The following is a 57671-nucleotide window of genomic DNA, read 5'->3' as shown; positions in this document are numbered from 1 at the left end:
GTGCCCGGAACTATGTCTCATACCATTATTACAGAGATATTAAAAGGAAAATTAGGATATAAAGGGTTAGTTGTATCGGATTGTTTAGAAATGGACGCGATCAAACGATACTATGGTACGGCAAAAGGAGCGTTAGGAGCTGTTAAAGCAGGTATTGATTTGGTATTCATTAGTCATACTCCTGAGACAGTGAAGGAAGCGATTCATTTGATCGAAGAAGCTGTAGCCACCGGTGATTTGGATGAAGCGCTGATTGATGCAGCTGTTACAAAAATTTTAGCTTATAAAGCACAATATGCGACGATTGAGGAGCTGGATTATGAACTAGTTGGCTGCGATGTACATCGCCGAGCAAATGAGCTAATGCGTACGGAAACGATCTGCCTCATGAAAGGTGAGCTCCAGCCCATTCATACCGGTGACGAGCAAGTGTTATTTATGGGTTCCTATTCATACCGCACCGATCTTGCGTCCAGCAGCTTGAATCAAGCTCTTAGCTTTCCGCAATATATGGGGGAGCATTTCAATACAGCTTATGAGATTATCGACATTGACCCGAGCGAGGAACAAATCAACGCTGCGCTGCCAAAGGTACAAGGCTACAAGCATATTGTTATCGGCTTGTTCAATGCGCGTGAAAACAAAGGTCAGCTTGCGCTTGTTCAGAAGCTGCTGGCAGCAGGCTGCAAAGTAACGGCCATTACATTAGGTCGCCCGTATGATTTACCGTTAATCGAAGGCGAGTTCTGCGGAATTGCGGCATTTGAGTATACACTTGATGCATTCAAATCACTCCTTCCAATCCTAAATGGTGAGGTTGTACCCACCGCCAAGATTACGATTCAGATGTAGACAAGCATAAACGCCTTCGGCGTCCTTTCAAGGACGGCAAGCGTTTCTGCGAGAAATATAAGGATAATATATCGCGTGAAACATATAAATTCTTATCTTTGAAAAAAGTACAACAAGGGGACATAGGTATGGCATTTATCGTTGGAATTGATGGGGGTGGCACGAAAACAGCTGTCACCATTACGCATGACCAGGAAGACTCTTTATTCACCTTTACTGTAGGGCCTATTAATTATAACGGTGGTGATGCTGATGCTATTGCCGCCTCCTTTGAGGGAATTTTTAGTCAAACGAAGCTCTACTGCGGTAATTTACAAGAAGTTGCTCATATATGTATAGGTGCGGCAGGAATAAGTAATCCGCTGGTCATCAATTTTTTGGAGCAGCATGTGAGAAATAACGGTTATATCGGGCCATTAACGATTACAGGCGATCAAGAAACCGCATTATACGGGGCACAAAATGCGATGCAAGGCATCATTCTCATTGCCGGTACAGGATCGATTTGCTTCGGGGTCAATGAAAAAGGAGAGCAGCATCGCACAGGAGGCTTTGGTCATTTGATTGATGACGAGGGAAGCGGTTATAGCATTGGGCGGGATCTATTATCCGCATTAGTTCAAGTGGATGACGGAAGAATAACCGATACGGTCATCCCAGCGATGGTATATGAGCGGCTTGGCTTAAGTACTGTGAAAGAGATTATTGGCTTTGTTTATGATAAAAATACGACGAAAAAAGATATTGCGCAGCTCGCACCGATTATGACGACCGCATGCGAGAAGGGCGATGCACATGCACTAGCGTTAGCGGAGATATGTGCAGCCAATCTATATGAGCTTGTTGTGCCTGTTATTGAACGGCTTAAGCTATATGAAAGTCCGATTGCGATTGCAGGAAGTGTGCTGCAAAAGTCTCGCTTTGTGAAAGAAGCCTTGGAGCGAAAGCTCGCACAGAGCTACCCGCAAACAAAGCTGATTTTGCCGATTAAGGATGCAGCCTACGGTGCTGTCCTGTTAGGAAGATCAAAAATGAACAAAGACTAGTTTTTATCGCTATGGAAAAATAGGGGTGTGTCATAAGTCCGAGCAGTTGGACTTGCGACACACCCTTATTTTAAAATGGTAGGAATCAAAAATGGCTTAAAATTTATCGGTCAAATAAAACACGGCTTGTTGTTTCGGAAATAGAGCTTGAAGGATGTTAGCGTCCTCCGTACTGTCCTTTGCTGCGCCAGCTTCATTATAGCCGAACATGATATAAGTCATTAGCTCGCGTTCATCTACTTCTATTGAAGTATAGGGATTGGTATGATTACTAGCATCGGAAACAGAAAGCTGCTTTTGCTTATAATCCAAGTAGATACAGTCCTCATTGCTGCGAAGTGCAATATGCAGCTCCTGGCCTGCAATTATGTTGCTACGGTTTAGGCGATCTTCTAATTCAGGCTGAAGCTTATGGAAAGTTGAACTGAGATTGATCATTTTCCACATCGCCATATTGATTTGAATTGAATTTGCTTGATGCTGTTGGTAATAGGAATATAGCTTATGGTCCTCTGGGAGCATCGCTAATATTTGCTTTGCATTTTGGCGCAGCTGACATAAGGCATGAAACAAAGCTTCAACACCGTTTTCGGCTTCGTTCAAATACAATAATTCATTAATAAATACTTGTTCAGTATCTTTCTTTTCAATGATGCCATAAGCAACGATTTTTCCATTTCTGCGAAGGAGCAAGCAGTCAACTTTCTTCCATTCCGGCCAGGTCAATAAATCATTCCAATACGTTTTACTTCGGATCACGGTGTAGGTACGATTCTTATTAAATTGTTCATAGATGAAACGGATATCATCGAGATAACAGGCTTCAAAAGGAATGATTTCATCACTGCTTTGCTGCTGCTCCAAACTTGCTGGTTTTTCAATTGCGAAAGCAGTCTCGGGAATAAGTCTCCAGCCAGCTTTTTCATAAAACGCATGCTTACTAGCCAAAAGCAAGCTTATATCATAATCGGTTTCTTTCATATAGTTGGTCTGCGCATGAAGAATTTTGTGTGCAAGCCCCAGCCCGCGGTAATTTAGATCTGTACCGACACTCCCCATTGCACCCGTTTTCAAGATCGCTTGACCGACTCTAATATGAAACGGAAAAATTTGTACATTAGATGCAATCTTATCGTCAACCATCGCAAACCATGTTGTATCTGGATCATATGTGGTGTCTAGGTCTAATCTTTCTTGGAAATAAGCTCGGCCTACGGAAAAGCATTCATCTAAAATATCGTAAATCTTTTCAAGCTGCTCTCTAGTTGGATGGTTCATTACGATGATGTTTGGTGTCGTCGTCATCTTTCATTTCCTCCTGCGCCGTAATGTTGGGATAAATTTAACAAATGAAAAAAAACGGTTTTTTTGAAATTTAATTTCTTAACTTATAGTTTAATGTTGAAAAAAAATTTCGTCAATAATGGAACGTGTGGAATCATAGAAGTGATACAAAATTTAGATTGCTCAATATAGTCTAAATGAGGATTAGGAAATTAGCGACTTCGGCTGAGCAATTACAAGCACAAAGTGCACAAATGAAGGGGCAGCTTAAAAAGAAGAATGATAAACCGTTCAAGAACTTTTTGCGAAAAATCGGAAATATTTTCATACTAATGATTCCTGCATTTGTTGGAGCGGGTATAATTGCGGGGAAGTATGATTTCGCAAATTGAGCTAGACTTAAATGAATTGCCAGAATCAGAGAAAAAAGTAGCGGAGTACATTCTTGTAAATGCTAAAGAAGTGCTGCATATGACCATACATGAGTTAATGGAACAAACCTGAGCAAGTACTATATTAAGCATGGATGGACTTATTTATACTCTGACGCAGTGATCCGCACCATTGCAGATACGAGGCGAGTCCTTTACCTACACAGAATTTCAAACAGATGTACTTGCCATAATTCAGTTTTCAGATGAGTAGCTCTGCGTAGCAAAAAAACTGGATAAATTGTTAATTTCACCCCTACAGTCACTAAAATCGATTATAATAAAATTTATGTTCAAGTCGATCACCTATCCTAAGTTAATAGGATCATCATACGCAAAAAGGCATAGCGCTGAATCGCCTATGCTATAAGGGTTATAGAGTTTTTAAATACACACTTATGTATAAGAGGAGGCGAATGATATGACGATAATGCCTGTTATAGTAATGATCTTTGTATTTGTACCTGCCATTGTACTCATGGTAAGCATGCCTTATTTAACAAGAGAGACGATTAGTTTTGGGGTCACCGTCAGCCCTGTACAATTCCATAGTGAGCCTCTGCGCCAGATGCGGAAGTCATATGCTAGGATTAGTGCTACCGTGCATACCATCCTATTCATTGTTTGTATCCTCTGTCTAATATACGGTGATGAACATTCCAAGCAACAAAGTTGGATCATTGTCACTTATTCACTCGCCATGGTCGTAATCTCCCTAGTCATAAACATTAGCTATCATTTCAAAATGAAAAGTTTACTACCTATGCTGCCTATTGCTCTGGAACCATCGATCATGGCAGTGGACACTGGATTTCGGAAAATAAACATTGGCTTGTCTAATAATTGGTTCCTCATTCATGTTTTAATTACTGTTGTTAGTATTGTAACTGTGCTGCGCAACTACGATCTGATTCCTGATCAGATTCCGATCCATTACAACAGCAGTTGGAACGTAGACCGCTATGCAGCTAAATCTTTTAGTTCTGTGTTTATGCCTACGATCATGCAAGTGTTCATAACACTTTTGTTCATATTTGAGAATTGGAGTATTCGCAGAGTAAAGCAGCAGGTTCAACCCAATGATCCTAACCGTTCCATCAGACAAGACGCAGCTTACCGCCGTACTTGGTCATATTTTATGCTTACAGCAAGCTTCTTAATAGTTATCCTGTTTTCCGTCGTGCAACTAAACATGATATCTCTGCTTAACATGAGTTTCGCTATCCCTATTATCCTAATCATAATAGCCCTTGTCATCCTATACGCCTTGGCCTTAACGTTCTGGGCTGGTCAGGGCGAAAGCCGCTTGGAGCGATCTGCCGATAGCTCCAATGTCAGACCTGTCCATGATGATGATAAATGGCGATTAGGTATGATTTATTTCAATCGTAAAGATCCAAACCTAATCGTCAAGAAAAGGCTCGGAGTCGGCTGGGGATTAAATTTCGGTCACCCAGTAAGCTGGCTGTTTTGGCTCGGAATTATTGTACTGTTAGTTGTGGTGCGGTAACAAAGCTTGGTGGTTAATACTCACCGGAGTATAGGCGAAGTTAGAGTTTCGAAACAGAATATTTACCGAAAAAAACGCCTAAAGGGCGTTTTTTTTATTATCTTTAAGGATCTCAGTAATATCTTTTTTGAATTAAACCGCATCTTAAAGAGTATTTCTCGTATTAATATCTCTTTGTTACAATCAGATTGTTATCTAAAGGAGGGTATAAAATGAACTATCGCAAATTAGGAACGAGTGGCTTACATCTAAGTGAGATTGCTTATGGTAATTGGATTACACATGGTGCTCAAGTGGACAATGATACTGCCCATGCTTGTGTTCTCGCTGCATTGGATGTAGGGATCACAACATTTGATACTGCAGATGTATATTCCGATACGAAAGCTGAGATGGTGCTGGGCCAAGCATTAAAAGGAGTGCACAGAGCTGATATCGAATTGTGTACCAAGGTGTGCCATCCCACAGGGACGGGACGTAACGCAAGAGGTCTGTCCCGCAAGCATATTATGGAGGCGTGCCATGCTTCACTGAACAGATTACAGACCGATTATATTGATATCTATTATGCGCATCGCTTTGACGCAACAGTATCCCTTGAAGAGACCTTCTTGGCTTTTTCGGATCTGGTGCGTCAAGGTAAGGTTCTCTATGTCGGGATAAGTGAGTGGACGGCGGATCAGATAGCAGAAGGTGCTGTTTTGGCGAGGGAATTGAAGGTGCCATTGGTGGCTAGTCAACCTCAATATTCGATGTTATGGCGCGTGATGGAGACGGAGGTAGTTCAAGCTTGTGAGCGGGAAGGGATTGGACAGGTGGTCTGGTCGCCGCTTGCTCAAGGGATTCTGTCAGGCAAATATATGCCAGGTCAACCATTGCCAGAGGGTTCTCGTGCTTCAACAGCTGCGGGCTCACCATTTATGAATAAATTGGCGGGTCAGTGGCTTCGGACTGTGGTGCTTGAGGCGGTCTCGAATCTCTCTTCCATCGCCAGCGAAGTTGGGTTGACGCTTCCGCAGTTGGCTATAGCATGGGTGTTGCAAAATCCACAAGTCTCATCTGCAATTATTGGGGCATCCAAACCTAAGCAGGTTATAGAAAATGCCAAAGCTACGGGAGTTCGTCTGGATAGGGAAGTGATGTTGGAAATCGATAGGGTGCTAGAAGGACTCGTTGAACGTGATCCTAGAAAAACGGGCTGAATATTATATTATTCACCATTAATAGCTTCTGAACTCATTTGTCCTATGATCTCTAGTAACGCGGATAAGGAGGCACGATCGCAATCGGTTCTCCAAGCGGCATAAAGGGGAATCGATGGTGTGCTTTCTTCAAAAGGACGAAATGCGACACCTTCACGCTGAAAAATAGCAACTGAAGAGGGCACAATGGAAACTCCAAGATTAGCAGCTACCAAGTTTACAATGGTGTACATCTGAATGGCTTCCTGTACAACATTCGGATACACGTCGTGTTGGGCGCAGAAGCTCATAATGAGGTCATGAAAAGGTGCTCCTAAATGACGTGGGAACGATATAAACGGCTCTAAAGCTAAAGAGCGAATGGATAACACCGGTAATTGAGCTAGGTGATGCTGCTCTGGCAAAACGGCAATAAGCGATTCATTGACTAAGGGACGATGCTCGATATGTTTGCCCGACTCTGTATAACGTACAAATCCAATGTGAATCGTTCCTTCATGTAAAGCCTGCCACTGCTGAGCAGACGTCATCTCATGTAATGTGAGTTGGACTTGTGGATAACGTTCCCGAAACATTTTTAACATATTAACCAATACTCCACCAGCTGCAGAATCTATAAATCCAATGTTCAAATGTCCGATAATTCCTTGATCGACTAATTGTGTTGTTTTAATAGAGCGTTCCAGTTGAGATAAAATGGATTTAGCCTCCTCTAGAAATACCGCCCCTGCTGACGTGAGACGAACTTGTCTTTTATTCCGTTCTAATAGTTTCACACCAATTTCATTCTCCAGAGCTTGAATTTGCTGGCTTAAGGGAGGCTGCGTCATATTTAGCTTCTCTGCTGCACGGTTAAAATGCAGTTCCTCTGCTACTGCGATAAAGTATTGTAATTTTTTTATGTCCATACTTTTCATTCTCCCTTGAAATGCTTCTCCAAGCAAGTATAAGGATCTTTGAACGAAAATGAAAGGAATGACATGTCCTCTGAGGTGTTTTATTCGAGTGCCAAATGCGCTAGACTTGGAATGGGTACCCAGTACAATGGCGTACTGTTTGATTGGTCATAAAGGGGGAGAACGACGATGATAAGAGGATTAACAACAGCGGGTTTGGGAGAAATTGCTTCTAATGAAGAATATATCAGACTTGCGAGCCAATTCGGGTTTCAGGCCATAGACGTCAATCCATTAGAGTTGGTACAGCAGTATGGCAAGGATGGGTCCATCCAATTACTGGAAAGTCAAGGCATCATGCTAGGATCATTTGGTTTAGAGGTAGATTGGCGCACGACAGAGGAAAGCTTTAGGAAAAGTCTGAAATCGCTTACGCTGATGGTTGAGGCCGCTGCTGCATTAAATTGCACCACATGCTGTACCTATATTTTGCCTTCGACAGATCTTCCGGTCGCACCGTTCATGATTGCAGCCACTAGACGTTTAAGACTATGTGCAGAAATATTAGGCGCCTATGGTATTTCGCTAGCCTTAGAGTTCGTTGGTCCTCATCACTTACGTACACAATGGGCAAATCCGCTAATCTGGACGATGCAAGATACGTTGGACTGGATGGATACAATTCAAGTGAGAAATATCGGTTTGTTACTGGATTCCTATCATTGGCATACGAATGGATTAACGAGTGAGGACCTGCTGAAATTACAACCGCATCAAATTGCGTATGTCCATATTAATGATGCTAAACCTCTGCTGATAGAGGAATTGCTTGATTCCGATCGATTGTATCCAGGGGAAGGATCCATTGATCTTACCGGATTCTTGGGAAGCTTGAAAAAGATCGGATACAAGGGCGTTATCGCTCAAGAAGTGCTAGCGCCAGCTTCATCACAAAGTTCATCTGAACTATTTTCTCGTTCCAAAGCAGGCTTCGATAAAGTATTCTCATCACTGGAAATCTAACCCCATCGAAACCCACATTGGAAGGAGCGTTAAGGATGAGTCTGTTCAGTCGGACGTTCAAAACAAATGTGGGAGTAATGCCTAGTAAGTTCGCCGCGATGCGATCTGCTTTAATCAATAAATCGCAATAAAAGAATCGACCATCTGCTCTATGGGATGGTTGATTTTTTTCCTCTGAACATAGGATTACATACGTCTATAGGCCTCTTAATATAGTATAATCATACTGTATTGCTCAAAGTTGGAGATAGGGATATAGCACTATTAAATACTATTGACGAATGAGGAGTCTATGAGAACTTCGGAGAATAAAATTAAGTTAAGTCATATGTTGTACATAGTAGTATTCATCTGCCTGCTGATTGCAATACGCTGGAGCTGGTACAATCATTTTAATCTGTCTAATCCTCCTGTAGTGGAGCAAGGTGTGCTCGATTTGCGGGGAGTAGACCTTGAATCACTAAGCTCCTTTCCATTGGATGGAGAATGGGAGTTTTATCCTGAACAATGGGTGAACGCTGCCAATATGGATAGTGTTTTAAAAGGCCAGATGCTTCAGGTGCCGGGTAACTGGAATTCTGTATTCAATTCTGCTGAGCAAAAGAAGGCGTATGGATACGGAACTTATCATTTGCGGATTCTGCTAGATCGTCCCTTGTCTGAGCCACTTAGCTTTTGGTTCCAATCCATCTATACTTCTTCTGAAGTGGAGATTAATGGAACAGTCCTCTCACGGTTTGGAGTGTTATCTGACGAGAAGGAAGAGCATGTTTATGTGACGAAAGCATTCTTAATCAGTTATACACCTACAGATCAGAAGCATCTGGATCTGTTTGTTCGGACGTCAAACTATGAGTCTCCACTAAAAGGGGGCATAATTCGGTCCGTGGAGTTTGGCATTCAACATGGGGTAGATACTATATACTGGAATTCCATTGGCTTGCAGCTAGTCGTAGGGGTCATGCTTCTTCTACATGGGTTGTATTTATTGATTATCTATCTGATGGATGTACGAAAAACAGAGCTGATTATTTTTTTCCTAATGATGGTCGCTGCGGCTGTATCCATTGGGGTTGAACATAATGGACTGTTGTTCAGGTTTCTTCATGTTGATTTTGCCTGGATGCTGAGGTTAAAGGTTCTTTCGTATATAGGGTTTTGTTTATTCCTTTTATTGATGGGAAGAGAACTATTGGGGAATCGACGGAAAGGCAAGGCGTTTTATAGTTACATCCTGTCAGTTCTCATTTTTACTTTATTTATTATTGTAGGTCCTGAAGAGGCAGTGTTATATGTCATCGGAAAAGGGTATTACATGATCCTGTATTACGTTCCAGTGTGTTGGACGGTATATTATTTTTGGAAGATGGTAGCCTTACGAGCTGAAGGTGCTCTATTTTTATTGTTTTCAGTGTTAGCAGTACTAAATAATATGTTGTGGGGGGCTGTCTACTATGCCGGTAGCTCACAATTTATGTTTTATCCCGTAGATTTAATTGCTGCCCTTGCCGCATTTTCCGCCTATTGGTTTAGGAGATATTTTCATCAATCCCATCAAAATGTGTTACTGAACGCTCAATTGGCGGAATCCAATAAATTAAAGGACCGTTTTCTAGCCAATACGTCACATGAGCTGCGCACTCCACTGCATGGGATTATGAATATTGCCCAAAGTGTGTTAACAAGAAAAAAACATGTGCTGGATGAAGAGAGCCAGCGTGACATGGAATTGCTAATTATGGTCAGTCGCCGGATGTCGCTTATGCTGAATGACTTGCTTGATGTTGTGCGATTGCAGGATAAGCGGATTGTGATGAATATAAAGGCGCTGCAAGTGAGGTCATTGGCTGAAGGTGTAATGGATATGTTACGTTTCTTAACCGGTGGGACGAAGGTGGAGCTTCGAATGTCTATAGATGAGAATCTGCCTCGTGTTTATGCTGATGAGGAGCGATTGGTGCAGATTCTGATTAATTTAGTTCATAACGCACTAAAGTACACCGAACAGGGAAGTGTTGAACTGGCCGCAGAACAAGTGGGTGGGGATGTATGGATACATGTTACGGATACAGGAGTAGGTATGGATGAAGCTTTGAAAAAGCGTGTTTTTATGCGCTATGAACAAGGGGCTTACGGTCAAGGCGGCATTGGGTTGGGGCTTAGTATCTGTAAGGAGCTGGTCGAACTGCATGGCAGTGAATTATTGCTGCAATCGCAGCCGGGTCAGGGAAGTAAGTTCAGCTTTAAATTACCTGTAGCCAAAGGGAGCCTGCAGTCATCTATTCCAGATGTTCATACAGAAAAAGATTCGGATCCATTGTCACCATTCAGCACGTGGATAACTGCGGAGAAATCAGCTATGGTGGCTGCCACCTATAACACAAAGGAAGTAGAGGCACTCTCGAAGCTCGATACAGACGCTGACATCATACATGTGCTGGCGGTTGATGATGATTCGGTCAATTTAAAAGTTCTGCAAAATATTTTATCAGATGGAGCCTATCGGATTGATACAACGACTTCAGCCCGTGAGGCGCTGGATATGTTGCATCATGAGCAGTTCGATTTGGTTATCGCTGATGTGATGATGCCGGGCATGTCTGGATATGAATTGACAAGATTGATACGCGAGCGGTTCACGATGTATGAACTTCCTATTATTCTATTGACCGCTCGCAGTGAGCAGGAGGATGTTTACGCAGGTTTCTTGGCTGGAGCTAATGACTATGTAACCAAGCCAGTAGATGCCATGGAATTGAAGTATCGTGCTTCGTCGCTCACTTCTATGAAGCAAGCAGTCAATGATCGTTTGAGAATGGAGGCTGCTTATTTACAAGCGCAGATCCATCCACATTTTCTCTTTAATACATTAAATTCGATTATGTCCTTGAGTGATTTTGACACTGTCAAAATGAAAGATCTTTCAGATGCATTCACTACTTATCTGCGGATCAGCTTTGACTTCTTAAATGCAGGCAAACTTGTTTCGCTGTCGCAAGAGCTGGAGCTGGTCGAGAATTATGTATATATCCAGCAGCAGCGTTTTGAGGAGAGGCTGCAGGTTGAATGGGAGGTAGACGCGAATCTACAGCTTCTAATTCCTCCGCTGACCATTCAGCCACTGGTCGAGAACGCCGTTCGGCATGGGATCTTAAGTCGGGCAAAAGGTGGAACCTTGCGTATTCACATCGAGACACATGCGGAGGCTGTTCATTTTATCATTGCTGATACGGGGATTGGAATGGATGAAGCTCAAGTCAGTAAGTTATTGCAACCAAAAAGTCTTAAGGATCAAGGAATTGGGCTCCTTAATACAGATCGGAGATTAACACAATTATATGGACAAGGCTTGAAGATTCAAAGTATTCCTGGGGTGGGAACTACGGTGTCTTTCATTATTCCTGATTAGGAGGGTTGTAAAACCATCCTTTTCTGTCCAGCTGTAATTGAGTGGATGTGATTTGGATGATCAATTCTTCCACAGCGGATAAGGTTGCAACTATACAGACAATGGTTGTCCAAATGGTGGGGTTACTATGGGAAAGCCATATAGGAGTTACAAATAAGAGAAGCCCGGTGAATTTATTGCCGTAGGTATGGATACTTGCGTAAGTTTTGAATCTGCGGAGGGCAATCCCTATCGATGTTATGCGGAAGCCCGCGATTAAGAAGATCCATAGGATGAATTCGAGGGTAAGACCCAGATACGGATACAAAGTAAATAAGCAGATCCCGATTAGTATCGTGTCGGCAGCAGAATCCAGCTTTGCTCCGAGATGACTTGTTGTGCCTGATTTTCGGGCAATTGGACCATCTATCAGATCGGTGACTCCGCAAAGGATATAAATTGCAAGAAAGGCCGAACTTAGCGGCTCGAAGAATAACAGCATTATTGCCAAAATAATTCTGCCAAGTGTAATACAGTTAGGTATAACTTTCAACTTCAATCCCACCTTTGTTCATGACCTCATTTAATTCTATTGTACCAGAGGAAGAGTATATGCTATTTGGAAAAGGATTATAAGATAGTATTGAAGAAGTAGTGAAGTAGAAGTGTAGATTAGGATTCTAGCGGTAATTTAGGAGGCGATTTTATGAAACAGAATACAAACTTAAAGGTACATACATTAGCTGATATCGAACATCTGAAAATTCACGGCAGAACAACAGGGTCACTTTCTCCACTAACGTTATTTTGGACAGGCAGTGCGGTCGAATTAAATGTTAAAAGTTCTGAGCTATGGCTTGAAGTAGAAGCAGATTATGATGTTTATGAACCCTGGATTAGCATCCTGATCAATTCCGTTCCTGTTAGCAGACAAATGTTAGTAGCAGGCAGGTATTGGATTTGTGTATTTAGAGGCATGAATGATCGTGTTGTGAAAAATGTCCGTATTGTAAAAGATGTGCAGGCAATGAGTGGAGACCCTGGCTGCTCTTTGCAGATACATGCGGTGAAGATGGATGGAAAATTCCTGCCTGTTGCGGACAAACCCCACAAGATAGAGTTCATAGGTGACAGCATCACATCCGGAGAAGGAAGTATAGGTGCCAAGGCTGAAGAAGATTGGATTCCAATGTGGTTTAGCGCCATCAACAACTATACCAGAATGACAGCAGATGCTTTAAATGCAGAATATAGAGTTATTTCTCAAAGTGGCTGGGGCGTCCTTACTAGCTGGGATAATAATCCGCACGGTAATATCCCTGATTGTTATGAGCAGGTTTGTGGTCTTCTAACTGGAGCAAAAAACGAAGCTTTAGGAGCTTTTCAAGAACATTCTTTTGAAACCTGGCAGCCAGATGTTGTGGTAGTTAATCTAGGAACAAATGATGGGGGCGCTTTTCAATCGCCAGAATGGAAAGATGAGGTAACAGGGGAGAGCCATAAACAACGTTTAAATGAAGACGGGACCTATCATGAGGATGATATACAAGCTTTTGTCGATGCCGCCGAGAAATTTCTGATGAAGCTTAGAAAAAATAATCAACATGCACATCTCGTATGGGCATATGGGATGCTTGGTATCCCGATGATGCCAGTGATCTACCGCGCGGTCGATGTTTATAGCAAGAAAACAGGGGACAAGCAGGTTTCTGTATTGCAGCTTCCAAATATGACGGATGAGACCATAGGGGCAAGAAGTCATCCGGGAGCATTAGCTCATGAACAAGCGGCAAAAGAGTTGACGGGGTATTTGAAAGGGATTCTAGCGAGCGAAAGTTAATGAGGAATTCATAAAAAAACAAGCCGGAGCGAAAGGATCACGCTCTGGCTTGTTTTTATTTACTTTAGTCTATTTGGTGGATACAGACTTGAACCATTCGTTAACTTCTTTGGTGATTTGATCACCACCATTTGCTTTCCAGTTGGAAACAAAGGAGTCAAAGGCATCTACAGGAAGCTTACCGTAAATGATTTTGTTGAAGGTTTCCATTTCGGATTGACGAAGCAGATTCCATTTGGATACCATCGTTGGTGTCGCAGCGCCAGTGAAATAGTTCTGTCTACGAATGTCTATTTGTGACATAACAACTTTTGCAGCGGCCCAGTTTTCCGGTTTACGGAACTCAGCCATTTGTTTTTCATAAGGAGTTACAGGGGTTTCACCATCAGCAAGTTTAACCAATGTCTTCATGAACAGATCAGGAATACGAGCCGGTCCAGTTAAGAAAGGAAACTCATTGGAGAAGTCTTTAATCTTCTCTTTATCACTAGTGGGCTTTCCATCAATCATGTCCCAATCGTAGCCTTTAGCAAAGCCGTATTCAAATTCACTACCAGCTGCTGGATTAGCTAGGTTATCAAGCAAGTAGTTGTAGTATAAGAAAATTGCTTCAGGGTGCTTAGCATCTTTGTTAATCATGATACTAGCGTTTACCCCAGAGTTCTGCCATTTGGTACCGATGAGTCCGTCTGGACCTGCTGGAACCGGATAAGCTTTGATCTTCGCTCCAGGTACATTTTTCATAAGATCGGGAGCCGGCCAGTCTGGAACCCAGTTTGCTCCTGGTAGAATACCTGCGGCGCCTTTTGTCCAGCTTTCAGCAGATTTACCTTCATCCCAAAGTGCAGAGTCTGTGTGAATATAACCTTTGTCCATCCACTCACTAAGCTTAGCAAGGGCTTGTTTAGCACCAGGGTTAATGGAACCGTATTCCAGATTGCCGTCGGCATCTTTATTCCATTGTTCCTCAATCGTACCGTAAGCACCGAATAACCAGTCGAGTTGGCCCATCCAGGTGTTTGTATTATTTTTCAAAGAAATCGCAAGTGGGAAAACATCTTTAGGTGCTAGACCGTCAGGGTTTTCGTTCTTAAATTTGTCCATGATATTCTCAAGATCGGCGATTGTTTTTGGAGCCTGAAGGTTCAGCTTTTCCATCCAATCTTCACGTAACCAGAGAAGAGTATCGTCATTATCGGTATATTCAAGGATCGGCATATTGTATTTCTTACCGTCTTTTGTGAATGGATACCAAAGTTCTGGGTGTGCTGCAGCATGATCTTTTAGAATTTTATTAGCATATTTGTCGAACAACTCATCGATAGCAATGAACTGACCGGAATCAATCAGTTGATTGGTCAATACTGCATTGGTTGGTACAGAAACGAAGTCAGGCAGCTTTTCGCCAGAAGCAATGGCAAGCTGAAGCTTTTGTCTGTATTGATCGTCATTGGCAGGATACCAAGTATCTTTATGCTTCATGCCCAGTGTTTCCAGCATCCAGCGATCGTGAACATTGTTTTCTTTGGTATCACCTTGAACATATTTCTTCGGCATCAATACCGAACTGAACTCGATGGGTGGATCGTATTTACCTTTTTCAAAAGCAGCATCTGCTTCAGATAAACTAGTCTCAGACGATGTGGTATTGTTTTGTTTGGCGTTTTCATTATTTCCGCCGCCACTGCCACAGGCTGTGAGTGTGATAAGTGCTGTGACCGTTAACAACGACCACATTTTTTTGAATTTGATCATTCTTTAATTCCCCCTACTGTGTATGATCTTTACAAGTGTAACTTTAACAACTAGTCGGGGATGGCATCTATATGAGATTTTTAGTTTCGATAGGACTCTATCATGCTATTTATTATTGTCTCGATATTCCTGCGGCGTTACTCCGAACTGTCGTTTGAACACTTTTATAAAATAAGCAGGGTCCATATAGCCAATCTCCATGCTGATTTCATAGACTTTTTTAGAGGTAGTCTTCAGCTTATGGCAGGCGCGATCCATGCGCAGACGCGAGATATAATCGCTTATTCCTTCACCCGTTTCAATCTTATAAATTTTTGATAAATGAGTCGGATGGAGGTTTACATGGTCAGCCAGAACCCGTAATGAAACATCTAAATGCAGGTTTTTGTCTGTGAAATCTTGAATCTTTTTCACATATTCAGACCTGATGTCTTTAATTTCGTTAGACGTTCCTTCTTTCAATTTGCTCAGAATGCTGAGGGACCATTTTCTAAGTTTACCGATGGTCGAGAACGCTTCACCGCTTTGCAACCAACCGAGATCGTCTCCCGCTAAGTTAGCTAGAGTATGCCCATTTCGGTGTGCGAGATTCGTGAAGGATGCAGTGATTAAAAAACCGGCCTCCATGCAATGCTCCCACGATTCAGACCATTTCTCATCCAGCTCCGCGCAGACAGCGAGTAGTTTCTCTTCCGCAGCATCCCAATGCCCACTTTCAAGCAGGTGAATTAGTGTCGGCGGGGTGTAAAGGGCATCCAAAGGTCCTTGGGTAGTGGAAGGTTCAAATTCGCTGACCCGCATTACGAATTCGCGCTCGTCTCCCACGATCTGCCGGAAATAAGCTGTGGCCTGACGGAAACGGCTCGACACCTTCTCGGGAAACTGGAACCACTCGGTGATTACTATGGACAGGGAACCTTTCAGAAATTGCTTAACCTTATACTGAAGCTGTAAAGAAAGCTTTTCTAGGATGGTTTCTTTGCCGATGTCGGATCCTTTCTCTTTAAGCTGAAGCAGAAACACAAGATATCCATGTTCCTCTTTAACGCCCCAGACCTGCATGAATTCACCCATAATCTCTTCAGCCATATTGATGATGGCATATTCAATTAAGGTTTGATCATTATTGTTATAATGGCTAAATTCTTCTTCCATGCGTACAAGCATCAAAGCGCAATCGCCAGAATGGAAGGGCAAATCATAAGTTACGAGCTTCCGTTCCCATTCGCCAGCTTGAAATTGATGACCTTGCAAGGCATCAAGGAGCAGTTGACCACGTAAAAGCGGCAGATTTTCCCGAAGGGTAAACTGGGTTCGCTTAAGCGAACTGATAAGTTCCCATTCTGTGTTCAATTGCTCGATGGCAGTTTTGACTGCACCGATAATTTCATCATCGGTAGGTGGCTTAAGCAAGTAATCGACGGCATTATGCTGAAGTGCTTTTTTGGCGTAATCGAACTCCGAATGGCCTGATAAAATAATACATTTAATCTTTTTATCACGTTTTCTTATCCGCTCTATTAATTCAATTCCCGTCATTTCGGGCATTTGGATATCCGAGATCACAATATCAATAGGGTTGGTATCGATAATTTGTAGCGCTTCACGGGCCGAATACGCTTTATGCACCTGTTCAATGCCTAGCGTATGCCAGGGTTTAGTCATGGCAAGATTATCTACCCAGTGTGCTTCATCGTCTACTATAATCATTTGCATGTTGTTATTCTCCTTGATGATTCTTAAATTTAGAATATTCATCCTCCGTAGGGATTTCCCAGATAATCTCTGTTCGGAAACCTCCAAGAGGGGATGGTTTAAAGGTTAGACAGGATTGATTGCCGAACAGGTGCATGATCCGCTGATTCGTATTCCAGAGCCCGCAGCCCATTTCTTCCTGCAATGGCTCCTGCATTTTACGATTCAAAGCTTCCAGCTGCTCCGGATTCAAGCCAGGTCCGTCGTCATCAATGTAGATCTTGCAGAAGCCGTTCGAAATCTCACCACTAATGCTGATCTCACCCGATGAATACGATTTTGCCACTCCGTGAATGACTGAATTCTCCACAATAGGTTGTAGCATTAGACGTGGCACAGACTGGCTTAACATGTTCTCAGGGATTTCGATATGATAATCAATTCTGGCATTGCGCAGCTTTTGAATATCCAAATAGTTGACGAGCAGCTTGATTTCTTCATCCAGTGACGCGGTTTCCCGTTCCATTCGGGTAGTATAACGGTAGTAAGCACTTAAATTATAAGCCATGGAGACGACAGCGTCCTCATCCTTCATTTGGGCCATATTGATAATATAACCAAGGCAGTTATAGAGAAAATGCGGATTGATTTGCGCCTGCAGTTGCTTAAGTGTAGCTTCGCGGGCACGGATTTTCTCATTGAACACATTCTCTATCAGGTCTTGAATTTGATGGGACATATCATTAAAGCGATGGAATAGAAACGAAAACTCGTTCCGGCCTTCATTATGAAGACGTACAGAATAATCTCCACGCTGCACGCGCCGTAAGCCTTTAATTAGCTTTTTAATAGGATATTGAACATTTCTGTATAGTAATATGGAAGCGGAAATTCCCATAACAAACAGCAAAATCATCGAGATATAGAACAAATCCTGACTGAGCGAAATGGGTTTTAGAATTTGATATAGAGGGACAACATCTATTAAATTCCAATCCAAATAGGAGGACTTCACAGAGCTGACCAGGTAGTTCTTGCCATTGAGTTTGACTACATCCTGGGTAGTATTCTCAGGTGAGTGTTTATCCAGGTAACGAATGAGTTCTTCAGATAGCAGCTTGTCCGCACTGCGATTCAGAATTGGCGAGTTCCCTTTATGATAGAGAAAAGGATCACCTTGTCCACCTTCCTTGTACGTATCCAGCATGTTCTGAATATTCTCATAACTGAAGCTGGCCTCAATCACCAAGTTGCTTCCCGTCAACATCCCCGGCTGAGCTAAGGAATCTGTATAGAACCAGTAGAAGGATTTTAACTCGTCTTTAGATTCCAAGCTGTGATCGCCATACGTCCATTTTCCACTCATATTTCTTTTTAAGTAATCCTCATCATACCCAAATGCTCGATTGTAGTTGGAGATGACATCTTTATTTTGCTGTGAATGTACGGCATATCTGGCAGGCCAAATATCTGCAACCCCAGATTGAAGCACCATCTTTTCCTGAATGACATACCGGGTCTGCATCTGATCATATCGATCAGCCCAAATGTTTAATCCGTTGAAGGCTCTGACATTGGGATCTCTAGAAAGGATAAGGGTGAAGTCCATCATCTGATTAATACGCGAATCAATTTGACTGGACAGAAAAGTGAGCTGCTTCGTATTGGACACCTGCAGCTCTTTGCTTACAACATCGTATGTGACGTTATTTGAAAAGGTATACATGATAATGATGGGGATGAACAAGAGTATGATCAGGCAGTTTATTTTGGCAAACAAACTAAACCGGGATTGTGTTAATTCTCTCAGGGATGTAAAGCGCTTCCAAATATTCATAAATGTACCCTCCAGATGATGTCCTAATAAAACCATATCAAGCCTAACAATGTTATATAGTCAAACCTGAGAAACGCCTGATACTATTTATAGCAGAGATCCCCATCACACACAAAATATTTTTTTTGGGAACAGGAGAGAGCTATGGAGGCTAATTCAATACAGCAGGTAGGCCTGGAAAATAAACCAAGTATAAAAAGAAAAAGAAAAAAAGGCTATAAACAACCATGGGTGCTCCACTTCATGGTATTACCGGCGGCAATTATGGTTTTTATTTTTTCTTATATCCCCATGTCAGGAATACTCATGGCATTTCAGGATTATAAGCCTGCATTAGGATTTTTTGATTCCGAATGGGTCGGACTTAAGCATTTTAGGTACATGTGGGAGAACGATTATTTCCTGCAAATTACCTGGAACACACTGTTTTTTGCTTGCTCCAAAATTGTTTTGAACCTGATTATTCCTTTTATATTCGCCTTGTTGCTCAATGAGGTAAGGAATATGGGCCTTAAAAGATCGATTCAAACACTCGTCTATCTACCGCATTTCTTGTCATGGGTTACCCTTTCAGGAATTCTGATCGATATCCTAGCTCAAACAGGGATTGTGAATCAGTTTATTTCGTCCGTTTTCGGCATAAAACCGATCTTTTTTCTAGGGGACGGCAACTGGTTCCGATTTACCATCATAGCCAGTGATGTTTGGAAAGAATTTGGTTTCAACACGATCATTTTCCTAGCTGCGCTATCCGGCATTAATCCATCACTTTATGAAGCTGCTGAAGTGGATGGGGCAGGTCGCTGGAAGCAAACGATGTATATTACCATACCAGCACTTATTCCAATTGCTATTGTAATTGCGACCTTGGCACTGGGCAATGTATTGAACGCCAACTTTGACCAGGTATTTAACCTATATAGTCCTTTGATCTATCAACAAGGGGATATCATTGATACCTTTGTGTATAGAGAAGGTCTTCTCAGCGGACAATTCAGCTTTGCGACCGCAGTTAATCTTTTTAAATCAGCAATTAGTTTAATTCTAATCGTTATTTCATACCGACTTGCCTATAGATTTGCAGGGTACAGAATTTTCTAGAAAGGATGACAACAAATGTACCATAAAACCCTTCCATATCGAATATTTAGCATATTCAATAATGTGCTCCTAACTATCCTTTCGGTGCTCTGCTTGCTGCCATTGTATCACTTACTCATGGTATCTCTTAGTGCGTCCGCCCCAGCCAATGCTGGGTTGGTCACCTTTTGGCCAATTGGCTTCACTTTGGAGGCCTATGCAAAAACTTTTAACAATACTAATTTTCTTACATCCCTGTGGGTGTCGGTAGAGCGGACAATACTAGGAACAGCACTTGCACTGGTAGTAAATACGGTTGCAGCCTATGCTCTTTCTAAGGAAACTAGAGTTTTCCGGGCGCGTAATATCTATCTTTGGTATTTTGTCGTAACCATGTTGTTCAGTGGGGGTCTGATTCCGGGATATATCCTGATTCTAAAGCTCGGGCTGATGAATTCTTTGATGGCACTTATCTTACCTGGATTGGTAGCTGTATTTAACATCATTTTGCTGCTGAACTTCTTCCGTGGTGTACCTAAGGACCTTGAGGAAGCAGCCTTTATTGATGGAGCAGGACATTTTAAGACCTTTTTGAAAATATATTTACCAGTCTCCTTACCAGTCATTGCAACAGTTTCCCTATTCATGATGGTGGGCCATTGGAACTCTTACTTTGACGGTATAATCTATATCAGAGATTCGGATAAGCTGCCGCTGGCGACGTTTATGCAGACTATTATCGTTCAGGCAGATATGTCAAAGCTTGATCCGTCAGCCGTAGCTAACTTGTCTCAACGGACCATACGGGCTTCACAGATTTTCATAAGTGCGCTACCGATATTGTTGGTTTATCCATTCCTGCAACGTTATTTTGTGACAGGGATCGTAGTCGGCGCTGTAAAAGAATAGTCAAAAAAGAGGGAGTTACTGGACTAGTCCATGTAGCTCCCTTTTTTTGTAGGTATGGCATGCAAATAAGCATTCCCAGATGAATTGCGCCTTCTAAAATACGGTGCTATACTTTTGGCATGAAATATGCTCGGAGGTGGTACAGTGCTAATGTTGAAATGCCCATTAGCTAGAAGTTCCTCACGCAAAGCCTAATATAGGGCGATACTTTGCGTGAGGTGCGATGGATGGATATATCGCCCAACTTAATTTTATCGTTTCTATAAATGGGCTTTGCACCTTATGAACTTTTAATATAAAATAAGGGGCTGAAAAGCGATGTGTACACCATTTATTAGAAACCATCAATATAACTTAATTAAGAAACAAACGAAATTTGTTCTGCATACCCTGCGAACCGTTGCGGATCGTAGAGTCTTGGAGACTGTAAGATATAGTGCTGCTACGAACATTATTGAGGCATTTCCTTCTCTTACGGAGAATCACAAGCAGATGCTGGAACAAATATCGACCTTCGAAACTGCAGAAGATTTCCAGAGATATCTTAGTGAATTAGAACCATACCTAGAGTCATATCCGACGATTACGCTGAAGCAGATTCAGAAGCTATTCCCTAAGAATAAGAAACTGAAAGTACCTGATCTACAACTCATCGACTATCGCAACATAACGTATTTGAGTTGGATAGATATTGCCAGTAATAAATTATTCATTATCTATCCGTACGAAGGACAGTTCATTGGTATTGAGGGTAGAATCACACCAACGCACAAAAAAGGGTACTGCATGTTCTGCAATCGGCATCAAGAGCTTGCATTCTTTTATGTTAAGACCAAGAATGTGAACGTTTCGCCGGATAATATTTCTGCTGTGGGTCAATACGTATGTCTGGATAATCTGGAATGTAATCGGAGCATAACCGATACAGCTAAGCTTGAGAGGTTCATTCTCTCTGTCCGCAAATAATGTTTAGAAAAGGCTCCCTTAGTGGGAGCCTTTTTTGTTAAAAATATTGTCAGGATATAGACAATCCGTTTCATTGAAGCAATGGGGCACGACATTAGTGGATATAATGAGATTCAAGGGCCGAATGAATAATATAAGCGTTTACAAACAGAGAATTCGAGTGGTTATAAAAATAGTCAGAAAATTTCCATATGACGTGCTTTGTTACTTAAGCTATAATGAGGTCTAAAAAAGAAAACGGGGCGTTATAATGAATCAAATGAAGGGTAACAAAAATCTTCTCTCGGAGAAGGAGGAACGCTTCTCTTCCGCGGGCTTTATTTTTGCCGCCATCGGCAGCTCGGTTGGGCTAGGGAATATGTGGAAGTTTCCTTATATTACAGGAGAAAATGGGGGGGCAGCTTTTTTCCTGCTTTTCATCGTCTGTTTAGTGCTGATAGGGTTACCGGTGCTGTTGGCAGAACTGGCTATCGGACGCAGCGGGCGTGGTAGCGCGGCGACCTCTTTTATGCGGGCTGGAGGCGGGAAAAGTTGGTTTGCAGCTGGAATGTTGCAGGTACTTGCGCCGTTTCTAATTCTCTCTTTTTATATTATTGTTGCTGGCTGGACGCTGAACTATTCGATGATTGCTTTTAATGGACAACTATTCAGCACTACTGATTATGCAGGCGAATTCAATTCGTTTGTCTCCGGATATATGCCGATCGTTTGGCAGGGGATAGCCATTCTGATTACGGCGGGTGTAGTCATCCTTGGCGTATCAGGCGGGATTGAGAAATTTAACAAAGTATTAATTCCTGGTATGGTCGTACTCCTTGTAGTGTTAATGATTCGCGCAGTAACCTTACCGGGTGCATCCGCAGGGGTATCTTTTTTCCTAAAACCGGACTTTTCAGTGTTGACAGCGGAATCTGCGCTAGTTGCATTGGGACATGCCTTCTTTTCATTATCGCTCGGGATGGGGATTCTCCTGACTTACGGATCTTATGTTGATAAAAAACAATCGCTGGGTACCGCTGCCATCGCAATCGGTGCAGGAGATTTGTTATACGCGTTTATCGCAGGCTTGATTATTTTTCCGACGACGTTCTCATTTGGTATTGCTCCTGATCAGGGGCCTTCGCTGATTTTTATCGCTTTGCCAGCCGCTTTCTCGGCTATGCCTTTTGGTGCGCTTTTCGGCGGTTTGTTCTTTATCTTGCTGGCGATTGCTGCTCTAACCTCAGCTGTATCGCTGCTTGAAGTGCCTGTATCCTTCACAATGGAGCGCTGGAATTGGAGCCGGAAACGTTCGGTTTGGATTTTGACGCTGATCTGTTTCCTTCTTAGTATTCCTTTAGCGATGTCACTGGGGATGTTCCCGGAGCTAACGATTGGTGGCAAATCTCTATTTGATGGGCTGGATTTTATCACCTCTAACATTATGCTGCCGCTTGGAGGTCTGCTGATTACCATCTTCGCCGGTTATTTCTGGAAAGGTGCAGCGGAAGCCGCTGGACTACAGGCGCGCTGGTTCCGTGTTTGGCTGTTTATGCTCCGTTATGTGGCGCCGATCCTAGTGTTCCTAGTGCTGCTCCATACCTCGGGGATTATTTCCTTCTAATTCTGAAATTTATTTATCCAAAAATAGCTCTACACCCCCTGAGGGTTGTAGGGTTTTTTTGTGTTGAAAAGAGGGGATTAAATTGATTTTTAATTCCTACTTGACTAGGTGGAATAATTGGAATATAGTATAAAAAAGCTTGAACGGTATGGAAGGGAATGTAACTAACCAATCCATTCTTAACTAATAATTGTATACAATTATACAAATATATTATTGGGATTCGGACCCCACAGATTATCGATGAGGAGCAGTATAGAAATGGCGATACGATCACGAAGGTTATCAAAGGATAATACCTACTATGAATTAAAACAAAAAATTATTGATAGCGAGTTTGAACCGAATCAACCTGTAAATGAAGAAAATTTGGCGGCCTTGCTCGGGGTCAGCCGCACACCTCTAAGAGAGGCGATACAGAGACTGGAGAACGAGGATTTTCTGGTTCGACAGCCAAATGGAAGACTGCGGGTAGCTTCAGTAACCCTTAAAGAGGTTGAAGAAATATTTCTTATTCGCAGCATGCTTGAAGGCTATATTGCAAGAAGTGCAGCTAAGCATGCCACAGAGAAAGATATTGTGAATTTAACGACGATGATTACAAAAATGAAACACTCGTTCCAGCTTGGTGATAATCAGAATTTTGTTACATATGGATTTGAGTTCCATGATTATTTGTCAGAAATCAGCGAACTAAAAACCTTCGAGAAGGTTCTGAATCAATTAAGAGATCATTCGCTTCGTTATTGTCGATTCGTCTCTATGCATGGGGATTGGAACACACAAGCGGATGAAGAACATGATCTTATTTTACAAATGATCGCTGCTAAAAATGAAGATGGTGCTGAAAAAGCCATGCAAGATCATATTTTAAGCAGTCTATCGACTGCGCTTGATCGCATCAAAGGGATTGAAGAAAAGCTGGAAGCATAACGAAAGGGGAGACATCACCTATGAAACCACTAAATGAGGTTGAGCAAGCTTTAGCTAATCAATTAATAGAGGTTCGCAGAAACCTGCATCGTGAGCCTGAATTAGCGTATGAAGAGTTTAAAACCACAACAAAATTACGGGAATGGCTGACCCAAGCCAATATTCACATCCTTGACTTACCTTTACAAACCGGACTCATCGCAGAGATCGGGCAGGGTCAGGGACCCATAGTGGCCATTCGTTGTGATATTGATGCACTTCCCATAGAGGAACAAACTGAATTGTCCTTTGCCTCAGAGATCCCAGGAAAGATGCATGCCTGTGGTCACGATTTTCACACGGCTACTATTTTAGGTGCTGCATTATTATTAAAGGATCGTGAAAATGAACTACCTGGAAAGGTTAGAGTATTGTTTCAACCCGCGGAAGAAACAGGGCATGGGGCGGAAAGCGTCTTAGCCTCGGGAGGACTCCAGGATGTGGCGGCTATATTTGGTCTCCATAATTCACCTGACTTGCCTACGGGAGCTTTTGGAACAAGAACAGGAGCTTTAACAGCCGGTGTTGACCGGTTTGAAATTACAATAAAAGGTGTCGGCGCTCATGCTGCTTATCCTGAAAAAGGTGTGGATACGATTGTAACTGCGGCTCAGATCATTACCGCACTACAAACCATCGTAAGTCGCCAAAACAGCACCACGGAACCAGTAGTGTTAAGTATTACCCGAATTAATGGAGGCTTCACATGGAATGTATTGCCGGAAAAAGTCGAATTAGAAGGTACAGTAAGAACTTACAATGAAGAGATTCGCCGCAATATTCCAATACAAATGACTCGTCTTATCGAAGGGATTGCTGCGGGAGCTGGGGCAGAGGCCCAGTTACACTGGTATCCAGGTCCACCCGCAACGATAAATCATGGGGAATGGGCGGACTTTACCAAAGAGATCGCCTCAGATTTCGGCTATGAAGTACATGATATTCCTCCACAGATGGGTGGAGAAGATTTCTCTTTTTATTTACAACAGATACCGGGTGCTTTTGTGAATATAGGATCGGGTCCAGCCTATCCCTTACATCACCCTCGTTTCGATGTTGATGAAGCTGCGATATTGCCAGCTGCTAAGTACTTCGCTTTATTGGCAGAACAAGCGCTGGTGAAGCTGCAAGAGGAAGCTTAATCCTAAAGATGATTGAGGGGAATGGAAATGATTGAATTAAAGAATGTTTACAAATCGTTCACTCGGAAAGGGACCACTATTGATGCTCTTAAAGGAATCGATTTAAAGGTCGAAAAAGGCGATATATTCGGGGTTATCGGCTATAGCGGTGCTGGGAAAAGTACATTAATTCGTTTAGTCAATTATTTGGAAAGACCCACCAAAGGACAAGTTATGGTCGCTGGACGTGATTTGGGAACATACAACGATAAAGAGTTGCGTACCGCTAAGAAAAATATCGGAATGATTTTTCAACATTTTAATCTATTAGAATCAAAAAAAGTATTTGATAATGTGGCGATCCCTCTAGTTCTCCTAAAAAAGAATAAAAATGAAATCCGCCAGCGGGTAATGGAGCTGCTAGAGTTTGTTGGATTAAGTGACAAAGCGGGGAGTTACCCGAGTGAGCTATCAGGTGGTCAGAAGCAACGTGTCGGGATTGCCAGAGCGCTTGCCTCTAATCCGTCTATCCTTTTATGTGACGAAGCGACCTCTGCCTTAGATCCACAGACCACACATTCTATCTTACAGCTATTAAAAAAAATCAATGCTGAATACAACATTACCGTGATGATCATTACACATGAAATGTCCGTGATTCAAGAGATTTGTAACAAGGTAGCGGTCATGGAAGAAGGCCGGATTATTGAGCAAGGAAGTGTTCTGGATGTATTCGGAAGTCCAAAACATCTGACCACGCAAAATTTCGTGAAGACGGTTATTCAAAATAGCATGACCTCTAGCGTGCGGAAATCTATCAAAACAGAACCCGGAAGTCAGCTGTACAAGCTTAATTTTGTGGGAGCAAGTGCCTCTGAGCCTATCCTGTTTGAAATGATTCGCTCCTGCGATATAAAGGTCAATATTTTATTTGCGAATACGACGGAGATTCAAGAAACAACACTGGGAACAGTGATCATTCAATTCGATGGTGAGGCAGCAGAGATTAACAATGCATTATCTTTCTTAACAAGAAATGGAGTCGGTGTAGAGGAGGTAGAATCTAATGTTTTCGACCACAGTAACAGGTGATCAATTTCTGCAGGCGATTATAGAAACAATTCAAATGGTAGGGTTCTCCTTGTTTGTTGGTTCCCTGATTGGGATTCCATTTGGGATATTGCTTGTCATCACTCGTCCGGGTGGGGTTTTGGAGAACAAAGCGCTTTACGCCGTACTAAATCCAATTATCAACATCATTCGCTCATTGCCTTTTATTATTTTACTGGTTGCGATTGTGCCTTTCACACGATTGATTGTTCATACTTCAATTGGGACAAGCGCAGCGATCGTACCCTTGATTATCTATATCGCACCTTATATAGGGCGGTTGGTAGAGAACTCACTGCTTGAAGTGAATCCGGGAATCCTTGAAGCCGCTGAGGCGATGGGAGCCACTCCTTTTCAAGTCATTTGGTACTTTTTATTGCCAGAGGCGGTTGGATCCTTAATCCTGTCTCTTACAACAGCGACGATTGGTCTGATAGGTGCAACTGCAATGGCTGGAACGGTAGGGGGAGGCGGCGTGGGAGACTTGGCGATCGTATATGGATACCAACGCTTTGACACTGTTGTCGTAGTAGCCACCGTGATTATCCTGATTATTTTAGTGCAAGGTATTCAATCTTTAGGCAACACGCTAGCAAGAAAAATTCGCCGTTACTAGTTACTACATATTCTGGGAGGGACTCGACAGATGAGTGAATGGAGTAAGCAAGATCGTTTTAAAGCATTATTATCTGGAGAACGGGCGGATCGTCCAATCGGAAGTGGTTGGCGCCATTTTATCGACAAAGAACAAACTGCAGATGATTTAGCAGAAACTACGATTTCTTTTACGAAAAAATATGATTGGGATTGGGTCAAGATTAATCCAAGAGCGACTTATCTGGCGGAAGCTTGGGGGAATCAATACGATTTTACGGATTATCAGACCGTATTTCCGAGACAGCAAACGACGGCTATTCCAACAGCGGCTAGTCTGTGGGATATCGACGTCAAAAAGGCAGTCCAGTCAGCCCCTTTGGCAGAGCATTTAGATGCGGTTAGAAAAATTCGTCAAGGGTTACCAGACACCCCGCTAATCCAAACTGTATTTTCACCATTAACAGTATTGCTATTTATTGTAGGGCGTTCTGCTTACGTTACTAAAACGGTGTTTGGTATTGAGCACCCGGTAACTTTGGAATCCTTGTTTAAAGAACATCGAGCGGCAGCACATCATGCGCTACATGCGATTTCCTTAACCTTAGCCGATTATGTACAAGAGTTACAGCAAGCGGGTTCTGACGGTTTGTTCTACGCAGTGACGGGCACAGCTCACCCAGGATTATTTGATGAAGCTATGTTTGACGAACTGTCCAGACCTTATGATTCTATTGTGTTAGAAGCAGCAAGCTATGGAAAAAACATTCTTCATACTTGTGGAGCCTACGCCCAGCCTGAGAAGTTCAACGATTATCGGATTGACGGGATCAGTTGGGATACGATAGCCGAGGGGAATCCAGGGTTAGAGGCAAATCTCAAAGCTACTAAAGTGGGTGGAGTCGATCATGGGTTGTTTGCGGTAAACGATATTGCCCAAATCAAGCAGCAGGCTGAAGATGCATTAAAGTTAATGAAAGACCAGCCGTTTATTCTATCTCCAAATTGCGCAATCCCACTCAATGTGACGGATGAGGCGTTGGCACAATTTAAAAAATCTATATTGGAATAGGGGAAGTAAGCATGAAAAAGTTAATGTTAGTGATGATGATAGGTGTTCTTGCAGTGTTGACGGCTTGTGGCAATAAAGAGGCAGGGGATTCTGGAGATAAGAAAAAGCTTACCGTTGGATTTGGTGTCGGAACCTATGAGGAACAATTCCGCCAATCGATTCTACCGATTCTAGAGAAACAAGGGTATTCCGTTGACATTAAAACCTTCTCGCAAAACATGCAGGTCAATCCAGCAATGAAGGAAGGCTCCATTGACGCAAGCATATTCCAAAGTACAGCTTATATGGAGGCCATTAACGAAGAAATCAATGCAGATATGGTCGGAATTGCTTATGTTCCAGGTGCTCCACAAGGTCTTTATTCTGTAAATCATACCACGCTAGACGATGTTAAAGACGGTACAACCGTAGCTGTTCCGAACGATCCGGTAAACCAAGAGCGTGCACTGCGTATTCTGGAAGAATTGGGTTGGGTCAAAATTAAAGAAGGGGCAGGCGTAGCGGATTTTAATATTAATAGTATGGAACCGGATAAATATAATATTGATATTAAAATATTGGACCCCGCTCAAATCCTTGTCTCCCTTCAAGATGTTGATTATGGCGTTGTAAATGGTAATTATATTGCTAATTCGGACAGAAAGATTACGGATGCTTTGAAAATAGAAAACACACCTATGGAACACAGAATTATCGTATCGGTTAATAAAAAGGATGAAAATTCTCAGTGGGCTAAAGATTTGAAAGCTGCTTATGAATCCAAAGAGTTTGAAGAATATATTCTTGGATTAGAAAAATATGATGGTTTCATTCTACCTGAAGCTTGGGACAACAATTAATTAAGGAAGTGAACGGAGTGACCAAAGAAAAGATTCATTTTATTGGTGGCGGACAGATGGCGGAAGCGATCATCCGCGCATGTATAGCGAATAACACCTTGTCTGTAAATCAAATTAGTGTATCGGATATTAATGAAACGCGTCTGCAGTTTTTGAATACCAAATACGGTGTAGATACGGAGAATTCGCAAGAGCATAACCTGTCTACAGCAGATGTGATTGTAGTGGCAGTTCGCCCACAGGATGATTTAACTACACTTGGTCAAAACGTACAACAATTCGCTACAGCTTCTGCCGCAATCGTATCGATTGTGGCGGGTGTGACAAATGATCAATTAGCTGGGTATTTTGGAGTTGAACGGTCCATTATCCGGGTTATCCCCAATACTTTAACCGATACAGGATATGGCTATAGTGGTGTAGCGTTAAATGCTTATGCAACTCGTGATCAAGTGGAGCATTTCTTACTCGGCTTTGGAAAAGTACAATATCTGGATGAGGCGTTAATGGATGTTTTCACTGGATTTGGTGTGGCGGGTCCTAACTATATCTATTATTTCATTGAATCTCTCGTGGATGCAGGTGTACTTGCCGGACTGCCGCGTGAGCAAGCCTGGAAGGTTGCACTGGAGAATATGATGGGCTCGGTAGCAATGCTGCAACAGACAGGGCTGCATCCACGACAGCTGCTGGATATTAATAATTCACCTGGCGGTGTCGGCATGCATGGCTTGTACGAATTAAACAACAGTGATTTCGCAGCGGGTCTGCAAAGAAGTGTTCTGGCAGCCGTAAAACGTACTACTGAGCTGGGAGTGAAGTAATCATGGCAACGATGAAATGGGATCACTTAGTTCACTATGTCAATGATTTGGCCAAACCGGTTGAGATCTTTGGAGCTCATGGATTGGTTGCTTTTAAGGGAGGCTCTCATGAAGATTGGGGAACCTATAATGCCTTAAGTTACTTTGGGCTAACCTATCTCGAGTTTCTGGGCATTGAGAATCTTGAGCTGGCAAAGGCAACTGAACATAATTTAGTGGTGAAAGATGCAGTAAAACTTCTACCAGAACATGAAGTTCTAAGTAGAGTAGTCATCCGGACGGATGATATTGAAGAAGTAGCGGCTTCCCTGAAAGCAGCAGGCTTATCATTATCTCCAATTATCGATGGTAAGCGTCTAGATAACGAGGGAAGATTAATAGAGTGGCGGATGATGACCATTGCTGGTGACTTTGGGGGACTGGTCTATCCGTTCATCATTCAATGGAGCGGAACGGATACAGAGCGAGTGGAAAGATTAACATCATCTGGAGTCATTAAACCTCATCCTGCGGGAGAAGTCGAAATCGTCCGTGCTGTATTTCATGTCTCCGATCCTGAAGCTGCAGCCAACCATTGGGGAACCATATTCGGACTGCCTGTTACGAAGTCAGAGGATGATACCTTCAGCCTTAAGATTGGCGATAGATCATTTGCTTTCGTGCAAGGAGACGAGAACCAATTCAAGCAGGTGGTTTTTGAAACGGATTCGTTAGAGCTGAAAGGGAAGACGATTTCGATTGGTGATGGGGAGTATGTTTTCGTTTAAGGGACTAGTATCTTTATAACTTTAGAAATAAAGACTTACTTGAAGGGATCGATACCTCGAGTAAGTCTTTTTGCTGTTCTTCGAAGGAGCTAGTGAGGCTGGGATTTTTTTGTTTTAATCAATTTGTAAGATTTATTGAATTCCATTATATGGTACGATATCCATGGTATAAATGGAGGTGAAGATAATCGGTGCAGGACAAAAATACGTGGCCCATTTCCTCACCGGATAAGCTTAATGTGGATCAAGCGCAGATAGAAAACCTTGATTATGCTTCTAAATTTATATTACTATAGATATTTTTTCTCGCTTGGCACTATGGATTTTGATAAACATAATGGATAAATTTAAATATTACATATGGAGGTAAAATTACGGATGAAAACTCACTATTACTTAGATTGGTTTTATGATAAGGGCTTTTCTGAGAAGTTAGTCAATGTGTTGCATGAGGATATAACAGACAGAAAATCGCTGGTTATGATTAGCGCTGAATCGTCTGATTTTAGTGATGAACAAGTTAATATTGATAGTGTTTTTGAAAGGACATGGTTTAATCAGGCTAACATTTATTTTGATGAATATCATTTCATTGATGACCGCACGCAGAAGGAAGATGCCCAGCGATTAATTCAAAACGCCTCTGTCGTTTTTTTATGTGGTGGAACCGTTCGGGACCAAAAGCACCTTTTGACGGAATATGAATTATCGGATTTGATTAAAAAAAGCAATGCTGTTGTAATGGGAACAAGTGCCGGTGGGATGAACATGTCTGATGAATATGTGGATGAATGCACTGTTTGTGAAGGTATGGCTCTTAATCACTTTTCTTTTGAAGCTCATTTTGATCATGATAACACCGCGATGATTGAGGAGCGTTTCCCTTTATCGAATAAAATGGATATTTATGTGGCGGCAGACAAAGATGGTGCTGTACGTGTGAAGGGCAGCAAAATCGACATTATAGGCAATGTATATTTAATTTCCCACTCAAAGATTCAGAAATTGGCTGAGACGCTCTAATTATGGTTGAGTGGTTGTGACACTGACGGTTAACTGAATGGTATTTGTTTTGAGTCCCTATTTGACAGCACCTTACGAGCAAATCCAAATCGAGTTGATTACTCCTGCGAAAAAGGAAGATTACGCATAACGCCCATACAATGTTCAAGCCATCAACATTCGATTTTGAATTTATATCATTCGAGATCCATGTAAAGTTATCGGAATCTGCGATGGTAAGGATATGAAGTTTTAAGTGAAGAAGCGTTTGATACAGTGAGAGGAGAAATCAAGTCTCTTTTCTTTTGTACTGGGTCTAGAAAGGAGTGAATAAGCAATGGAGTGGAAAGGCGATGCAAATGCCAATAAAAAAAGAGAGTCTCAGTTCACTGAGGAACTATCGGAGTCACAATTATCGGCTTTAGAATATGTTACGAATTACGCGCGAACTCGAAAAAGTGAAGCAGTTCAGACCATCCATGAAATTCTTCAAATGTCTAATGTGGATCGGGAAGAGTTTGAAGATGCTGTGGTCAAAATAAAGTCACATGCGAAGATTGCTCTACATTTCCATCCAGATCGACTAGATCCGGTAAAGAAAAGTGTTGCAGAGGCGCTATTGGAGCAAGGCGTGTACAAGAGCCAATTTGAGACCTTGTTATCCAGTGGTAGTGTATCAGCCTATTCTGGTGGTCCACGTGATTTGTGGGAGGAAAGACTATTTGTAGGGGCATACCAACAAGAGGGTGTTTCGAATAGCGAACGCCCTAAATATGGCGCTCTTGATTTGATGCGTCATTCGGATGGGCCAGCTCCGCGCTTTGGCTCCTGCTATTTCCTCCTATCCCCTGAGGTTTCTTATCGCAGTACATACACCTATATGGATTCGCATCAAAACCCTGTACAGAAAGGAACATTTGCAGAATTTGATGATATGATGGCGGCATTACTAGAGGAGATTTTCTTAAGAGATTCCGCTCTAGGGGAAAAAGATCTTCGATCACAAAAATTAGTTGACCATCTTCGGGTCAACCTCACAATGCCGTTTTCAGACTCTTCAAAATGTGAAGCTAAACGTAATCTTAACCACTATATTGAAGCGCAAGTTCATGGAAACATCCGTCTTAAGGAAGATGTGGAAATCTTAGTAGCCGATCCTTCATTCAAGGGCACTCCAACAGGGCAAATCCTGGAGCAAATATGTTTACAGTATGCCATCCAACTCTATTGGCACATGGGATTCGCGATGTGGGTAGACGAAGTGCCTTCAGATTTTAGAGGGCCTACGATGCCCTCTTTGGCTAAGCGTATTGCTCATCACGGTTATATTGATGCGAGCATGATTGGATCTGCTGCTATGCACTTAAAGCATGATCCTGCAGCTTGGCGTGACCGAGGAACCGAAAAAGAAGTACTTCAAGAATTAAAACTCTTATGGCATGTTTTGGTACGGTACGGAAAGCCGCTCCGAAACTTTAAGTTGTAAGAAGCCAATGTTATTTAACTCCTCCTAATAAATATTGGTGGGAGTTTTTTTGCATGTGGAAATTTTCTCGATTTGGTAGATTTACAAAATATGGAATATATGCTATCTTATCTATGAAAGCGCATCCAAGAGATGGTATATTGAACTTTTATTTACCATATTTAACATAGGGAGGAAAGGTGGAAATGAAAAATTTGCTCAAGAAGGCAATCACAATGATGCTGGCATTTACTCTGCTACTTGGATTGATGACAGCGCCGCCCGTTCATGCAGACAACGCACTTTTCACAATTGAAAGCGAAAACGCTCAGCTCACCTCCGATCTTCAAGTGACTACCCAAATTTACGGACAGCCCAAACCCGGATACTCTGGAAGCGGATTTGTCTGGATGCAGAATTCCGGTACAATTTCCTTCACAGTGACTGTCCCAGAAACCGGCATGTATACGATCTCTACACGTTATATGCAGGAGCTCAGTGCTGACGGAAGGCTTCAATCTTTAGCCGTTAACGGCGTTACGAAGGGTTCGTATATGCTGCCCTATAAGACCACATGGTCGAATTTCGATTTTGGCTATCACAAGCTGAATCAAGGCAGCAACACTATTCAACTGAAGGCCGGCTGGGGTTTCGCTTATTTTGATACCTTCACTGTGGATTATGCCGATCTTGATCCCCTGGATGTGCAACCTGTCCTCAGCGATACTCAAGCGACTCCGGAAACTCAGCTTCTGATGAATTATTTAACGGAGGTTTACGGCAATCATATGATCTCCGGCCAGCAGGAGATTTACGGAGGCGGAAATGACGGCAATTCCGAGCTGGAGTTTGATTGGATTCACAATTTAACGGGAAAGTATCCGGCGATCCGCGGATTTGATCTGATGAACTACAATCCGCTTTACGGCTGGGAGGATGGTACGACCGCCCGGATGATCGATTGGGTGAATAACCGGGGCGGGATCGCGACAAACAGCTGGCATATCACTGTACCCCGAGATTTCACCGCCTATCAGCTCGGGGAATTTGTAGATTGGAAGAAAGCCACCTACAAGCCGACAGAAACCAATTTTAATACAGCTAATGCGGTAGTTCCAGGTACGAAAGAATACCAATATGTACAACTGGCCATTGGGGATTTGGCGGAGCAACTGCAGATTCTGCAAAATAACAATGTGCCGGTTATCTTCAGACCCTTCCATGAGGCGGAGGGCAACGGTGGATTGAATGGAGAAGGTGCATGGTTCTGGTGGGCTTCGGCAGGCTCGGAGGTGTACAAGCAGTTGTGGGACCTGCTCTATACTGAACTTACAGAAACGTACGGTCTGCACAATTTGATCTGGACCTACAACAGCTATGTGTACAGCACTTCTCCCGCATGGTATCCCGGCGATGATCAGGTGGATATTGTAGGTTATGATAAATACAACACGATCTATAACCGCTATGACGGTTTGTCTGGTGTCCCCAATGAGGACGCGATTACCTCGATTTTCTATCAGCTTGTTGATTTAACCGGCGGTACGAAAATGGTAGCCATGACGGAGAACGACACCGTTCCAAGCGTTCAGAATCTGACAGAGGAAAAATCGGGCTGGCTCTATTTCTTACCGTGGTATGGTGAGCATCTCATGAGTTCCGCCTTTAATTATCCGGCTACCTTAACAACGCTGTACCAAAGCAATTATGTAATCACGCTCGATGAGCTGCCTGATTTGAAGGTTAACAATCCAATTCCAAGTGCGTCTATCACACCTGCAAACGTCGAATTTGATAAAAATGCCTCCAATCAGAATGACAAAGCCATCACCGTGAATTCAAACGGCAATACGTTAACCGCTCTCCGGACAGGCGCCAATGCATTGACAGCGACTCAGGATTATACCTTGAGTGGAAATACGCTGCTGCTCAAAAAAGCATTTCTGGCGACACTGCCGGTTGGCGAGCATTCGATCATCTTTGATTTTAATAAAGGACAAGATCCCGTATTAAAAGTGAAAATTGTCGATTCCACGCCAAGCGCATCCATTGCGCCCGTGAGCGCTGCATTTGATAAAGCGGCGAATCTAGCCCAGGATATTTCCGTAGCCCTTACCTTAAATGGACACCAGCTTGCAAGTATCACAAATGGAAATTCCACACTTTTAGCGAGTCAGGATTATACGGCATCAAGCGCTGCTGTTGTTCTGAAAAAATCCTATCTTTCCACGCTGCCGCTGGGACAGAATACCCTAACCTTTCATTTTAATGGAGGAAATAATGCTGTTCTTACAGTGAACGTAGCGGATAGCAGTGTTCCAGTACCCACTGGAGATTTGACGGTCCAAGCTTTTAATGGCAACACAAGTGCCTCCACCAACGGGATTTCACCCAAAATCAAAGTAGTCAATACCGGTGATTCAGCGATTCAACTAAGTGATGTGAAGGTCCGGTATTACTATACGATTGATGGCGAGAAAGATCAGAGTTTCTGGATCGACTGGGCCAGCATCGGAAATGCGAATGTAACCGGCAATTTCGTTAAGCTGGCGACTCCTGTTGCCAGTGCAGATTATGTTTTGGAAATTGGTTTCACGAGTTCGGCTGGAATACTTAATCCAGGTCAGAGCGCAGAAATTCAAACCCGTTTCTCCAAAACCGACTGGTCCAATTACAACCAGGCTAATGATTATTCGTTCAAGGCATCCAGCAGTCAGTTCATCAATAATGAACAGGTCACCGGGTATATGAATGGTCAGCTTGTGTGGGGGATTGAGCCGTAAGCTTTTAATGAAAAAAGGTATCTTTGTGTAATACAAAGATACCTTTTTTCATTTTGGGAAGAAGCAGGGAGTGCAATGGGAGAACCATTTCTGAAGTAGCCAGATTGCTCGATGATCAGTTTCTGGAGAAGGAAAAGCTTGAATTGAGCGAGATTACCATCGACTGTGTTGGCGTAATTGCAGAACTGGAGCAAAGAAATTATGTTGAAATTAGGGAATTGGGTGCTTGTGAGGAATTTTTGTAGCCAGCCGCGGTTCTCCTGAGTCGTTCCTATGGTGTGCAATGTCGCATTAATCCGGCTGCAATGTCGCAAAAGTACATGGAAATAGAGTATGAAGATAGATTATAATCGCTTTATTGATCTGATAATGAAAATCATTATCATACATAAGGGGGAGTCAGCATGAAAAGAACAAAGAAGAGGCAAGCAACCGGTAGAAAGGTAGATGCTGCCCAAAAAGCAGGACTATTAATGATATGGATGATGGCACTGGTACTAGTGCTAACGGCTTGCGGTACTGGAGGTGGAGCAAATGCGGGCACTGCCGCACTGCCATCTGCTTCAGCCGAGCCGTCACCTACATCTGAGACACAGGCTCAGACTGCAGCCTTCCCGGTTACCATCTCGCATATGAAGGGTGAATATACGCTGACTGAGAAGCCGAAGGTCATCGCCGCGCTTGATGTGAAATTCGTCGATCAATTGTTAGCGATAGGCGAGCATCCGGCAGGCAGCGTTGTGGCTGGAGCGAAAGATGCAAAGTTTCCAGAATATTTAAGTGAACAATTGGGTGATGTGAAGGTCCTGGGCACACGCGATGAGCCCAATCTTGAAGCTATTGTAGCGATGAATCCGGATCTTATATTGATGACCGACTTTCAGGAGCAGGTGTATGACAGCGTCAGTAAAATAGCGCCCACAATAGTACTCGACTTCTATGAAGATTGGCGGGATACATCGGCTACCATCGGTATGATAACGGGCAAGCAGGCGGAGGCGAAGGTAGTGCGTCAAGCCTACGAGGACAAAATCGCCGGACTGCGGGAGCAGCTGTCGGCGAAGCTGGGCGACGAAACGGTAGCTCTAATTCGCCCAAGACCGGAAGGTATTCGCGTACACGGTCCCGAACATCGGACCGGAAGCATTCTTTATGAGGATTTGGGATTGAATATCCCTGCATTCGTTCAGGAGATCAAAGATGATACCTCCGTTGAAATTTCGATGGAGACCATCGCTGATATCGGAGCAGATCACTATTTCCTGTTATCGGATGAATTGTTTGCCAAAGAGGCAGAGGCAATGGCGAACAGTCCGGTCTGGAAATCTCATGATGCCGTTAAAAATAACCGCGTATACAATGTGAATTCAACGCTATGGATCGCTTATTATGGGCCAATTGCCCTCAACATTATTGTAGATCAAACCGCGGAAGCGCTGTTGGGATCGCATTAAAATGGACAACTATCTGTCGTCTGCCACCTGGAAGCAAATGGCGGAGGAATACCGTCTGTGGGTAGGTGAACCGCCTGAAGGCAACGTTCGGACAATTGCCCTTAGCCAGTTGCACGAAGAAGCTGCATGCCGCGAGTATGTAAGCTGGCTTAAGGGTTATATCGGTGCGCCTGATCTGCAGGTTGCCGCTTCCATGCTGGCCAAGCGGATCGGTTATCTGTGGATCGCGCCGATCCTGACCGCTATGACCCTTCATAACCGGGAAGTCTCCATCCCGCTGGAGAACTGCTTCCTCTATCATCCTGCTTCCCCAGCTTTTAAAGGGGATACGCGTTTTCCTTTCCTTGCGCTGAACGGGCTTCGAGCGACGGCGGCACCCGAAGACAGGGAAGCGTGGCGAGAAGAGATCGTAGAGGAAATTTTCGCGGTACGTCTTGCGCCGATGCTGCATACGTTTGCTGCAATTGGTCCCGTCTCCATGGCAGTACTTTGGGAGAATATTATGGTACGTATTGCTCCGCTGTATTCTCCTGGAACAGGTGAATTAGGGCAAGAAAGGCAACGAATACAAGCAGATTTTGCCTTCCTGACCCGGATAGCTCCCGGACAATTGTTCGGCGCAAGACGCAATCCATTTACCCGGTTCACAGAGAACAATGACCTAGCTCCGGTTGCAAAAAAGAAACGTATCACCTGCTGTTTTTATTACAGGATGTCGGCGGAATATTGCGGGAAATGTCCGAAAATTGACAATGAGAATGAATCTCAATTAAAATGACAACAGCAACGCACTCACTTATGTTGCGGACGCGCTTTCACTAAAGTATGTAATCCTATTCGAGTGCACCCGTTTAACAGAGGATGCTATTGTCAGGAGATGAGAGAAATGCCGCTGAAAGAACAGGCAAGTTTATGGAGTGATACAACGATCAAGATGCTTGATGTGCGCAGCGGTACTTTGCCACCCGGCGGCGTTATGAGCGAAACCGGATTAACAGCTAATGTGTTGCTGCTGGCAGGCGGCGGGGAAGGTAGGCTTGTGATGAATGGCGAAATTTGCCATATCCAGGCCTATTTCGCTTGTCACGCAGTCAAGGGATCAGCATTTACTTTGACTGCTGGATCAGAAACCATTCATTATACCGTTATTATGTACAAGGCTTTTCCAATGTTGGGGGCTGCCCATGTTCTGTTTCCGCAGCGCAATCACCCGTTACGCACTTCATTTGTTCACCGTCCTGTGCTCCTGGCTGAACTGCATCAGACTGCGGAACAAATCGAAGCCAAATGGAGCCGGGGCGAAGGGCTGGAGCGTTTCCATGCGAATGCGCTACTGCAAGGAATGCTTTACGAGCTTATTATGGAGTATGAATGTGGTCAGAAAGGCACAGAGGCGGATATGGTGGATGTTGTCGCTGCCTATATAGCGGGGCATTATCGTCAGGAGCTGGAGCTTAAGGAGCTGGCAGCGTTTGCCGGATGCAGTACAAGACAGTTACAGCGGCGATTCAAACAGGAGAAGTTACTAGGACCGATGGAATATGTAATCCAGCTGCGGATGGAGAGTGCCGAGCGGATGTTGCGTCATACGGATGCTCCCATCGGCGAAATTGCAGAAAAAACGGGCTATCGCGACATGTATTACTTTAGCAGGGCATTTAAGAAATATCACGGAGTTCCCCCGCAGATCTACAGGCGCACTGCTGCTTCAGGGTTCGGTGCTCTCTTAGCATATTCTGGGCTGCCGGATCGCCTGGCCTCATCGTACCAGTCGCTGCAAGGCCCGGTAATTTGTCATATGCGAGGCGAATATTGCGTCACCGCTTCTCCGAGGCGTATCGCCGTACTCGACGTTCAATATGCAGACCATTTGCTTGCGCTTGGGATATCTCCGGCAGGGAGTGTAGGAACGGGTAGTGCAGCGTTAAAATTCCCCCAATATATCAGGGAAAGGCTTAAGACAACCGAAATGCTCGGAACTTATGAGTACCCGGACCTGCAAGCTGTTGAACGGCTGCGGCCGGATTTGATTGTTTGTACTGAGGTGCATGCCCAGCATTATGAACGGTTAAGCCGGATTGCTCCAACCCTAATGTTTCAACGGAATGAGAGCTGGCAGACGATTCTGGGCCTGTTCGGTGAATTGACGGACAAGCGGACAGAGGTGGAGCGTATTATTGCGGATTACCTGCGCCGAACAGCATTGCTGTCTGAGCAGCTTGCAACGGCGCTGGCGGGTCAGAGCGTGGCCTTGATCCGTCCGCGTGAGTCGCTGGTACGGGTGCATACTGCCTCCCATCGCACAGGTGCCGTGCTGTACCGGGATCTTGGTCTGCCAGCTCCTCTATTTGTCGCAGACACTTCCGACACGGCTTATCATATTACAGTTGATAGACTGCCGGCTGTGCATGCCAGCCATTATTTTTTACTTAGTAACGAGATGATGCAGGAGGGGATATCTGCGACAGAGCAAAGCGTCCGAGGGATGTTGGATTCCGATGAGCGGCCGTATATATACCCGGTAGATGCCGCTACATGGATCGGCTGCTACGGACCGACAGGTATCAATTACATTGTGGATCAGGTAGCCCGTACCTTGCTGGCCTGAGCGGTATCTAAGAGCAACCGCTAATTTCAGGCTATTTTTAGCCTAAACGTGAACAGCTCCTGTGATTATCACAGGAGCTTGTTTGTGCTGCGGATTATTTTTTGTTGGGATAGCATTTAGAATTATCTGTCTGACCTAAAATAAAGTCGATGCTTACTTTATAGAAATTAGCTAGCGTAATTAAAACGGCGCTCGGAACATCCAAATTTCCATTTTTATTGCGGGAGTAGGTGGCTTGTATAATATGTAAAAGCTCCTCTATTTGTTGCTGTGTCAGATCTTTGTCTCCGCGTAAATCACGGATTCCTGTGTACAATGCTCATCACCATAAGGATGAAATCCTTTGAAAACTGCGATATCTACTCATTCTTTTAATTTAACTTTTAGAGTAAGGAGTTTTTTGGTTCGTTCTGTTTAGTAAATAGTCCGTACTCGTCTTATGATAATCTGCTAGCTTAATCAGAATGGCCGTGGGAATATCAACATCACCGCGTTCATAATTACTATAAATCCTCTGGCTGCATTGCAAATACTCTGCCATTTGGGTTTGAGTTAAATCTTTATCTTCACGCAAATCTCGGATACGTTGATACATACTAAACACCTCCAAGGCAAGCATATCTTAGCGAATTATTCGCTATTTATTTTTAGCGATAAATTCGCTAAGATGATTGAAGAGATGATTTGGGAGGGATGACTGGTGAGTCTTTTGGAGGATTTATATTACGGGAAAATCTGTCCAAGTGAACTTTTGTGTTTACGCGATCCCGAGTATATACAGAACTCCAAGCTAATCTCAGAGTTTATGGACATCCTAAAAGCAAAGTTATCTATAGAAGACTTTACTATGATTGAACAAGCCTTGGATCTGAGTGGCATGCAGAACTCTATCTCATCCGCTTCCGCCTATACTCTCGGATTCAGACGGGGGCTGCTATGATAATAGAAGTATTAGAACATAAGGATGAACTTATACACTCTAAGGGAGAAGCTATGTCTTGAAAAAATAAAGATAGAGCTATTAGAGGGTAGAAATCGAGAAGAGGAGAACAAAAATTGAACAATATCATTCCAAACCGCATATGTTGATAGACGAACTTCTTCAGGCAGAAAGTTGGGGCATTATTCAAGCGAAGTTGGTTCCTGCTATTAAGGAAGCTATCGCTATGGGAGAGGTTGAAAAACTCTCTAAACTTAGGACTAAGTTTCCATATTCTTTCGAAAATTCATTAAAGCATTTGAAAAAAGCGGAGCGGGAATTTATTCGAAACGGATGACGGAAGTGGGGGGAACCTCTTAACATGCGCTGGTTATATGAAAAAGATAATTTGACGATCAGTTTTACCGTAGTGAGAAACTAAGCCAGTCGGAGGCGTAGTTGATATACCGATTAGCTCTCTTTCTTCGCTTAGGACGGATAAAAATATCGGTATCAGAAGCAGTGAAAAGGATATCATTGCGGCTATCCCTGAGGCATCCCGCAGCGAAAAGAAAGTAGATGGTGTTGTTAACTATTGGGTGAACGTTACCAAGCTTGACGAAGGATTCTATCATCCTTCCCTTCCCTTGCCTTTGTCGTCAAAGAAGACAAGGTTGAAAATCTAGAGTTAACCAAATTACTTATTGATCTGAGTGAATAAAGAAGGCAGGCTCACATGGCCAGCCTTCTTTATTTAGCTTTACAAGGCGACTTCTTTTTTGTGACCAGCCGGAGGCTCCAATTGCTTCATTGGCTACATAAATTCCCGTTAGAACTGATCCTCCTATTTCTAAGATACCCTGGTTGATTACCAGAAGCAGCTTATAGCCTAGGGTCTTTTTTTTTGGTGCCTGTAAAATCGGGGCTTGACCATTAAGGGCAGGGCCTTCTTTACGTTATTCCAGACCATTGACAATTATTGTAAAGATGGTGTATTGTAAGTGATAAGTAGTAAGTAGTAAGTAGTAAGTAGTAAGTAAATCAAACGCTCACCATACGGAATAAATATCATCCTGTAAATACGAATTAATGGATAGGGGTGGATGGTTATGATGGATCTTAAATTAGCACCAAGTTTTTCATTGATCGCGCTTAATGCACAGAGAAGTCTTCAGATGACTACTGTTAAGAAAGTGTCTTTGCGCTGCATGGCAGCAGCGGTTATATTGGAGCTTTACTTAGAGGGATGTTTTACACAATCTGAGAACAAGTTAACTTTGCACAAGGAAGCACTTGATCAATCTCATTCAACACTCTATAGAGAAACTGTTCTACAACCCTTACTTCATAATAGTGCTGAGGTAACGGGTGACTTAAATTGGTGGTTAAAGAAGGCTTCGAGGAAGTCTAACCATCAATTAAAAAAGTTCGAAACCGCGATTTCAGATTATCTTCAAGCAATGAATTTGCTTGAAGATATACCAAGCCTGATAGGGAGCGACATGTATTTTGATTCTGCTGAAGTTGAAATTAGAGCCTATCGCAGTAATATGGAGGCGTACACGAGCATTACAGAGAATATGCGGGCAGAGATTTTGGAAGAGGGCCCAGTAACAGATGAGGTCATTTGTATGCTATGGCTACTTCGTGAATGTGGATGTATGCATGATTTCTTCTCGCTGAACGAATTAGAAGAGGTGAATATCAAATTACATGATCTATACCAAAGTAACATATGGGCAAAGGCGCTGTTTCCTATACAAATTCGCCAGGGAGTTGAGTTAGGTATCAAACGTTTTTTAGCATTGAAGACAAAGTTTGCGAAGACCTTTATCGGCAGTAGTATCAATCTTATCTTCCCTGCCCTGGAGCGATCACGAGCTGTCTTTATAGAAACAGAGTCCTGGTTTGATAATTCTAATCAAAGGTTAGACGCAGTTATTACAAGATTAATGTCCTATGGACATGAAGTTAAGGTGCTGGAGAGAGGATCGATTGCGACTCTTAAAATTGATAATTTGCTCTACGATGCGATCCCACATTTTGTAATGATGAAAGTGCCAATTCAAGGTGTGCGTCTTATTCCGAAGCGCCCGCTGTAAAGGAGTTGGTTATCAATGTCTAGACAACGATCCATGGAGAATATTATGGCGTCAGAATATGTATCGATAGGGGAATTAGTAAGAATCACAAATGCTCGTTATAGTACACTCAAACATTATACAGAAGAAGGCATGCTGCCCTTTGAACAGGCAGAGGAGAATTTAACACGCAGATATAAAAGAGAAGAAACCGTCGCGCGCATTCTTTGGATCAAAGAAATGAAAGCAAACGGTTTATCTATCCCACAAATTAAAGAAGCTTTAGGAATGAATTAAATTTCCCTTCTCCTTGCAGTCAAATCTAAAGCTAACTCCGCGGGAGCTTCCCCCCATACTGCGCGCGCAATTGCTGCAATTTATCCAGCTTGCTTAGACTACTGTCCCTATTCGCTAATCCCACTCCAAGGATCAGATTCTCAATAATATAGGTGGGGCCAACCATGGAATGGAACTCCCAAACCTCACCTCTCCCCGCATAAATTACGATATCTGCATCTTGGGATCGCGGGTATACAAGTCTATCTGTGATCAGGATGACCTGGTAATTTGCTTCACGTGCATGGTTCAGTATGACTTCAATCTCAGGCAGTATTTGTACAAATCCAAAGACAAGCAAGACATCTTGTTTGTCAGCATGCATTAAGGTCTCTAGCAGCTCATGGCCGCTGGGGGCCATTTTTTTCATTTGAAGACCAAAACGCGCCATTCGATAGATCATTAGCTCTGCTAATCCGGCGCAAGGTCCAGGGCTGTATACATAAATAATCCGAGCTGTAGATATCGCATCTACTGCACGCTTTAGTACATCGTCGCTTAAATAGCGGCGTGTTTCTTGCAAATGATGTGAACAATTGTCCAGCAGCAGTTGAGGGAGTGAGGTATCGTCTGATCGCTGCATGGCATCACGCATTTTTACAGAAGGTGTGGATTCAAAGCGGAAACGGAGCCGGTTTTTAAAATCTTTGGCATGTTTGTATCCCGCAGCTTTCCAGAACCGTGAAACGGAGGCGATGCTCAAATGCAGCTCGTCTGCCATTTCTTGTTCGGTCATATAGACCACACGTTGCTCATTTTTTTGAATAAAGTCGGCAATTATCCGTTGATTAGGCGAAAAAGCGCGGTGGTTCCAATCTTTATACAATCTCTCAATCCTCCTATGATGATGCGATAGATAGAATATAACGTGTGAATATGTTGTAAATATTTTTACAACGTTAAAAATATTGAAAAAAATATTACTCTCATTTAACAAATGAAAAAAGCTGTGATGACATGGCCTTCTTATAATGAAGATAAATTCTTATTGGGAGGCCAAATATTTCATGAGCACGATAAAAACGCGTTACACACTGACTCAGTCACAAAAAATGATGATTTTTGTACTGTCGATGTCGCTTTACGGGTTGTCCAATATGTTTACCGAGCTAGTGCCTGGGATCAAACTGGGCCCGATTGAATTATCCATTGAATATTTCGCCTTCATTCCTTTGACATTATGTATGTTGTTTCACCCCTTATATGCGGCGGTCGGAGCAGCTGTTGGTGAGGTAATCTTCGGGGAATTGATGTTAGGCCAATTTGGAGGTTTAGGGGAGCTGGAGAAATTCATTACCTTCTCACTGGCGATGTACACCGCAGGCCGTATGGTGTCTGATCCGAAAAATCGAAGACAAGTTGGAGTGGCTGCGATTACCGGCGTGGCGATTCACCAGTTTTTTAGCTCCATTATAGATATTGTGAAGGTGTGGGTAGGGGTAGAAGAGCTAGAGGCTGTTAAAGGGCTGGCAGAAAGTATCGTTGTAATTGAGGGAGTAGGGTTCCTGAATGATGTCCTTTTCTCCGGCATTTTGTTCGCGCTAATTCCTACCATGTATCTGGTTCCGCGTTTATATGGAAAAATTGAACCATTACTCGGCATGAAACCGCGTGAGCGGAATATGAAATATGCAACAGGAGCGTGGCTATCTCCTAAGCTGGTCATTGCCGGAACCTTTCTAGTGATGGTAGCAGTGGGTTCGGAATTGTTATCGGAATCGGGCTGGAACTTCGGTGATTTTGAGCTTGCAGGGGCGGAATCGAATGAAAAGACCTTGATTTGGCTCAGTATGTTGGTGGCGGCTGTAGTAGCGGCAACGGCGATTATTGCACTGCTTCGGCGTTCGGCACGAAAAAGACAGGAAGCGGGTCAAGCAGATGCGTAATACAATTCTTGAATTGAACAAAATTAACTTTACGTATCCGGGAGCTGAACAACCAGTACTGCAAGACGTAGACTTACGACTGGGAGAAGGGGATTTTATTGCGATCATCGGCAGTAATGGCTCCGGGAAATCTACTCTCTGCAAATGCTTTAACGGCTTAATTCCACATTATTACACTGGTGATTTCAGTGGAGAGGTGACAGTTTGCGGCCAATCTGCGGATGGAAAAAGTGTAGCAGAGCTGTCCAAACGTATCGGTTATGTTTATCAGGATTTCGAGAATCAATTGGTACGACCGACTGTGCTTGATGATGTGTCTTTTACACCTCTAAATTATGGGTTTACGGATTACAAGGAACGGGGAGAGCGTGCGCTGGCGCTAACCGGACTTAGTGACTTGAGGCATGAATTTATTTGGCAGTTAAGTGGTGGGCAAAAACATCTGCTCGCTCTAGCTGGAGCCCTAGCTATGGATCCGGAAATTCTGGTGATCGACGAACCCGTAGCCCAGCTGGATCCGCAGCATGCCCGTCATATCTATGATATTTTGCAGCGTTTGAATGAGGAGCATGGAAAGACCATTGTAGTGATTGAGCATCATGCGGAATTTATTGCGGATTATTGCAAAAATGTTGTCCTGATGGATCAGGGGGAAATGCGCTGGCAGAAGCCTGTGCGTGAAGCTTTGTCATCTGTACAAGAATTGCTAGAGCTGGGCATATACCCACCGGATGTGACCCGGGCGGCTTGGCTGCTACAGCCTGATGATCAGAAGTCAAAGCTGCTTCCCTTAAATGCTGAGGAAGGCAGTACCCGCATGACGCTTCGTCAGGATGCCAAGGAGACACTTCCAATCGGACGTATGCAAGAGCAGCTCCCCATAGCTGCAAAAGAAGGAAATTCTATCGTTCAGCTGGAGAATGTTCACCTCTCTTACCGTACGATTCATAAGGTGCTGCATCCTGTACTGAATGGAATTCAGCTAGAACTGGGGCAGGAAGAGTCCATTGCTCTTATTGGCAACAACGGAGCAGGTAAATCTTCATTAATGAAGCTGATTGCTGGTATTGTCAGACCTACAGCTGGAACCGTAAAGGTTAAAGAAATGACGGTGAACGGGCTGCCGCCTGAACGTCTCTCCGGTACGGTAGCTTACGTATTCCAGAATCCGGAGGAAATGTTTATCGAGGATTCTGTGCGTAAGGAAATTGCTTATTATCTGAAGGCGCGGAAACTACCAGATACGGATGGAAGAGTGGATGAGATGCTAAAGGCATTTCGCTTAAGCGAGCTGGCTGAACGGGATGCCCGACTGCTAAGTGGAGGGCAGCAGCGCCGGGTATCCTTGGCGATTGGTGCCGCGGTTAGGCCTGCTATCATGTTGCTTGATGAACCGACAGCTAATCTGGACATTTCGACCAAACAAGAAATGGTACATGTGCTGGAGACGCTTCGTAATCATGTGAAGACGGTCGTCATCGCAACTCATGATATGCAGCTTGTCTCTGAATGGGCCAGCAGAATAATTGTAATGCATCAAGGGCGGATAATTGCGGATGGGACGAAGGATGAAATTTTCGCTGACGGCCTTCTTTTACGGCGTGCGGGTCTGGCTCAGACCCAATTGATGGAGCTAAGTCGTATGCTCGGTCTCCCTAGAATTTGCAGTAGCTTAGAAGAGTTTGTGAGTTTAGTGGAAAAGAAGGAGGTAGCTGCAATCCATGGAAGCCGTTAAACGGGCACTTGACCGTATATCTGTAGAACAAATCAAATTGGAGTTGCTCGGAACCGCATATAATAGCAGCAGTACTTTTTTGGGCAGGCTGGACCCGCGAACTCTGCTGCTCTGGTATCTCTTTTTTGCCATCGTGCCTTGGTTTGTACATAACCGGACAATCCTGTTAGGGATGTTCGTGCTTATGGTTTTAACGACCGTCCTCTCCCGGGTCAGCCCTTATATTATTTTTATATTATGTCTCGGCTTAATCAGCCAGATTGGCTGGATGTTTATATTGTCGCTTTTTTTCGGCGGGGGGATTGAATCCTTGCTGCCTATGCTGACACTGACGCTTAAGCTTTCGGTGATTTCGCTGGCGAGTATAACGGTTTTCTCTAGTCTTGATCCGGAACGACTTAGTGACGGCTTACTGTCTTTAGGAATCCCTGATACTTTTGCATTCAGCTTATCTTATGGCTATCGTATTTTGCCTACTTTACTGGAGGAATTCCATCAAATTCTACTTTCCTTTAGATTGAGAGGGCAACGACCGCTTCAACATGGAATTTTCTACTGGCGAACAATCACGTATTATTTGCGAATCGTCATTCTGGCATTTTACCCGCTCATGTTGAACACAGCTAAACGTTCTCGAACAACGATTGAAGCACTTGAGACTCGGGGATTTAGCTACGGCCTTAATAATAAGAAAGTGAAGAAGATCAAGTTATCTTATTTGAAAATGAAGCGGTCCGACTGGTACTTTTTATCCGGATCCACTGCTTATGTCATCTTGATATTCTGTATTGGTTATCTCTACCCTGAACTGGTGTATTAACATAACTTACAAGCTCAAAGGAGACGAATTAGACATGATGAATATTGATCTGCATACCCATGGTAAATTATCTAAAAAATCTACGTTTTCCCCCGAATATTTTGCGGAGATGATGTTCGAAGCCAAGGCAAATGGATTACAGGCTGTAGCATTGACCGAGCATTTTAATACTTCTAATTTCTTTGTGATGTATGATGCGCTGGATCAGACTTATCCCTATAACGGGCATTATTACGATGTGAACGGACTTAAACTGTTTCCAGGCATGGAAGTGGATATCGCGGAGACAGGTCATATCCTCTTGATCGGACTGAAGGAGAATGTTCTAGCTGTCCGCGCTTTACTAGATGAGCATACGCAGGAGGGGAATTTCATACCTTTTAAGCAGTTGCTTGATATGGCCGATGAACATAATCTTTGGAAAATCGGAGCCCACCCCTTCCGAACTTCTACGCCTTTACATCAACTGGATCCGGCATTGCTTCAGCGATTAGACGCTTTTGATTTCAACGCTAAGGATATTTACATGCAGGGGGTGGAGACTTATAAGAACCTGATCACGCCCTTTGCTGAGAAGTTGGGTGTGCCTGTGATTGCTGGCAGTGACAGTCATCAGTGTTTGCAATATGGCAGTGTTGTGAATCGTCTGCAAGACTCCTGCTCAACTGTGGAAGAATTGAAGGAAGCTATCAAACAAGGGAACTATGAAATAGAGGTTTCTCCGTGTCTTCATACCAAAGTAAAGGCTTCGGTAATGATGAAAAAACTATTGAAGCAGTTAATTGGCGAAGCCCCCTCCAGAGATGAAGCGGAGTTAGGATATATGGCGTAGAAAATAGAAGAGGGTTGTTCCATAAGCCATGAAATGATGAAATGGCTACTGGGACAACCCTTTTTGTTGTTCGCTGGATTTTATTACTTTTGCATGTACAAAGATAACTATCGGACACAGATGACCTTAAACGCAGTTTTATTCCGCATTTGGGATGCTAACGGACCGTATAGCCACTAATGGCACTAAAGACACCATATATGAACCTCATTCTACGGAATAACGGCTCTGGAGTCCGAAACTCTGCTCAAAAGGCTGGAAATTTGCCAATAACGTCATCTGGGTCCTCAAATCTTAGAATGTATGAATTATCGTTTGTCTTTCGAATTTTTATTGCTGACACGGGTGGGTCTGGTCACCCAATTCGTGCGATTCATCGGTTTTACAGTATCAATTCTTGAATTGGAAGGTTCATTCGAAGGTTCTGTGGATTCAGTTTCAGTAGAAGCTGTACCCTCTTGATCTACAGTTTTTTTCCTCGATAGTCCTGTACCATCATGTTTGCCTCTGTTCCATACTCTACCCTTACTCATACATACACTCCATTTCTATACGCTTATTCATAAACCATATCATATAAGGACAAGTTAAGGAAGAAAGACATAACACAGATCGAAGAATTTTTCAAGTTATAAAGGTTACTGGAGATTTCATTTTATGGTGGCTATAATAGTACTGATATTGAAAGGAGAGTACTTATATTATGGCAATCAAGATCATAACAGACAGCGGTTCAGACCTACCCCTTGACTACATGGAGAAGTATAATGTTTCCGTGATCCACCTACCGGTTCATTTTGGGCATGAGTTAATGCCGGCTGATACGGACACGAAAAACTTTTATGCTCAAATGCGCGAATCCAAGGAGCTGCCTACCACAGCTAGTCCAAGTCCCAACGAATTCCTTGAGAAGTTCAAGCAAGTGGAGGAGGGAACTGACATTATGGTCATTTGTATGTCCTCTAATATTAGTAGCACTTATCAGACGGCTATGATTGCTATGGAAATGTATAAGGATGAAGGACATACCAATGCAATAGAGGTTATAGATTCCAAAAACTTCTCAGGCGGGCTGTCATTGATTGTCGGCCTGGCGGCGCAGTGGTCCTTAACTTGTTCAAGCTTGCAAGAGCTCAAGGAAAAGGTGCTTCAGCAGATAGAGGAAGTTAACGCTTATTTTACGCTGGACACTCTGGAGAATGTAATGAAAGGCGGACGTCTAAGTCGGCTCTCGGGAGCCGTAGCGTCTGTACTCAATATAAAGTTGCTGCTCAAAATCAGCGAAGAAGGCACTGTCGAAGTAGTGGAGAAGACCCGGGGTCTTCCAAAAGCACTGAATCGTCTGCTAGCGCATTTGGATGAGAAGCAGCATGATTACGAGAAAGCGGTTATCGCTATTGTACACAGTAATTGTGAGAAGCTGGCACTCGAGATTAAAGAACGCATTTTACTAAAGCATCCCTTCAAAGAAGTCTTACTCTCAAGCATGGGTCCGGTTATGGGAACCTATGCTGGGGAAGGCGGAATTGGCGTAGCTTTTTAAAGTAGTGATCCTCACAATCCAGACAAATTACGATCGTACATGGGACGGTTTCCCGTGTGCGATTTTTATTTTATTACTATGTGATAATTTAGCTATTCTTTAGATTGTGTTTAGGCTCTGTTAATAATCACAGAATATAGTTAGATGGGGGGATTATCATGTATACAATATTGATCGCTGATGATGAAGCAGAAATTGTAGAATTGCTAAGATTATATTTAGAGAAAGAGTACACCATTTTGGAAGCAAACAGTGGTACTGAAGCCTTAACGCAGGTACGGAACCATAAAGTTGATTTGGCAATTCTGGATATTATGATGCCGGGTCTGGATGGACTGCAATTATTGAAAAAGATCCGCGAGGTGCATCATTTTCCAGTGTTATTTTTATCCGCCAAAAGCGAACATCATGACAAAATTCTGGGTCTTGAACTAGGAGCCGACGATTATATTTCCAAACCGTTTAATCCATTAGAAATAGTAGCCCGTGTTGGAGCACTGCTGCGGCGTGTACATCATTTCGATGCGCAAGTCGTTGAGGAAAAAGAAGCTGAACAGATTGTATTAGGTGAATTAATGCTGGATCAAAGCCAGTGTCTGCTCTATCGTTCAGGTGAACCTGTGGTGCTTACTTCTACCGAGTACAAAATTTTGGAACTAATGATGAAGCAGCCTGGACGAGTCTTTACACGCAAAAAAATATATGAGGCCGTGTGGGAAGATTTCTATGTGTACGAAGATAATAGTATCATGGTACATATCAGCAATATCCGGGAAAAAATTGAGGAAGATTCCAAAAAGCCAGTATATTTAAAGACTATTAGAGGGCTGGGATACAAAATTGAAGCGCCTATGGAGCAATAGAGATCAACGACCTTTACAATCATCGCTGACGCTGGATTTTTTGTTGTTTATCTGTATTTTGTTTTTTCTCGTGATTGTATATTATTTGTTTATTAATCTTGATGTGACCCATATTTTTGAAAAAAATAAAATCGCTGATCCTGATTTGAAGGTGGAAGCTAGTGCTTATCGAGATAATCTGGAGCATGGGATAGAAACCAAACGTCTTCTGCGGAGCGGGGGATGGATCGAGGTCTTGGATCAAGACATGAAGGTCACCAAGGTTGTTGGAGAAAAAAAAGACGGTGTAACCCAATATACCAGTAACCAGCTTTTAAAAAGTTTGGAAAATGGAGAAGATCAAGCTTACTTTTACTCGTTGACCACGCTAAATGCTCAGAGCGAATCGGAGTGGCTGCTCTTGAAGCTGCCGCGGGAAGCTATCACCATCACCATTAATAGTGATCCCTTCGTGGCCTACTTTAATCATTCGCTTTCATACTACGTCTTTTTGGGTGTGGGAATGATTCTTTTGCTAATTATCGTGTACAGCTATTGGGTGGCGCGGCGAATCAGGAAACCACTGCGTATCATCACGCTTGGGTTGAAGCAGATGATTCAGGGGAATTATGATACTCGAATCGCTTTATATGCAGAGAAGGAATTTTCGCAAATTGGAGAGACTTTTAATTATATGGCAGACGTAATTGAAAAGACGACCAAAGAAAAACGCCAGGCAGAGGAAAGTAAGAAACGGATGATGGTTGATCTGTCCCATGATCTGAAGACGCCGATAACGAGTATACAGGGCTTTGCACAGGCGCTTGTAGAGGGTAGAGGCGAGGATGACGAACGCCAAAAAAGATATTTAAGCTATATTTATAATAAATCCTCACAGGTTACTAAGCTGATTCAGAACATGCTGGAGCTGTTAAAAATAGATTCACCGGATTTCTTGCTACGAATGGAGCATCAAGAACTGGGCGAATTTATTCGTGAAATCATTGCAGATACGTACGGAGAGATTGAACAAAAGAACTTTGTTTTGCATCTAAATGTTCCCGAAGAGGATGTGTTCTTGAACTTTGATGCGGAGCTGCTCTCGAGTGTGGTTCATAATTTGATCTCCAATGCACTGATCTATAATCCTCCAGGTACACATTTGCGTGTGGAGGTGATCCCTTTGGAGAAAGAAGTCATGATTGAAATCGCTGATACTGGAGTGGGTATTCCAGAAGAACTGTGGTCCACAATGTTTGATCCGTTTGTTCGGGGAGATAAAGCGCGGACAGCTTCGGGAGGAACAGGGCTAGGTCTCTCGATAGCTATGAAAAATACAGAGAAAATGGGGGGGACGCTTCATCTCAGTCACTCAAAGAAGGAACCTACGGTATTCACCATCCGGATTCCGAAATAACGAGCTGGAAGACATCCAAATCAGAAGACGGGAGAGAAAGTATGGCTAAACTGAACAATTTCATCAGAGTTTGTCTAGCGATCCTTTTAGTGTTAGGCATTGTATTTTTAGGCTCACGCGTAGATTTTTTATTCACACCGATCCTGTCTTTGTTCAGTGTCATTATAGTGCCTTTAATGCTGGCGGGTTTCTTTTATTACCTGCTGCGGCCACTGATCGATACCTTGGAGAAATATAAGCTGAATCGTTCTTTGGCGATTATCATCGTATATGTAGTTATTTTAGTGCTTCTGTTTGCTTTTATTATCGGCGTTTGGCCTTCACTTCGCACACAATTAGTTAATTTCGTCGATAATATGCCGAATCTCATTGCCTCCTTGAATCAACAGCTATTGAAACTAGAAGATAATGAATTTCTGTCTGCGTTGATCCCTGCTGATGCGAATCCAGCCTCCACATTGACGGATTATTTGAATAAAGGGTTTACGCTGTTAACGAATTACGTTTCAGGACTGTTCTCTTTTGTTTCGAATTTTGCGATCATTTTATTCACCTTTCCGATCATGTTATTCTACATGCTTAAGGAAGGTGGGAAATTCGGACGTAAGATTGTAAGTTTCTTTCCAAAGAAGTATCGTGAAGAAGGAACTACAATGATGACTGAAATCGACAGTGCGCTTAGTGGTTTTATCGTGGGCCGGGTGCTTGTTAATTTGGCCTTAGGCGTTCTGATGTATATTGGTTTCCTTATTATTGGCCTGCAATATGCATTGCTGTTGACTGTAATCGCAGTTGTGATGAACTTCGTGCCTTTTATTGGAGCGATACTGTCTAGTATCCCTATTTTTATCATCGGATTCATTCAATCACCGTCTATTGCCGTCTGGTCCATCATCATTGTTCTGGTAGCGCAGCAGATACAGGATAATTTAATCGCTCCCTACATCTTTGGGAAAAAGCTCGATATTCATCCACTGACTACGATTATTCTGGTATTAGTTGGCGGCGATTTAGGCGGGATCATTGCGATTTTACTGATTATTCCGCTGTATATGATTGTTAAAATCGTCTTGACCAAGGCCTATTATTTGTTTGTCAAGCAACGCCGGGTAGAGATAGAGGTAGAGGAGAGTTCTGATATCTCATAAGTTAATAAAACATTATGGAGGGATTTCTATGAATGAAGGAACGGAGCAAGGACTAATTCATATTTCAGATGATGTGGTGACTTCGATCGTCGGGCAAGTGGTTCTGGACACACCGGGTATTGCCGGCATGTCAGGAAGCAGTATCTCGGACAACTGGGCTAAACGTCTAAGCGGTAAAAATGTAAAAAAAGGAATGTCCGTTGAAGTAAAAGAAGTGGATGTTGCCATCGATCTTCAGGTCATAGTTAATTACGGATGTGTGATTCAAGAGGTCTGCTATATGCTGCAGCAAAATGTAAGAAATGCTGTTGAAAATATGATGGGACTGTCTCTAGTTTCCGTAAATGTTAAGGTTGAGAAAGTCGCTCTGCCATTCTAAGAATAGCCCATTTAATAGGCACCGTAATCTAGGCTTCTGCATAGAATGGAGCAAATCCATTTACGGAGGTCAGAACATCCATGTCGACATTTAACACTGGGCAGCAACAAAATGTGATTTATCAGGCCGATCCTGCTGTGATCCGGCACCTGCACGGTGTCCGTGATTCTTTACATCAATCTTGCAAGCCATACCTTAACCATAAGGTGAACGTACAGACAATAGATGGCTTTGTACATGAAGGCGTTATAGCCGGAGTAGATAATAAACACTTGTATCTGAACGTTGCAGCTAATGGGCAAATGCCCCGCGGGTTTTACAACCCTCATCAGCCGTATCATCCTCATCCGGGCCCGGGACCTGGCCCATATCCAGGACCTTATCCAGGTCCCCCATACAATAATAATGTGATTTTACCGCTTGTGTTGTTTGAACTGCTTGCTATCTCTTTAATCTAGTGCTTGAGCTTAATTGAAGAAGGACATGTGCAGGATTTGCGGTCATACGTTGACGCATCCAGCCAGGTCCTTTTTTTATATGAGCAAAGTATGTGTTAGAAGAAGGTGTTCTCATTATCACTTTAGGGATATAATGGGTACAAACTCTGGGAGGTGGCATATGATTAGATACCCTTTTTTGAAAAAAAATGCGACGATAGGCGTTACAGCACCTTCATCTGGAGTAGGCATTCAAAATGCAGAACTTCTTACACTGGCCTCCAGCCGGTTGAAGTCGCAAGGATTTAATGTCATTATCGGCGAAACGGCATGGAAGCAAGATAAGGCTAAATCTGCACCAGCAAATGTTCGTGGTCATGAGTTTAATGAGATGATCAAAGATGATGGAATCGATGTCCTTATTCCGCCTTGGGGCGGGGAATTGTTAATTGAAGCTCTGGAGTTTATTGATTTTGATGCTTTGCAGGACAAATGGATCGTGGGATATTCAGATATAAGCGTCTTGCTGCTTGCGGTCACGCTGACAACCGGGTTGGCTACTGCCCACGGAGCGAATCTCATTGATTTACGGGGAGAGTATTCGGATGATACTACAGCCCTCTGGCATGCGGTTCTAGAGACACCAGTGGGTGAGTCCATTGTGCAGCATTCATCTCTTAAATATCAGCGGGAATGGCAGCATGATGTGCCTTCGCCATGCGTTTTTCATTTGACAGAGGAGACTTATTGGAAGTCTCTAACTACAGATGCTGTAACGATGAAAGGACGTCTGTTGGGTGGTTGTATAGATGTAATTAGGCATTTGATCGGCACGACTTATGGAAAGCTCCAGCATTTTCAGCAAGAAATGATTCATGACGAACCTATTGTTTGGTATTTGGAAAATTGTGAATTGAACACAGCGGATTTACGCAGATCTTTAGTGCAGATGAAGCTGGCAGGGTGGTTTGAGAATTGTTCGGGGATTATGTTTGGCAGAAGTCCAGCTAATCGGCCTGTGGATAACTATACTGCCGAGGATATCTATGCTGAACTATTTGAAGAGCTTAAGGTACCGATCGTTTATGATATCGATTGTGGTCATGTCCCGCCGCAGGTTACTTTTATTAATGGAGCTTATGCAGAAATTGAAGTGGCAGACGGAGTAGGGACGGTAAAGCAATATTTCTATGAATAGCGTTATATCAAAAAAGGACAACCCCTCGGGTTGTCCCTTTTACTATCATTAGTTCCCTGTATTTACAATCGCTGTGATTTCCTCATCCAGGTCCAGTCTTACATCTTCACGATAGGCGCGAACACCATATTCGCTGAGCATGTAACGCAGGATCGCTTCAATCATATTGGACTCCACTAGAAATTGACTGCGGCCCTGTACCCAAACCTCTGCAGAGTAACCGGTATCTTCTTCCCAGCTCAGTTCTACCTGAACATCCTCTGGGCGAACAGCCTTTCGTTCCGCCATGTGCAGACAGAGGGCATTGATGATCTCATCCATGCTTAGAACAATTGTAGACATTAGTAACGACCATCCTGTTCTTCTAAGCGGCGACGTTCTTTTCTACGACGGAAGAAGGACATCACGAGCATAACCAATACATAGATAGCTAGCATATTAACGGCAAAGCCTAGGAAGTCACCAAAAGCTCCCATTCCACCAAACATTCCACCGAATAATAATCCGGCCAAACCACCGATCATCATGCCTTTCATTAAGCTGCCGCCGCTGAAGAAGCCACGTTTTGTATTTGCAGCAGATCCTGCTGTGGAACTTTTAGTGCTGTCACTTTTTTTGATGTTATTTGTTGTTGTTGATTTTTTTGGGGTTGTTGAATAGCTGCGAGTGCCGGATTTGAATCCGCCGCCACCTCGACGTGCATCGGCAAAGTCTGGAGCAACCACTGCAAAAAACAGAGTGAAGGCCATTAGAATCATCATTACGCGTTTCATTGGTTTCATTTAGTACGAAAACCCTCCTGTGAGCATGAATTTTTGTGTATGGTCGGTAATACGCAGACATGCCCCACAAGGTTTCAATTTTATTTATCATAATTTATACTTTTATGCACAAAAAAAGCGTGGATCCAGGATCCACGCAAACAGCAGTTAGAGAGTCGTCATTCGTTACTTATACCCATCAGCGACAAGCTCAAGCGCTCCGGTTGCCGGATCGATGATCATGCCATGGATAGGTACATTAGGGGGAAGCAGTGGATGACGTTTAATCAGGTCCACAGTCTGAATTACCCCTTCTTCGACATTGTCAAACCCACGCAGCCATTTTGTAAGTTTGATTCCGGAATTCTCCAGTGTAGACAGCACTTCTTCAGATACTCCACGTTCTTTAATGGAATTGATCATATGGTCCGCATTGAGGGAGGCCATACCGCATTCATAGTGTCCAACCACGATTACTTCTTCAGCATCTAGTTCATATAGAGCTACCATTACACTACGCATAACACTACCAAAAGGCTGAGAAATAACCGCACCAGCATTTTTGATGATTTTGACATCACCATTTTTGAAATTCATGGCTTTCGGCAATAATTCAACGAGTCTAGTGTCCATACAGGTGATGATCAGCATTTTTTTGTCAGGATAACGACTGGTTAAATAAGCTTCATAGTCCTTATTCTCTACAAAACTTTTATTAAAGTTAATAATTTCTGATACGTGGCTCATATTAGCTTCCTCCCTTAAATTCCTTGAATTGTACTTACGTTGCGCATATCTCTTACCATGATATTGTTACCATAAATCTGAGAATCACTGACCAGCTTATAGGAAGAGAAACGTTCCTCTGCATCGAGTCGCATCTTGTCTTCATAAAAGATTTCCTGTTGCCGGCTTACGATAAAGGGAAGAGAATTCGTCTCTATCCTAGAATCGCCTTGCTCCACTTCTGAAACAATCAGTAACACATTAATTCCGTCACACCCGCAGCCTACCGTATCATAAAAGAGCTTGAAAAATCCTGGCTGATCTCCAAGCCTTTCCTTCAACTTCCTTTCTGCGAGAGGTGTAACTTGAATCATCATAGCCCTGTTCACGCTCCTTGATTTTTGTTCGAAGCATGCTCTGCTTCTTATGTAACTCATTAAATATTTAAAATTAGAGATGTAATCTCTGAAGTTGATTATACTCATTCAAAAAAGTATCATCAAGAGGAGTCTGTAAAACAGAGAAAGCAGGTGGAGTAGAATGGAACAACAAGTAAAGGAACGATGGGAACAATTCAGCGAGTTATTAGCAAAAATTAGTGGATATTCAGAGGCCATAGAATTAATGCACTGGGATTTGCGCACAGGTGCACCGCGTAAGGGAGTAGAAGTACGTTCCGGTAC

At 43.1% G+C, this 57671-nt stretch carries 56 protein-coding genes (2 of these 56 running past the window's edge); 42 read left to right on the top strand and 14 right to left on the bottom strand.

The genetic code is table 11. The features are described from left to right. On the top strand, window positions 1-852 hold the 3' portion of the coding sequence (locus MHI51_RS19515; RefSeq protein WP_341003115.1) for a glycoside hydrolase family 3 protein. 711 nt of this gene lie to the left of the window's left edge; the window shows 852 of its 1563 coding nt (coding positions 712-1563); its start codon lies beyond the left edge, outside the window; the stop codon is at window positions 850-852. Between the two features lie 128 nt (window positions 853-980). Further along, window positions 981-1898 carry an N-acetylglucosamine kinase gene (locus MHI51_RS19510; protein ID WP_405173190.1) on the top strand — a complete coding sequence of 306 codons (918 nt, stop codon included), beginning with the start codon at window positions 981-983 and terminating at the stop codon, window positions 1896-1898. Window positions 1899-1994: 96 nt separating this feature from the next. Here the strand turns inward: MHI51_RS19510 and MHI51_RS19505 are convergent, their stop codons facing one another. Beyond that, complete coding sequence (locus MHI51_RS19505) at window positions 1995-3203, bottom strand: GNAT family N-acetyltransferase (RefSeq protein ID WP_340010565.1); 1209 nt, start codon at window positions 3201-3203, stop codon at window positions 1995-1997. 342 nt (window positions 3204-3545) lie between these two features. On the opposite strand from MHI51_RS19505, the gene MHI51_RS19500 reads away from it, so the two are divergent. From MHI51_RS19500 to MHI51_RS19490, 3 genes are all read left to right on the top strand, one after another. After that, complete coding sequence (locus MHI51_RS19500; RefSeq protein ID WP_143762392.1) at window positions 3546-3686, top strand: hypothetical protein; 141 nt, start codon at window positions 3546-3548, stop codon at window positions 3684-3686. A 348-nt stretch (window positions 3687-4034) separates the two neighbouring features. After that, window positions 4035-5123, top strand: coding sequence for a DUF1648 domain-containing protein (locus tag MHI51_RS19495; protein ID WP_076220041.1), 1089 nt, complete (start codon window positions 4035-4037; stop codon window positions 5121-5123). A 212-nt stretch (window positions 5124-5335) separates the two neighbouring features. Next, complete coding sequence (locus MHI51_RS19490; protein ID WP_341003112.1) at window positions 5336-6325, top strand: aldo/keto reductase family protein; 990 nt, start codon at window positions 5336-5338, stop codon at window positions 6323-6325. Window positions 6326-6333: 8 nt separating this feature from the next. Here MHI51_RS19490 and MHI51_RS19485 read toward each other — a convergent pair whose 3' ends face one another. Next, on the bottom strand, window positions 6334-7233 hold the full coding sequence (locus tag MHI51_RS19485) for a LysR family transcriptional regulator (RefSeq protein ID WP_076220039.1): 900 nt from the start codon (window positions 7231-7233) through the stop codon (window positions 6334-6336). A 177-nt stretch (window positions 7234-7410) separates the two neighbouring features. On the opposite strand from MHI51_RS19485, the gene MHI51_RS19480 reads away from it, so the two are divergent. Both MHI51_RS19480 and MHI51_RS19475 read left to right on the top strand, forming a co-directional pair. Further along, window positions 7411-8244, top strand: coding sequence for a sugar phosphate isomerase/epimerase (locus MHI51_RS19480; RefSeq protein WP_076276169.1), 834 nt, complete (start codon window positions 7411-7413; stop codon window positions 8242-8244). Between the two features lie 292 nt (window positions 8245-8536). After that, window positions 8537-11653: an ATP-binding protein gene (locus tag MHI51_RS19475; RefSeq protein WP_405173189.1), complete on the top strand. Its 3117-nt coding sequence runs from the start codon at window positions 8537-8539 to the stop codon at window positions 11651-11653. Here the strand turns inward: MHI51_RS19475 and MHI51_RS19470 are convergent. Then, window positions 11640-12185 (bottom strand): CDP-alcohol phosphatidyltransferase family protein, encoded by a 546-nt coding sequence (locus tag MHI51_RS19470; RefSeq protein WP_076276235.1) that lies wholly within the window; start codon window positions 12183-12185, stop codon window positions 11640-11642. The genes MHI51_RS19475 and MHI51_RS19470 overlap by 14 nt on opposite strands. A 153-nt stretch (window positions 12186-12338) precedes the next feature. Here MHI51_RS19470 and MHI51_RS19465 point away from each other — a divergent pair, with 153 nt between their 5' ends. Further along, window positions 12339-13472, top strand: coding sequence for an SGNH/GDSL hydrolase family protein (locus MHI51_RS19465; RefSeq protein WP_405173188.1), 1134 nt, complete (start codon window positions 12339-12341; stop codon window positions 13470-13472). A 69-nt stretch (window positions 13473-13541) separates the two neighbouring features. Here MHI51_RS19465 and MHI51_RS19460 read toward each other — a convergent pair whose 3' ends face one another. The 3 genes from MHI51_RS19460 to MHI51_RS19450 form a co-directional block, all read right to left on the bottom strand. Continuing rightward, complete coding sequence (locus tag MHI51_RS19460) at window positions 13542-15227, bottom strand: ABC transporter substrate-binding protein (RefSeq protein WP_076127158.1); 1686 nt, start codon at window positions 15225-15227, stop codon at window positions 13542-13544. Window positions 15228-15332: 105 nt separating this feature from the next. Next, window positions 15333-16943, bottom strand: a complete 1611-nt coding sequence (locus tag MHI51_RS19455) for a response regulator (RefSeq protein ID WP_076218728.1) — start codon at window positions 16941-16943, stop codon at window positions 15333-15335. A gap of 4 nt (window positions 16944-16947) precedes the next feature. Further along, window positions 16948-18759: a sensor histidine kinase gene (locus MHI51_RS19450; RefSeq protein WP_076218729.1), complete on the bottom strand. Its 1812-nt coding sequence runs from the start codon at window positions 18757-18759 to the stop codon at window positions 16948-16950. A gap of 144 nt (window positions 18760-18903) precedes the next feature. Here MHI51_RS19450 and MHI51_RS19445 point away from each other — a divergent pair, with 144 nt between their 5' ends. The 19 genes from MHI51_RS19445 to MHI51_RS19355 all read left to right on the top strand — a co-directional run bounded on the left by MHI51_RS19445 (window position 18904) and on the right by MHI51_RS19355 (window position 39928). Further along, a complete protein-coding gene (locus tag MHI51_RS19445) occupies window positions 18904-19860 on the top strand; it encodes a sugar ABC transporter permease (protein ID WP_036688682.1) in 957 nt (318 codons plus the stop codon). A 15-nt stretch (window positions 19861-19875) separates the two neighbouring features. After that, entirely contained in the window at window positions 19876-20748 is an 873-nt protein-coding gene (locus tag MHI51_RS19440; RefSeq protein ID WP_036688680.1) for a carbohydrate ABC transporter permease, read from the top strand. Window positions 20749-21066: 318 nt separating this feature from the next. Next, a complete protein-coding gene (locus tag MHI51_RS19435; RefSeq protein ID WP_076179940.1) occupies window positions 21067-21714 on the top strand; it encodes a FusB/FusC family EF-G-binding protein in 648 nt (215 codons plus the stop codon). A gap of 250 nt (window positions 21715-21964) precedes the next feature. Continuing rightward, window positions 21965-23317, top strand: coding sequence for a sodium-dependent transporter (locus MHI51_RS19430; protein WP_076127152.1), 1353 nt, complete (start codon window positions 21965-21967; stop codon window positions 23315-23317). A 261-nt stretch (window positions 23318-23578) separates the two neighbouring features. Further along, window positions 23579-24250: a GntR family transcriptional regulator gene (locus tag MHI51_RS19425; RefSeq protein WP_052097124.1), complete on the top strand. Its 672-nt coding sequence runs from the start codon at window positions 23579-23581 to the stop codon at window positions 24248-24250. A gap of 20 nt (window positions 24251-24270) precedes the next feature. Beyond that, the gene (locus tag MHI51_RS19420) at window positions 24271-25431 is read left to right on the top strand and encodes an amidohydrolase (protein WP_405173187.1); all 1161 of its coding nucleotides are present in this window, start codon (window positions 24271-24273) and stop codon (window positions 25429-25431) included. Window positions 25432-25458: 27 nt separating this feature from the next. After that, window positions 25459-26502: a methionine ABC transporter ATP-binding protein gene (locus MHI51_RS19415; RefSeq protein WP_036688670.1), complete on the top strand. Its 1044-nt coding sequence runs from the start codon at window positions 25459-25461 to the stop codon at window positions 26500-26502. Next, entirely contained in the window at window positions 26477-27136 is a 660-nt protein-coding gene (locus MHI51_RS19410; protein ID WP_036688669.1) for a methionine ABC transporter permease, read from the top strand. The genes MHI51_RS19415 and MHI51_RS19410 overlap by 26 nt, the downstream gene beginning before the upstream one ends. A 30-nt stretch (window positions 27137-27166) precedes the next feature. Next, entirely contained in the window at window positions 27167-28186 is a 1020-nt protein-coding gene (locus tag MHI51_RS19405) for a uroporphyrinogen decarboxylase family protein (RefSeq protein ID WP_076127146.1), read from the top strand. A gap of 11 nt (window positions 28187-28197) precedes the next feature. Continuing rightward, window positions 28198-29025: a MetQ/NlpA family ABC transporter substrate-binding protein gene (locus MHI51_RS19400; RefSeq protein ID WP_076141012.1), complete on the top strand. Its 828-nt coding sequence runs from the start codon at window positions 28198-28200 to the stop codon at window positions 29023-29025. A gap of 17 nt (window positions 29026-29042) precedes the next feature. Continuing rightward, a complete protein-coding gene (gene proC / locus MHI51_RS19395; RefSeq protein ID WP_076218732.1) occupies window positions 29043-29849 on the top strand; it encodes a pyrroline-5-carboxylate reductase in 807 nt (268 codons plus the stop codon). 2 nt (window positions 29850-29851) lie between these two features. Then, on the top strand, window positions 29852-30616 hold the full coding sequence (locus MHI51_RS19390) for a VOC family protein (RefSeq protein WP_341003104.1): 765 nt from the start codon (window positions 29852-29854) through the stop codon (window positions 30614-30616). A 378-nt stretch (window positions 30617-30994) separates the two neighbouring features. Continuing rightward, window positions 30995-31639, top strand: coding sequence for a Type 1 glutamine amidotransferase-like domain-containing protein (locus MHI51_RS19385; protein ID WP_076218734.1), 645 nt, complete (start codon window positions 30995-30997; stop codon window positions 31637-31639). Window positions 31640-31955: 316 nt separating this feature from the next. Beyond that, window positions 31956-33104 (top strand): DUF3626 domain-containing protein, encoded by a 1149-nt coding sequence (locus MHI51_RS19380; RefSeq protein ID WP_076276177.1) that lies wholly within the window; start codon window positions 31956-31958, stop codon window positions 33102-33104. A gap of 185 nt (window positions 33105-33289) precedes the next feature. Next, the gene (locus tag MHI51_RS19375) at window positions 33290-35866 is read left to right on the top strand and encodes a glycosyl hydrolase (RefSeq protein WP_076276178.1); all 2577 of its coding nucleotides are present in this window, start codon (window positions 33290-33292) and stop codon (window positions 35864-35866) included. Between the two features lie 53 nt (window positions 35867-35919). Beyond that, on the top strand, window positions 35920-36111 hold the full coding sequence (locus MHI51_RS19370; protein ID WP_143761879.1) for a hypothetical protein: 192 nt from the start codon (window positions 35920-35922) through the stop codon (window positions 36109-36111). A gap of 159 nt (window positions 36112-36270) precedes the next feature. After that, window positions 36271-37320 (top strand): ABC transporter substrate-binding protein, encoded by a 1050-nt coding sequence (locus MHI51_RS19365; protein ID WP_076276179.1) that lies wholly within the window; start codon window positions 36271-36273, stop codon window positions 37318-37320. Between the two features lies 1 nt (window position 37321). After that, the gene (locus MHI51_RS19360; RefSeq protein WP_076276180.1) at window positions 37322-38098 is read left to right on the top strand and encodes an IucA/IucC family C-terminal-domain containing protein; all 777 of its coding nucleotides are present in this window, start codon (window positions 37322-37324) and stop codon (window positions 38096-38098) included. Window positions 38099-38206: 108 nt separating this feature from the next. Next, window positions 38207-39928: a helix-turn-helix domain-containing protein gene (locus MHI51_RS19355; RefSeq protein WP_405173186.1), complete on the top strand. Its 1722-nt coding sequence runs from the start codon at window positions 38207-38209 to the stop codon at window positions 39926-39928. 94 nt (window positions 39929-40022) lie between these two features. Here MHI51_RS19355 and MHI51_RS19350 read toward each other — a convergent pair whose 3' ends face one another. Together MHI51_RS19350 and MHI51_RS19345 are read right to left on the bottom strand one after the other, a co-directional pair. After that, entirely contained in the window at window positions 40023-40244 is a 222-nt protein-coding gene (locus MHI51_RS19350) for a helix-turn-helix domain-containing protein (protein ID WP_076276182.1), read from the bottom strand. Window positions 40245-40304: 60 nt separating this feature from the next. After that, complete coding sequence (locus MHI51_RS19345) at window positions 40305-40523, bottom strand: helix-turn-helix domain-containing protein (protein ID WP_076100339.1); 219 nt, start codon at window positions 40521-40523, stop codon at window positions 40305-40307. Between the two features lie 105 nt (window positions 40524-40628). On the opposite strand from MHI51_RS19345, the gene MHI51_RS19340 reads away from it, so the two are divergent. From MHI51_RS19340 to MHI51_RS19330, 3 genes are all read left to right on the top strand, one after another. Beyond that, window positions 40629-40868, top strand: coding sequence for a DUF6809 family protein (locus MHI51_RS19340; RefSeq protein WP_076276183.1), 240 nt, complete (start codon window positions 40629-40631; stop codon window positions 40866-40868). A 1088-nt stretch (window positions 40869-41956) separates the two neighbouring features. Then, the gene (locus MHI51_RS19335; RefSeq protein WP_076276184.1) at window positions 41957-42949 is read left to right on the top strand and encodes a hypothetical protein; all 993 of its coding nucleotides are present in this window, start codon (window positions 41957-41959) and stop codon (window positions 42947-42949) included. A gap of 15 nt (window positions 42950-42964) precedes the next feature. Then, window positions 42965-43225, top strand: coding sequence for a helix-turn-helix domain-containing protein (locus MHI51_RS19330; protein ID WP_036688642.1), 261 nt, complete (start codon window positions 42965-42967; stop codon window positions 43223-43225). Window positions 43226-43256: 31 nt separating this feature from the next. Here the strand turns inward: MHI51_RS19330 and MHI51_RS19325 are convergent, their stop codons facing one another. Then, window positions 43257-44090 carry a MurR/RpiR family transcriptional regulator gene (locus MHI51_RS19325; protein ID WP_076276185.1) on the bottom strand — a complete coding sequence of 278 codons (834 nt, stop codon included), beginning with the start codon at window positions 44088-44090 and terminating at the stop codon, window positions 43257-43259. 181 nt (window positions 44091-44271) lie between these two features. Here MHI51_RS19325 and MHI51_RS19320 point away from each other — a divergent pair, with 181 nt between their 5' ends. From MHI51_RS19320 to MHI51_RS19305, 4 genes are read left to right on the top strand one after another with little or no spacing between them, the layout of a single operon-like run. Beyond that, the gene (locus tag MHI51_RS19320; RefSeq protein ID WP_076276186.1) at window positions 44272-45150 is read left to right on the top strand and encodes a cell division protein FtsQ; all 879 of its coding nucleotides are present in this window, start codon (window positions 44272-44274) and stop codon (window positions 45148-45150) included. Further along, the gene (locus tag MHI51_RS19315; protein WP_076276187.1) at window positions 45143-46885 is read left to right on the top strand and encodes an ABC transporter ATP-binding protein; all 1743 of its coding nucleotides are present in this window, start codon (window positions 45143-45145) and stop codon (window positions 46883-46885) included. The genes MHI51_RS19320 and MHI51_RS19315 overlap by 8 nt, the downstream gene beginning before the upstream one ends. Next, entirely contained in the window at window positions 46872-47705 is an 834-nt protein-coding gene (locus MHI51_RS19310; RefSeq protein WP_076100351.1) for an energy-coupling factor transporter transmembrane protein EcfT, read from the top strand. The genes MHI51_RS19315 and MHI51_RS19310 overlap by 14 nt, the downstream gene beginning before the upstream one ends. 34 nt (window positions 47706-47739) lie before the next feature. Next, the gene (locus tag MHI51_RS19305; RefSeq protein WP_305954096.1) at window positions 47740-48537 is read left to right on the top strand and encodes a PHP domain-containing protein; all 798 of its coding nucleotides are present in this window, start codon (window positions 47740-47742) and stop codon (window positions 48535-48537) included. Window positions 48538-48845: 308 nt separating this feature from the next. Here MHI51_RS19305 and MHI51_RS19300 read toward each other — a convergent pair whose 3' ends face one another. Beyond that, a complete protein-coding gene (locus tag MHI51_RS19300) occupies window positions 48846-49070 on the bottom strand; it encodes a hypothetical protein (RefSeq protein ID WP_342409913.1) in 225 nt (74 codons plus the stop codon). A 170-nt stretch (window positions 49071-49240) separates the two neighbouring features. On the opposite strand from MHI51_RS19300, the gene MHI51_RS19295 reads away from it, so the two are divergent. The 7 genes from MHI51_RS19295 (at window position 49241) to MHI51_RS19265 (ending at window position 55501) form a co-directional block, all read left to right on the top strand. After that, on the top strand, window positions 49241-50080 hold the full coding sequence (locus tag MHI51_RS19295; protein WP_076218235.1) for a DegV family protein: 840 nt from the start codon (window positions 49241-49243) through the stop codon (window positions 50078-50080). 155 nt (window positions 50081-50235) lie between these two features. Beyond that, on the top strand, window positions 50236-50943 hold the full coding sequence (locus MHI51_RS19290; RefSeq protein WP_143761880.1) for a response regulator transcription factor: 708 nt from the start codon (window positions 50236-50238) through the stop codon (window positions 50941-50943). After that, window positions 50921-52339, top strand: a complete 1419-nt coding sequence (locus tag MHI51_RS19285; RefSeq protein ID WP_076218234.1) for a cell wall metabolism sensor histidine kinase WalK — start codon at window positions 50921-50923, stop codon at window positions 52337-52339. The genes MHI51_RS19290 and MHI51_RS19285 overlap by 23 nt, the downstream gene beginning before the upstream one ends. Before the next feature lie 41 nt (window positions 52340-52380). Beyond that, a complete protein-coding gene (locus MHI51_RS19280; RefSeq protein ID WP_076276190.1) occupies window positions 52381-53487 on the top strand; it encodes an AI-2E family transporter in 1107 nt (368 codons plus the stop codon). A 28-nt stretch (window positions 53488-53515) separates the two neighbouring features. Beyond that, window positions 53516-53866 (top strand): Asp23/Gls24 family envelope stress response protein, encoded by a 351-nt coding sequence (locus MHI51_RS19275; RefSeq protein WP_036688625.1) that lies wholly within the window; start codon window positions 53516-53518, stop codon window positions 53864-53866. Window positions 53867-53946: 80 nt separating this feature from the next. Next, the gene (locus MHI51_RS19270) at window positions 53947-54324 is read left to right on the top strand and encodes a hypothetical protein (RefSeq protein ID WP_036688624.1); all 378 of its coding nucleotides are present in this window, start codon (window positions 53947-53949) and stop codon (window positions 54322-54324) included. A 160-nt stretch (window positions 54325-54484) separates the two neighbouring features. Next, window positions 54485-55501 (top strand): S66 peptidase family protein, encoded by a 1017-nt coding sequence (locus MHI51_RS19265; protein WP_076276191.1) that lies wholly within the window; start codon window positions 54485-54487, stop codon window positions 55499-55501. Window positions 55502-55549: 48 nt separating this feature from the next. On the opposite strand, the gene MHI51_RS19260 is transcribed toward MHI51_RS19265, so the two are convergent. From MHI51_RS19260 to MHI51_RS19245, 4 genes are all read right to left on the bottom strand, one after another. Then, on the bottom strand, window positions 55550-55834 hold the full coding sequence (locus tag MHI51_RS19260) for a YxcD family protein (protein WP_036689115.1): 285 nt from the start codon (window positions 55832-55834) through the stop codon (window positions 55550-55552). A gap of 8 nt (window positions 55835-55842) precedes the next feature. After that, window positions 55843-56274, bottom strand: coding sequence for a hypothetical protein (locus tag MHI51_RS19255; RefSeq protein WP_081383222.1), 432 nt, complete (start codon window positions 56272-56274; stop codon window positions 55843-55845). Window positions 56275-56448: 174 nt separating this feature from the next. Continuing rightward, window positions 56449-57009 carry a carbonic anhydrase gene (locus MHI51_RS19250; protein WP_036688619.1) on the bottom strand — a complete coding sequence of 187 codons (561 nt, stop codon included), beginning with the start codon at window positions 57007-57009 and terminating at the stop codon, window positions 56449-56451. A 14-nt stretch (window positions 57010-57023) separates the two neighbouring features. Continuing rightward, window positions 57024-57365 (bottom strand): iron-sulfur cluster biosynthesis family protein, encoded by a 342-nt coding sequence (locus MHI51_RS19245; RefSeq protein WP_076127099.1) that lies wholly within the window; start codon window positions 57363-57365, stop codon window positions 57024-57026. A gap of 163 nt (window positions 57366-57528) precedes the next feature. Between MHI51_RS19245 and MHI51_RS19240 the strand changes: the two genes are divergently transcribed. Further along, a protein-coding gene (locus MHI51_RS19240; protein WP_076276193.1) for a carboxypeptidase M32 crosses the window boundary here: on the top strand, window positions 57529-57671 show its 5' end (the start). The gene runs 1375 nt beyond the window's last position; the window shows 143 of its 1518 coding nt (coding positions 1-143); the start codon lies at window positions 57529-57531; its stop codon lies off the right edge, out of view.

The sequence above is a fragment of the Paenibacillus sp. FSL H8-0260 genome (genome assembly GCF_045040625.1).
Lineage (GTDB): Bacteria > Bacillota > Bacilli > Paenibacillales > Paenibacillaceae > Paenibacillus_AQ > Paenibacillus_AQ odorifer.
Note: the sequence above shows the minus strand (reverse complement) of the source record. Positions and strands in the feature narration are given on the sequence as shown.

Bases quoted from the DNA above. Each gene is read 5' to 3' on its own strand.
- MHI51_RS19510 (WP_405173190.1), top strand. From the start codon at position 981: ATGGCATTTATCGTTGGAATTGATGGGGGTGGCACGAAAACAGCTGTC.
- MHI51_RS19505 (WP_340010565.1), bottom strand. From the start codon at position 3,203: ATGACGACGACACCAAACATCATCGTAATGAACCATCCAACTAGAGAG.
- MHI51_RS19495 (WP_076220041.1), top strand. From the start codon at position 4,035: ATGACGATAATGCCTGTTATAGTAATGATCTTTGTATTTGTACCTGCC.
- MHI51_RS19490 (WP_341003112.1), top strand. From the start codon at position 5,336: ATGAACTATCGCAAATTAGGAACGAGTGGCTTACATCTAAGTGAGATT.
- MHI51_RS19485 (WP_076220039.1), bottom strand. From the start codon at position 7,233: ATGGACATAAAAAAATTACAATACTTTATCGCAGTAGCAGAGGAACTG.
- MHI51_RS19480 (WP_076276169.1), top strand. From the start codon at position 7,411: ATGATAAGAGGATTAACAACAGCGGGTTTGGGAGAAATTGCTTCTAAT.
- MHI51_RS19475 (WP_405173189.1), top strand. From the start codon at position 8,537: ATGAGAACTTCGGAGAATAAAATTAAGTTAAGTCATATGTTGTACATA.
- MHI51_RS19465 (WP_405173188.1), top strand. From the start codon at position 12,339: ATGAAACAGAATACAAACTTAAAGGTACATACATTAGCTGATATCGAA.
- MHI51_RS19460 (WP_076127158.1), bottom strand. From the start codon at position 15,227: ATGATCAAATTCAAAAAAATGTGGTCGTTGTTAACGGTCACAGCACTT.
- MHI51_RS19455 (WP_076218728.1), bottom strand. From the start codon at position 16,943: ATGCAAATGATTATAGTAGACGATGAAGCACACTGGGTAGATAATCTT.
- MHI51_RS19450 (WP_076218729.1), bottom strand. From the start codon at position 18,759: ATGAATATTTGGAAGCGCTTTACATCCCTGAGAGAATTAACACAATCC.
- MHI51_RS19445 (WP_036688682.1), top strand. From the start codon at position 18,904: ATGGAGGCTAATTCAATACAGCAGGTAGGCCTGGAAAATAAACCAAGT.
- MHI51_RS19440 (WP_036688680.1), top strand. From the start codon at position 19,876: ATGTACCATAAAACCCTTCCATATCGAATATTTAGCATATTCAATAAT.
- MHI51_RS19435 (WP_076179940.1), top strand. From the start codon at position 21,067: ATGTGTACACCATTTATTAGAAACCATCAATATAACTTAATTAAGAAA.
- MHI51_RS19430 (WP_076127152.1), top strand. From the start codon at position 21,965: ATGAATCAAATGAAGGGTAACAAAAATCTTCTCTCGGAGAAGGAGGAA.
- MHI51_RS19425 (WP_052097124.1), top strand. From the start codon at position 23,579: ATGGCGATACGATCACGAAGGTTATCAAAGGATAATACCTACTATGAA.
- MHI51_RS19420 (WP_405173187.1), top strand. From the start codon at position 24,271: ATGAAACCACTAAATGAGGTTGAGCAAGCTTTAGCTAATCAATTAATA.
- MHI51_RS19415 (WP_036688670.1), top strand. From the start codon at position 25,459: ATGATTGAATTAAAGAATGTTTACAAATCGTTCACTCGGAAAGGGACC.
- MHI51_RS19410 (WP_036688669.1), top strand. From the start codon at position 26,477: ATGTTTTCGACCACAGTAACAGGTGATCAATTTCTGCAGGCGATTATA.
- MHI51_RS19405 (WP_076127146.1), top strand. From the start codon at position 27,167: ATGAGTGAATGGAGTAAGCAAGATCGTTTTAAAGCATTATTATCTGGA.
- MHI51_RS19400 (WP_076141012.1), top strand. From the start codon at position 28,198: ATGAAAAAGTTAATGTTAGTGATGATGATAGGTGTTCTTGCAGTGTTG.
- MHI51_RS19390 (WP_341003104.1), top strand. From the start codon at position 29,852: ATGGCAACGATGAAATGGGATCACTTAGTTCACTATGTCAATGATTTG.
- MHI51_RS19385 (WP_076218734.1), top strand. From the start codon at position 30,995: ATGAAAACTCACTATTACTTAGATTGGTTTTATGATAAGGGCTTTTCT.
- MHI51_RS19380 (WP_076276177.1), top strand. From the start codon at position 31,956: ATGGAGTGGAAAGGCGATGCAAATGCCAATAAAAAAAGAGAGTCTCAG.
- MHI51_RS19375 (WP_076276178.1), top strand. From the start codon at position 33,290: ATGAAAAATTTGCTCAAGAAGGCAATCACAATGATGCTGGCATTTACT.
- MHI51_RS19365 (WP_076276179.1), top strand. From the start codon at position 36,271: ATGAAAAGAACAAAGAAGAGGCAAGCAACCGGTAGAAAGGTAGATGCT.
- MHI51_RS19360 (WP_076276180.1), top strand. From the start codon at position 37,322: ATGGACAACTATCTGTCGTCTGCCACCTGGAAGCAAATGGCGGAGGAA.
- MHI51_RS19355 (WP_405173186.1), top strand. From the start codon at position 38,207: ATGCCGCTGAAAGAACAGGCAAGTTTATGGAGTGATACAACGATCAAG.
- MHI51_RS19345 (WP_076100339.1), bottom strand. From the start codon at position 40,523: ATGTATCAACGTATCCGAGATTTGCGTGAAGATAAAGATTTAACTCAA.
- MHI51_RS19335 (WP_076276184.1), top strand. From the start codon at position 41,957: ATGATGGATCTTAAATTAGCACCAAGTTTTTCATTGATCGCGCTTAAT.
- MHI51_RS19330 (WP_036688642.1), top strand. From the start codon at position 42,965: ATGTCTAGACAACGATCCATGGAGAATATTATGGCGTCAGAATATGTA.
- MHI51_RS19320 (WP_076276186.1), top strand. From the start codon at position 44,272: ATGAGCACGATAAAAACGCGTTACACACTGACTCAGTCACAAAAAATG.
- MHI51_RS19315 (WP_076276187.1), top strand. From the start codon at position 45,143: ATGCGTAATACAATTCTTGAATTGAACAAAATTAACTTTACGTATCCG.
- MHI51_RS19310 (WP_076100351.1), top strand. From the start codon at position 46,872: ATGGAAGCCGTTAAACGGGCACTTGACCGTATATCTGTAGAACAAATC.
- MHI51_RS19305 (WP_305954096.1), top strand. From the start codon at position 47,740: ATGATGAATATTGATCTGCATACCCATGGTAAATTATCTAAAAAATCT.
- MHI51_RS19300 (WP_342409913.1), bottom strand. From the start codon at position 49,070: ATGAGTAAGGGTAGAGTATGGAACAGAGGCAAACATGATGGTACAGGA.
- MHI51_RS19295 (WP_076218235.1), top strand. From the start codon at position 49,241: ATGGCAATCAAGATCATAACAGACAGCGGTTCAGACCTACCCCTTGAC.
- MHI51_RS19280 (WP_076276190.1), top strand. From the start codon at position 52,381: ATGGCTAAACTGAACAATTTCATCAGAGTTTGTCTAGCGATCCTTTTA.
- MHI51_RS19275 (WP_036688625.1), top strand. From the start codon at position 53,516: ATGAATGAAGGAACGGAGCAAGGACTAATTCATATTTCAGATGATGTG.
- MHI51_RS19270 (WP_036688624.1), top strand. From the start codon at position 53,947: ATGTCGACATTTAACACTGGGCAGCAACAAAATGTGATTTATCAGGCC.
- MHI51_RS19265 (WP_076276191.1), top strand. From the start codon at position 54,485: ATGATTAGATACCCTTTTTTGAAAAAAAATGCGACGATAGGCGTTACA.
- MHI51_RS19255 (WP_081383222.1), bottom strand. From the start codon at position 56,274: ATGAAACGCGTAATGATGATTCTAATGGCCTTCACTCTGTTTTTTGCA.
- MHI51_RS19250 (WP_036688619.1), bottom strand. From the start codon at position 57,009: ATGAGCCACGTATCAGAAATTATTAACTTTAATAAAAGTTTTGTAGAG.
- MHI51_RS19245 (WP_076127099.1), bottom strand. From the start codon at position 57,365: ATGATGATTCAAGTTACACCTCTCGCAGAAAGGAAGTTGAAGGAAAGG.